The organism is Hahella sp. HN01, assembly GCF_018986435.1.
Taxonomy (GTDB): Bacteria; Pseudomonadota; Gammaproteobacteria; order Pseudomonadales; family Oleiphilaceae; genus Hahella.
On record NZ_JAHMIN010000001.1, the window covers coordinates 1 to 57,671 of the forward strand.

Annotated in this window: 49 protein-coding genes; 25 read left to right on the forward strand and 24 right to left on the reverse strand. The window is 55.3% G+C overall.

Features of this window, described 5'->3' with window-relative positions; genetic code table 11:
• Together KP814_RS00005 and KP814_RS00010 are read left to right on the forward strand one after the other, a co-directional pair.
• Positions 1–2,552: CHASE2 domain-containing protein (locus KP814_RS00005; protein ID WP_216734824.1), on the forward strand; the 2,552-nt coding region annotated here is incomplete at its 5' end.
• 195 nt (positions 2,553–2,747) lie between these two features.
• Positions 2,748–2,963, forward strand: a complete 216-nt coding sequence (locus tag KP814_RS00010; RefSeq protein ID WP_216734825.1) for a hypothetical protein — start codon at positions 2,748–2,750, stop codon at positions 2,961–2,963.
• A 41-nt stretch (positions 2,964–3,004) separates the two neighbouring features.
• Here KP814_RS00010 and KP814_RS00015 read toward each other — a convergent pair whose 3' ends face one another.
• Entirely contained in the window at positions 3,005–3,823 is an 819-nt protein-coding gene (locus KP814_RS00015) for a tetratricopeptide repeat protein (RefSeq protein WP_216734826.1), read from the reverse strand.
• A 223-nt stretch (positions 3,824–4,046) separates the two neighbouring features.
• On the opposite strand from KP814_RS00015, the gene KP814_RS00020 reads away from it, so the two are divergent.
• The 3 genes from KP814_RS00020 to KP814_RS00030 all read left to right on the forward strand — a co-directional run bounded on the left by KP814_RS00020 (position 4,047) and on the right by KP814_RS00030 (position 6,837).
• Positions 4,047–5,069 carry a M14 family zinc carboxypeptidase gene (locus KP814_RS00020; protein WP_216734827.1) on the forward strand — a complete coding sequence of 341 codons (1,023 nt, stop codon included), beginning with the start codon at positions 4,047–4,049 and terminating at the stop codon, positions 5,067–5,069.
• Positions 5,070–5,071: 2 nt separating this feature from the next.
• Positions 5,072–5,890, forward strand: a complete 819-nt coding sequence (locus KP814_RS00025; protein ID WP_216734828.1) for an alpha/beta fold hydrolase — start codon at positions 5,072–5,074, stop codon at positions 5,888–5,890.
• 122 nt (positions 5,891–6,012) lie between these two features.
• The gene (locus tag KP814_RS00030) at positions 6,013–6,837 is read left to right on the forward strand and encodes an OmpA family protein (RefSeq protein ID WP_216734829.1); all 825 of its coding nucleotides are present in this window, start codon (positions 6,013–6,015) and stop codon (positions 6,835–6,837) included.
• 53 nt (positions 6,838–6,890) lie between these two features.
• On the opposite strand, the gene KP814_RS00035 is transcribed toward KP814_RS00030, so the two are convergent.
• Entirely contained in the window at positions 6,891–9,437 is a 2,547-nt protein-coding gene (locus KP814_RS00035; RefSeq protein ID WP_216734830.1) for an EAL domain-containing protein, read from the reverse strand.
• 288 nt (positions 9,438–9,725) lie between these two features.
• Here KP814_RS00035 and KP814_RS00040 point away from each other — a divergent pair, with 288 nt between their 5' ends.
• The 3 genes from KP814_RS00040 (at position 9,726) to KP814_RS00050 (ending at position 13,325) form a co-directional block, all read left to right on the forward strand.
• Positions 9,726–10,940 carry a PilT/PilU family type 4a pilus ATPase gene (locus tag KP814_RS00040; protein ID WP_216734831.1) on the forward strand — a complete coding sequence of 405 codons (1,215 nt, stop codon included), beginning with the start codon at positions 9,726–9,728 and terminating at the stop codon, positions 10,938–10,940.
• A 233-nt stretch (positions 10,941–11,173) separates the two neighbouring features.
• A complete protein-coding gene (locus KP814_RS00045) occupies positions 11,174–12,550 on the forward strand; it encodes a wax ester/triacylglycerol synthase family O-acyltransferase (RefSeq protein WP_216734832.1) in 1,377 nt (458 codons plus the stop codon).
• Positions 12,551–12,671: 121 nt separating this feature from the next.
• On the forward strand, positions 12,672–13,325 hold the full coding sequence (locus tag KP814_RS00050) for a DUF4291 domain-containing protein (protein ID WP_216734833.1): 654 nt from the start codon (positions 12,672–12,674) through the stop codon (positions 13,323–13,325).
• 108 nt (positions 13,326–13,433) lie between these two features.
• Here the strand turns inward: KP814_RS00050 and KP814_RS00055 are convergent, their stop codons facing one another.
• Positions 13,434–14,030, reverse strand: a complete 597-nt coding sequence (locus KP814_RS00055) for a DUF938 domain-containing protein (protein WP_216734834.1) — start codon at positions 14,028–14,030, stop codon at positions 13,434–13,436.
• A 347-nt stretch (positions 14,031–14,377) separates the two neighbouring features.
• Between KP814_RS00055 and KP814_RS00060 the strand changes: the two genes are divergently transcribed.
• Together KP814_RS00060 and KP814_RS00065 are read left to right on the forward strand one after the other, a co-directional pair.
• The gene (locus tag KP814_RS00060; protein WP_216734835.1) at positions 14,378–14,947 is read left to right on the forward strand and encodes an NAD(P)H-dependent oxidoreductase; all 570 of its coding nucleotides are present in this window, start codon (positions 14,378–14,380) and stop codon (positions 14,945–14,947) included.
• A gap of 83 nt (positions 14,948–15,030) precedes the next feature.
• On the forward strand, positions 15,031–15,693 hold the full coding sequence (locus KP814_RS00065) for an SDR family oxidoreductase (protein WP_216734836.1): 663 nt from the start codon (positions 15,031–15,033) through the stop codon (positions 15,691–15,693).
• A gap of 95 nt (positions 15,694–15,788) precedes the next feature.
• Here KP814_RS00065 and KP814_RS00070 read toward each other — a convergent pair whose 3' ends face one another.
• Genes KP814_RS00070 through KP814_RS00080 form a run of 3 tightly spaced genes read right to left on the reverse strand, consistent with a single transcriptional unit; the run spans position 15,789 to position 19,090 of the window.
• Entirely contained in the window at positions 15,789–16,379 is a 591-nt protein-coding gene (locus KP814_RS00070; RefSeq protein ID WP_127969222.1) for an NTP transferase domain-containing protein, read from the reverse strand.
• Positions 16,380–16,404: 25 nt separating this feature from the next.
• Positions 16,405–18,603, reverse strand: coding sequence for a xanthine dehydrogenase family protein molybdopterin-binding subunit (locus tag KP814_RS00075; RefSeq protein WP_216734837.1), 2,199 nt, complete (start codon positions 18,601–18,603; stop codon positions 16,405–16,407).
• A 13-nt stretch (positions 18,604–18,616) separates the two neighbouring features.
• Positions 18,617–19,090 (reverse strand): (2Fe-2S)-binding protein, encoded by a 474-nt coding sequence (locus KP814_RS00080; RefSeq protein ID WP_216734838.1) that lies wholly within the window; start codon positions 19,088–19,090, stop codon positions 18,617–18,619.
• A 226-nt stretch (positions 19,091–19,316) separates the two neighbouring features.
• On the opposite strand from KP814_RS00080, the gene KP814_RS00085 reads away from it, so the two are divergent.
• Positions 19,317–20,447: a hypothetical protein gene (locus KP814_RS00085; protein ID WP_216734839.1), complete on the forward strand. Its 1,131-nt coding sequence runs from the start codon at positions 19,317–19,319 to the stop codon at positions 20,445–20,447.
• Positions 20,448–20,460: 13 nt separating this feature from the next.
• Here the strand turns inward: KP814_RS00085 and KP814_RS00090 are convergent, their stop codons facing one another.
• Entirely contained in the window at positions 20,461–21,798 is a 1,338-nt protein-coding gene (locus KP814_RS00090) for a sphingomyelin phosphodiesterase (RefSeq protein WP_216734840.1), read from the reverse strand.
• 192 nt (positions 21,799–21,990) lie between these two features.
• Here KP814_RS00090 and KP814_RS00095 point away from each other — a divergent pair, with 192 nt between their 5' ends.
• Positions 21,991–23,016 (forward strand): DUF2804 domain-containing protein, encoded by a 1,026-nt coding sequence (locus KP814_RS00095; RefSeq protein ID WP_216734841.1) that lies wholly within the window; start codon positions 21,991–21,993, stop codon positions 23,014–23,016.
• Between the two features lie 73 nt (positions 23,017–23,089).
• On the opposite strand, the gene smrA is transcribed toward KP814_RS00095, so the two are convergent.
• Positions 23,090–23,671, reverse strand: coding sequence for a DNA endonuclease SmrA (gene smrA / locus KP814_RS00100; protein WP_216734842.1), 582 nt, complete (start codon positions 23,669–23,671; stop codon positions 23,090–23,092).
• A gap of 167 nt (positions 23,672–23,838) precedes the next feature.
• The gene (locus tag KP814_RS00105; protein ID WP_216734843.1) at positions 23,839–24,228 is read right to left on the reverse strand and encodes a TM2 domain-containing protein; all 390 of its coding nucleotides are present in this window, start codon (positions 24,226–24,228) and stop codon (positions 23,839–23,841) included.
• Between the two features lie 192 nt (positions 24,229–24,420).
• On the opposite strand from KP814_RS00105, the gene KP814_RS00110 reads away from it, so the two are divergent.
• Entirely contained in the window at positions 24,421–25,158 is a 738-nt protein-coding gene (locus tag KP814_RS00110; protein WP_216734844.1) for a M48 family metallopeptidase, read from the forward strand.
• 43 nt (positions 25,159–25,201) lie between these two features.
• Here the strand turns inward: KP814_RS00110 and KP814_RS00115 are convergent, their stop codons facing one another.
• Positions 25,202–26,677 carry a methyl-accepting chemotaxis protein gene (locus KP814_RS00115; RefSeq protein WP_216734845.1) on the reverse strand — a complete coding sequence of 492 codons (1,476 nt, stop codon included), beginning with the start codon at positions 26,675–26,677 and terminating at the stop codon, positions 25,202–25,204.
• A gap of 723 nt (positions 26,678–27,400) precedes the next feature.
• Between KP814_RS00115 and KP814_RS00120 the strand changes: the two genes are divergently transcribed.
• The 4 genes from KP814_RS00120 to KP814_RS00135 all read left to right on the forward strand — a co-directional run bounded on the left by KP814_RS00120 (position 27,401) and on the right by KP814_RS00135 (position 31,462).
• Entirely contained in the window at positions 27,401–28,843 is a 1,443-nt protein-coding gene (locus KP814_RS00120; RefSeq protein ID WP_253938076.1) for an AMP-binding protein, read from the forward strand.
• On the forward strand, positions 28,840–30,219 hold the full coding sequence (locus KP814_RS00125; protein WP_216734847.1) for a hypothetical protein: 1,380 nt from the start codon (positions 28,840–28,842) through the stop codon (positions 30,217–30,219). The genes KP814_RS00120 and KP814_RS00125 overlap by 4 nt, the downstream gene beginning before the upstream one ends.
• Positions 30,220–30,230: 11 nt before the next feature.
• Complete coding sequence (locus KP814_RS00130; protein WP_216734848.1) at positions 30,231–31,016, forward strand: enoyl-CoA hydratase/isomerase family protein; 786 nt, start codon at positions 30,231–30,233, stop codon at positions 31,014–31,016.
• A gap of 173 nt (positions 31,017–31,189) precedes the next feature.
• Positions 31,190–31,462 (forward strand): PilZ domain-containing protein, encoded by a 273-nt coding sequence (locus tag KP814_RS00135; RefSeq protein ID WP_216734849.1) that lies wholly within the window; start codon positions 31,190–31,192, stop codon positions 31,460–31,462.
• A gap of 16 nt (positions 31,463–31,478) precedes the next feature.
• Here KP814_RS00135 and KP814_RS00140 read toward each other — a convergent pair whose 3' ends face one another.
• A complete protein-coding gene (locus tag KP814_RS00140; protein WP_216734850.1) occupies positions 31,479–31,868 on the reverse strand; it encodes a hypothetical protein in 390 nt (129 codons plus the stop codon).
• Positions 31,869–32,413: 545 nt separating this feature from the next.
• Between KP814_RS00140 and KP814_RS00145 the strand changes: the two genes are divergently transcribed.
• The 3 genes from KP814_RS00145 to rapA all read left to right on the forward strand — a co-directional run bounded on the left by KP814_RS00145 (position 32,414) and on the right by rapA (position 38,146).
• Entirely contained in the window at positions 32,414–34,384 is a 1,971-nt protein-coding gene (locus tag KP814_RS00145) for a putative nucleotidyltransferase substrate binding domain-containing protein (protein WP_216734851.1), read from the forward strand.
• Positions 34,381–35,073 (forward strand): 3'-5' exonuclease, encoded by a 693-nt coding sequence (locus KP814_RS00150; protein WP_216734852.1) that lies wholly within the window; start codon positions 34,381–34,383, stop codon positions 35,071–35,073. The genes KP814_RS00145 and KP814_RS00150 overlap by 4 nt, the downstream gene beginning before the upstream one ends.
• A gap of 169 nt (positions 35,074–35,242) precedes the next feature.
• Positions 35,243–38,146, forward strand: a complete 2,904-nt coding sequence (gene rapA / locus KP814_RS00155) for an RNA polymerase-associated protein RapA (protein ID WP_216734853.1) — start codon at positions 35,243–35,245, stop codon at positions 38,144–38,146.
• Between the two features lie 59 nt (positions 38,147–38,205).
• Here the strand turns inward: rapA and KP814_RS00160 are convergent, their stop codons facing one another.
• The 3 genes from KP814_RS00160 to KP814_RS00170 form a co-directional block, all read right to left on the reverse strand.
• Complete coding sequence (locus KP814_RS00160) at positions 38,206–39,405, reverse strand: iron-containing alcohol dehydrogenase (protein ID WP_216734854.1); 1,200 nt, start codon at positions 39,403–39,405, stop codon at positions 38,206–38,208.
• Positions 39,402–39,950 (reverse strand): SCP2 sterol-binding domain-containing protein, encoded by a 549-nt coding sequence (locus tag KP814_RS00165; protein WP_216734855.1) that lies wholly within the window; start codon positions 39,948–39,950, stop codon positions 39,402–39,404. The genes KP814_RS00160 and KP814_RS00165 overlap by 4 nt, the downstream gene beginning before the upstream one ends.
• Before the next feature lie 172 nt (positions 39,951–40,122).
• Positions 40,123–40,920: a helix-turn-helix domain-containing protein gene (locus KP814_RS00170; RefSeq protein ID WP_216734856.1), complete on the reverse strand. Its 798-nt coding sequence runs from the start codon at positions 40,918–40,920 to the stop codon at positions 40,123–40,125.
• 168 nt (positions 40,921–41,088) lie between these two features.
• On the opposite strand from KP814_RS00170, the gene KP814_RS00175 reads away from it, so the two are divergent.
• Complete coding sequence (locus KP814_RS00175; RefSeq protein WP_216734857.1) at positions 41,089–41,502, forward strand: hypothetical protein; 414 nt, start codon at positions 41,089–41,091, stop codon at positions 41,500–41,502.
• Between the two features lie 732 nt (positions 41,503–42,234).
• Here KP814_RS00175 and KP814_RS00180 read toward each other — a convergent pair.
• The 5 genes from KP814_RS00180 to KP814_RS00200 all read right to left on the reverse strand — a co-directional run bounded on the left by KP814_RS00180 (position 42,235) and on the right by KP814_RS00200 (position 45,997).
• Positions 42,235–43,203 (reverse strand): WG repeat-containing protein, encoded by a 969-nt coding sequence (locus KP814_RS00180; protein WP_216734858.1) that lies wholly within the window; start codon positions 43,201–43,203, stop codon positions 42,235–42,237.
• Positions 43,204–43,205: 2 nt separating this feature from the next.
• Positions 43,206–43,913, reverse strand: a complete 708-nt coding sequence (locus KP814_RS00185) for an alanyl-tRNA editing protein (protein ID WP_216734859.1) — start codon at positions 43,911–43,913, stop codon at positions 43,206–43,208.
• A gap of 74 nt (positions 43,914–43,987) precedes the next feature.
• Positions 43,988–44,317 (reverse strand): DUF2288 domain-containing protein, encoded by a 330-nt coding sequence (locus KP814_RS00190; RefSeq protein ID WP_216734860.1) that lies wholly within the window; start codon positions 44,315–44,317, stop codon positions 43,988–43,990.
• A 267-nt stretch (positions 44,318–44,584) separates the two neighbouring features.
• A complete protein-coding gene (locus tag KP814_RS00195; protein ID WP_216734861.1) occupies positions 44,585–44,743 on the reverse strand; it encodes a hypothetical protein in 159 nt (52 codons plus the stop codon).
• A gap of 45 nt (positions 44,744–44,788) precedes the next feature.
• The gene (locus KP814_RS00200) at positions 44,789–45,997 is read right to left on the reverse strand and encodes an RtcB family protein (RefSeq protein WP_216734862.1); all 1,209 of its coding nucleotides are present in this window, start codon (positions 45,995–45,997) and stop codon (positions 44,789–44,791) included.
• Between the two features lie 975 nt (positions 45,998–46,972).
• Between KP814_RS00200 and KP814_RS00205 the strand changes: the two genes are divergently transcribed.
• Positions 46,973–47,176, forward strand: a complete 204-nt coding sequence (locus KP814_RS00205; RefSeq protein WP_127969197.1) for a hypothetical protein — start codon at positions 46,973–46,975, stop codon at positions 47,174–47,176.
• 26 nt (positions 47,177–47,202) lie between these two features.
• Here the strand turns inward: KP814_RS00205 and KP814_RS00210 are convergent, their stop codons facing one another.
• Positions 47,203–47,691 carry a hypothetical protein gene (locus tag KP814_RS00210; protein WP_253938077.1) on the reverse strand — a complete coding sequence of 163 codons (489 nt, stop codon included), beginning with the start codon at positions 47,689–47,691 and terminating at the stop codon, positions 47,203–47,205.
• 171 nt (positions 47,692–47,862) lie between these two features.
• On the opposite strand from KP814_RS00210, the gene KP814_RS00215 reads away from it, so the two are divergent.
• Entirely contained in the window at positions 47,863–48,144 is a 282-nt protein-coding gene (locus KP814_RS00215) for a pyrimidine/purine nucleoside phosphorylase (protein ID WP_127969196.1), read from the forward strand.
• A 174-nt stretch (positions 48,145–48,318) separates the two neighbouring features.
• Positions 48,319–48,702, forward strand: a complete 384-nt coding sequence (locus KP814_RS00220) for a hypothetical protein (RefSeq protein ID WP_216734863.1) — start codon at positions 48,319–48,321, stop codon at positions 48,700–48,702.
• An 80-nt stretch (positions 48,703–48,782) separates the two neighbouring features.
• On the opposite strand, the gene KP814_RS00225 is transcribed toward KP814_RS00220, so the two are convergent.
• Together KP814_RS00225 and KP814_RS00230 are read right to left on the reverse strand one after the other, a co-directional pair.
• Positions 48,783–50,558, reverse strand: a complete 1,776-nt coding sequence (locus KP814_RS00225) for a sodium:solute symporter family protein (RefSeq protein ID WP_216734864.1) — start codon at positions 50,556–50,558, stop codon at positions 48,783–48,785.
• 18 nt (positions 50,559–50,576) lie between these two features.
• Entirely contained in the window at positions 50,577–50,843 is a 267-nt protein-coding gene (locus KP814_RS00230) for a DUF4212 domain-containing protein (RefSeq protein ID WP_127969193.1), read from the reverse strand.
• A gap of 342 nt (positions 50,844–51,185) precedes the next feature.
• Between KP814_RS00230 and KP814_RS00235 the strand changes: the two genes are divergently transcribed.
• Positions 51,186–54,695: a NahK/ErcS family hybrid sensor histidine kinase/response regulator gene (locus tag KP814_RS00235; RefSeq protein WP_216734865.1), complete on the forward strand. Its 3,510-nt coding sequence runs from the start codon at positions 51,186–51,188 to the stop codon at positions 54,693–54,695.
• A gap of 31 nt (positions 54,696–54,726) precedes the next feature.
• Here the strand turns inward: KP814_RS00235 and KP814_RS00240 are convergent, their stop codons facing one another.
• Both KP814_RS00240 and acs read right to left on the reverse strand, forming a co-directional pair.
• Positions 54,727–55,398 carry a response regulator transcription factor gene (locus KP814_RS00240; RefSeq protein WP_216734866.1) on the reverse strand — a complete coding sequence of 224 codons (672 nt, stop codon included), beginning with the start codon at positions 55,396–55,398 and terminating at the stop codon, positions 54,727–54,729.
• A gap of 105 nt (positions 55,399–55,503) precedes the next feature.
• On the reverse strand, positions 55,504–57,453 hold the full coding sequence (acs, locus tag KP814_RS00245; RefSeq protein WP_216734867.1) for an acetate--CoA ligase: 1,950 nt from the start codon (positions 57,451–57,453) through the stop codon (positions 55,504–55,506).
• Positions 57,454–57,671 lie beyond the last annotated feature (218 nt).

The window sequence follows — 57,671 nt, forward strand, 5'->3', positions numbered from 1 at the left end:
CTTCCCAAGTCCGCCATAGCCGCGGCTTCCCCGTCACCGAGCGCTATCTATTCGCCGCCATTCTGGTGGGACTCTGCTTCCTGTTGATATCCAGCGGCTGGATGCAGCGACTGGATTACCTGTTTTATGATTTCTGCCTCAAGGTGCGCCCAGTCAGCACCAGCACGACCAGCGTCATCGTCGCCATCGATGAAAAAAGCCTGTTGGAATACGGCCGCTGGCCTTGGTCGCGGGATCGCCACGCCGCTCTGATCAAACGCCTGCGCAACTCCGGCGCCCGCGCCGTGGCGTTCGACCTGCTGCTGTCAGAACGCAGTTCTCCCGAGGCTGACCAGGACTTCGCTCAAGCCATGGCGGAATCCGGCAAGGTGTTTCTGCCTCTGCATATCGATCATGTCGGTAATACCGGCCATCTCACTGAGATTCTGCCCATCGCGCAGTTCATCGACACCGCAGAAGGCCTGGGACACGCCCAGATGGAGCTGGACTCTGACGGCATCGCGCGGGGGTTATATCTGTATCAGGGCCTGGGAGACAGTCATTGGCCGAGTCTGGCGCTCTCGGTATATCAGAACCTGTATCCCGACGAACGCCAGAAGAAAGAGGAACTGGATAACGGCGGCGCCTTCAATGTCCGCGAGCAGTATCGCCTGATCCCCTTCATCGGGCCGCCGGGCAGCTTCCCCACGCTGTCTTACAGCGAGGTTATGCATGGCGAGCTTCCTCCTGACTATTTCCAGAACCGGGTCGTATTTGTCGGCGCCACCGCCGCAGGCCTGGGAGATTTCCTGCCAACGCCGGTATCCGGCGCCTCCACCAGCATGGCGGGGGTGGAAGTGCACGCCAACGTATTCGAGGGACTCGTGCGCAAAAATATGCATCGTCTGATTTCTCCCACCTGGCAATACCTGCTGTCACTCAGTCTGGTGCTGATCGCCGCTCTGGTGTATCCGCGGGTGTCGCCAGAGAAAAATCTACCATTGACCCTCGCCCTGGCGCTGTCAGTGCTGGTGTTCAGTTATTTGCTGCTGAGGGTGGACCACCAATGGTATCCGCCGGCGGCGGTCGTGCTCTCACTGATATTCGCCTACCCTTTCTGGAGCTGGCGACGCCTGAGTCGCCTCAACCAGTTTCTGAATCAGGAGTTGAAGCGACTGGAGGAGGAGCCGCGCCTGCAACAGGGCGGCATCTATGACTCACCCCAACAGTGGGCGCAACAAGTCACCCGCCTGCTTAAACCTGCACTGTGGGAGTTTCGTGAAATCGCCCCAGGAGGACAGAAGCGTATCGATTTGAACGCCGATGCGGGCATGATGGAGATCCTTCTGCCTGTATCCGACGCGGTCGGCAAAATGGCGTTATACATGCGCTTCGAAGATCATCCTGACCAGCTCCAGCAGACCGCCGACTACCTGCAGCGCCTGTATCCCCGGCTGATGCAGAAAACCACTCTCCGTCAGCCTTCCAGCGAACTTATTGACCGCCGTATCTCCCAGGTGCGCTTCGCTATCGCCGCTATCCGCGACATGCGCAAGTTTGTATCCGAAACCATCGCCAACATGCCCGACGGCGTGCTGGTGGGCGATGAGGTCGGCCGTATTCTGTATCTGAACGAACACGCCAGCCGCTGGCTAAGCGCCAACGCGACCGCCAACGCCTATATCGCCGAATGCATGCCTATCGCCAATAAGTTCACGCCAGCGCTCTGGGATTCCGTAGTGCGCAAAGTGCTGGTGGCGGGCGAAGCGCAGTCCATGGAATTACACACCCGCAACACCGCGGTCCTGATCTCCCTGGCGCCCATGCGCTTCACCCATTTGAACGCCAACGGCATTATCGTCAACTTCTCCGATATCACACCGATACATGAAGCCCAGCAAAAACGTCTGGAGACCATTCACTTCATTTCTCATGACCTGCGCGCGCCGCTAGCCTCGCAGCTGGCGTTGCTGGACACCCTCAGCGCGGCGCTGCCTGACGCCAAACTGGCGTCCAAGATCGACGCCGCCCGCGAACTGACGCAAAAGAGCCTGGGCATGGCGGAAGCCTTCCTGCAACTGGCGCGGGTGGAAGCGGCGGACCACATTCACTTTTACGACTGCGAGCTGTTGGACATCGTGGATAACGCGGTGGACTCCATCTCCCCCAGCGCCCTCACCCGGGGCATTGCGGTGCAGGTGTACTGTGAAGAAGACTCATTGCCCATCAAAGCCAATGCGGACCTGTTGGAGCGAGCCCTGGTCAACCTCTTACAGAACGCAGTCAAATTCACGCCGCAGAACCACAGCATTGAACTGAAGCTGGAAAAAGCCGACGCCAGCACCTTGATTCACTTACGCGATCAGGGACCGGGCATCGCCGCCTCAGAAATCCCCTACCTGTTCGAACGTTTTCGCCGCACCCATGCCTCAGAGCAGCAGGGCGTACAAGGCAGCGGCCTGGGCTTGCGATTCGTCAAACTGGTTATCGACCGCCATGGCGGCGCAATCCAAGTAAACAGCGCACTGGGTGAAGGGACGGAATTCGTGATCGAGTTGCCTGACGCGGAGTGACGTCAGCGTACATTTGACAGTGTTTCACAGAAGCCCGCTTTCGTATTGGGCGTTTTAGGAGATACTTGAGGTAACTCTCCTGTAAACAGCGCTAGATACATAAAGTGTCAGCGCCAGAAAGCCCTTTTTATGATTCGATTTTCATTTTGCAAAGCGGCCCTGATCGGTCTGTGCTTCATACTGACGAGCGCTATCGTGTCCAAATTGCAAGGAACGCCGCCGACCAAGGAAAAAAGATACGATTTCAGCCTGCCTCAGGCGAACCTGGAAAAAGCGACGCCGGTCAGCGCCGTCTCTTCGGTATGCGCGTATTCTGAAACCTGTAGTGAAGAAGTGAAGTGGTCGCGCGCGCCGATGGTCGCCCAATCAACGCCAGTTCAGCCCATCAAAGCCAACAACCCAATCCGTTAGAAATGCGGCGCGGCGTCTGTTAACCCCGCGCCGCGTCATTATCAGCTTTGCAGTAGTTTTATCAATTCCGTCATAGCGCGACTCAACTCATCCACCGCACTTTTGTTTTCCGTGATCATCAGCCATTTTTCATCCTGATTTTCAGGATTCCACAGCCAACAGGCGCGCTGATTCAAATCGCAGCCGGTGCGCACATAGGGATCGACGCCAAACACCTTAAAGCGGGAGACATTGTGGCTGACGTTCGCGCTCAGGTAATTGGTTTCCTGCAGTACGATTTCGTTCCGTGAGTTAACACTGACGCGGTAAACAATGCCTTCTTCTTCATTCAGCTTACGTATGCGGGAGGGGATGTAGACATTGGCGGCCAACAGGCTGTTGATGTGTTGCACCAGCGCGCTCTGATCAGATCCCGCCAGGTATAGTCCTCGCAGCTTCTGCAGGTATTCGCCGCTGCCGTTTTCCACCACTTTGCTCCAATCGATGGAGGTGGACTCCGCCGTTTGCTTGGGCGGCTTGAGCTGGTCATCCAGACGCGTAATGGAGCGCAGGCTCTCCTCGTAGTACTCGCCTTCACTGCCAGCGAGATTGACGTAACGAACAAAGGCTTCACGGGCTTTCTCGTACTCGCCCGATTTCATCGCCACCCGTCCCCGGTAGAAATAGTATTGGACCGTTGGCGTAATGTTGAGTTCGGCAACTTTATCCAGCGCCTCCTGCGCCTGGGCGAACCTTTCCGCTTCGATGCTCTCTTCGGCGACAAATAACAATCTGCGCATTTCATGCTCCGGCGCCAGGGAGTCCGCGTTAGCCTGACAGGCGAAGCTGAGCGCTAAAATCAATAACGTCCGACGAAACATTCTATACACCTCATACACACTTACTACCGAATTATAAGCATAGTTACAGATCGGCGGCTAAGGTTTAACGCAATTTTCATTCTATCGGACGATTACGTCACAGTACTTTCATGATTACAGCATAGGCTCTACCCTTTATTGAAAGGATGCGACGCCGCTTTCCTCCTGACGACGGCGTTGCGACGCTCGGTGGACGTCTGACTGAACGGGACCCCTCAGCTTTATGTATCCGAAAATTCATTTTCCGGTTAATGAACTGAATAAAATCCAGCAGTTAATTGAACTCGGCGGTGGCAATGTCCAGCACGAAATTCTGGATACCGTTGAATTCCGCGGCTACCGACTGCCGCTGTACCTGATCAAAGTCGGCGCCGCCGGCCCCGACAAGCCCGCACTGGCTCTCACCGGCGGCGTGCACGGTCTGGAGAAAATAGGCACGCAGGTTATCCTCGCCTTCATGGAGTCCCTGCTGAAGCAGCTGACCTGGGATGAAGGGCTGAAGGAAGAGCTGAATCACCTGCAGCTTTATTTTCTTCCCGCCCTTAACCCTGCCGGCATGATGCGCAAGACCCGCGCCAACGGCAATGGCATCGACCTGATGCGTAACGCCCCAGTGGACGCCGAAGCCCGCGTCCCGCCCCTGCTGGGCGGCCACCGTCTGACCACGCGCATTCCCTGGTATCGCGGTCAGAAGGGACAGCCAATGCAAAAAGAGGCGGTGGCTCTCTGTGACTTTATTCGGGAGCGCCTGTTTCCGGCGCCGTTCAGCATGGCGCTGGACTGTCACTCAGGCTTCGGTTTCAACGATCAGATCTGGTTTCCTTACGCCTACAGTAAAGAGCCGATTTATCACCTGCCGGAGATCTTCGCGCTGCGTAACCTGCTGTTCGAAACCTATCCCAACCATGTCTACACCTTCGAACCGCAGTCCCGGGTCTACACCTCCCATGGCGATTTATGGGACTACTTGTACATGGAGGCGAAAGCCGCCAACCGCCTGTTCCTGCCTATCACCATGGAAATGGGCTCCTGGCTCTGGATCAAAAAGAATCCGCGCCAGCTTATCCAGTTACTGGGCTTCTTCCATCCCGTGCTTCCCCATCGATTGCGCCGCGTACTGCGTCGCCACCTTATCTTCATCGACTTTCTGAAAAACGCCGTGCGTTCTTACGGCAACTGGCTGCCGGACAAACGCCAGCGCAAGCACTATGAACTGGCGGCGTTATCCCTGTGGTATGAGTCCTGATTATGAACCAGGTCCATGAGTTTCCAGCGCGGGATCAATATGATTTGATCCTGCTGCGGGGATGGATGCGGGACGGACGCCACTGGGAAGGCTTCAACGCCCAATTGCAGGAGGCCCTGGACGCAAGGGGGCTGGACGTTCGCGTACACACCCTGGATATCCCCGGCAACGGCGTTCGGAACCAGGAAACCACCCCCGCTACTATCGCCAGTATGATCTCCGGACTGCGAGAACACTGGCAAACGCAGCGCCCACTGGTGCTGGTAGGGTTATCCATGGGCGGCATGTTAGCCACCCAATGGACCTTTGATCATCCTGAAGAAGTCGCGGGACTGGCGCTGATCAACGCCAGCATGCGTCCCTATGGCGCGCCCTGGAGTCGCCTGCGGCTGCGTGTATGGCCCAAGGTGCTGAAAGGCGTCGGCGTCACCACCGCCCGTCGGGAAAAGCTGATTATGCAGCTCACGCTGTCTCCTTTATTGCGCACCCGTGAGCGCCTGCGCCTTTGGACCGGTTGGAGCCGTGAGCGCCCGGTGCGCACGGTTAATGCTCTGCGTCAGCTGGCGGCGGCGGCGCGCTTTAGTTGCCCGTTTGATTTCGCGCCGAACCGGCCCTGCCTGATTTTGTGCAGTCTTGGCGACAAACTGGTGGACCCGGAATGCTCTATCGCCATGGCGCAGGCCTGGCAAACCCGTTGCGTCACGCATCCTACAGCCGGGCACGATCTGCCGGTGGAAGACCCGCACTGGTTGCGGCTGCAATTGCTCAATTGGCTCATACCGCTGTGCGCACAGGCGGAGGCTAAGCGCCTTCTCACCTGATCAGGGCCTCCGCCACATTTGGCCATGATTCGTCAGCGCATTGCCCCGGGAGCCCCCATCGTCGCGCCTGATTTCGTTGTTGTAATGACAATCACAAGGCAACAACAGAACAGGACAGAGACATGAAACACCCCGTACTGAACCCAAATAAATTCACTCGCATCAGCGCCACTCTGTTTTCCGTGGCCATGATCGCAGCGTGCAGCTCGCAAAATCTAACGCCGGAGTCTTCACCTTCCGAAGACTTTGCTGTAAAGTCAGCGGCCCATAACGTGGAAGTCGCCGACAATAATAGGGATGTGTCAACTTCGGAAGCCGATGAGCTGTATAGCTACGGTTTATCCCAGGCCGATGACAACCCAGAAATAACGACATCGAACGCCGCTGAAACAATAAACGCTGCAGGAACAACTTCTGACAGCACAACAACCGAAGTAACAAGCGCCTCGACCACGGAGGGAAATGATATGACTGTTCTAGTACTTGACGACGCAACAGCCGCAGCCCTGGAAAAAGAGTATGGCGGCGCGAACCAGTTCGCAGGCGTCGAACCACCTCAACCCCGCGTTATCTTCTACCCATTGGAGAAATCCAATCTGAACCAGGAAGATATGTCGGCGCTGAAACAGCATGCGGATTTTCTTAGCGTGCACCCTAACTACCAAATCCAAATACACGGACATACTGACGCATCCGGCCAGGCCTCTTACAACGAGCGACTGTCTGCAGAGCGTGCGCAGCGTGTAGCGGATTATCTGTTGAACAACGGCGCTCGCCCCGAGCAGGTGGAAGTTTTCGGCTGGGGAAGCCGCGAGCCGTTGCTGACCTCCTCTCACCATGAGAAGAACCGTCGCGTCGAGTTGATTTACCTGAACGATCAGGTGGCGGTGTACGGCGCGCCCCAGATCATGGAGCATAACTCTGCGGAAGTCAGCGAAACATTCTAAGTGCTGATTGACGGAAACTGGCGGTCATCATTGGCCGCCAAGATCCACGCCCTTCACTTCTCCTCGCTTTTTATGACCGGCCCCATGGGTTGAGGTCGGTCATAGAAAAAGCCCTGCAAGACCGGAATCCCCAACTTCACCATGCGGCAGGCGATATCCCGGCTTTCCACACACTCTGCAATACAATGCATGCTGCGTAAGCGGGCGATTTTAACCAGAGATTCAATCACGATTTCCGCAGACGGATCTTCCAGCACCCGACGTACGAAACCACCGTCCAGCTTGACGTAATTCACCGGCAATTCGCTCAGATAACCATAGCTGGCGGAACCACTGCCAAAATCATCCAAGGCGAAACGATATCCCTTCTGCGCCATGCTGCGGATAATCTCCCGCGTCTGGGCGATATCAGCGAGCGCCACACTTTCCGTTACTTCAAAGCAGACACGGGAGCGATCAATGCGATACTTCTCCGCCCAACCTTCCACCTCTTTGAAGAAGCCATGATCGTTAAATGTAGCGCCACTTAAATTAACGTTATAGATAAACTCCAATCCCACGCTGCTGGACATGCGCCGGAACAGGGTTTCCGTCACCCAGCGGTCGATGATGGGCATAAATCCAAAACGCTCCGCCACAGGAATGAAGCTGCCAGGACTGACCATCTCATCCTGTCTCCGCAGGCGAATCAACACTTCACATCCCGGCATGTCCACCGCATCGCCGTTTTCATCCACACAGAAAATGCCCTGCTGGTACAGCTCGAACTGTCCCATCTGGATAGCGTTTTTCAACTGCGACAACCACTCCAGTTCGCCGTGATAACGCATCATGACGGTATCGCCTGCATGGTAGACCCTGACTCGGTCGCGTCCGCTTTCCTTGGCCTGATAACAGGCGATATCAGCGCGGGACAGCACCGCTTGACGGCTATTGTCCTGGTCCGTGATAAAGGTGACGCCAATGCTGGCGCCCACGGAAAACACCAGATCCTCGTAGGCCAATTGACAGTGTGAAATGGTCTGTCGCACCTGCTCCGCCACCGCCAGCGTTTGCGCTTCGGTGACGCCCTCAATCACCAGCGCGAATTCATCGCCACTGATGCGCGCCAGCATGCCGCGCTCCGGCGTATTCTTGCGCAACAGGGACGACAGCTTTTTCAGCAACAGATCGCCCACCTCATGACCGCAGGTGTCATTAATCAGTTTGAATTGGTCCAGATCAATGTACAGCAGACCCGACACCAGATGGTTGGTGTTCTCACTTAACAGCCGGTGCAGATAATTGTCCAAAGCGCGGCGGTTGGGCAGATCGGTCAGCGGATCATGCAGCGCCTGATGCTCCAATTGCCGACGCAATCGCACTTCATCGCTGATATCCCGCAACACAATCACGGCGCCATTACTGAGTCGGTCGCCCCGTCCTCCACCGCCGACGACCCGGCGAATGCGGGTTTCCAGGGTTCGGGAACCATCTTCAGCGGACTCAAAGGCATAACTCTCTATCTGCGCATCGCGTTGCGTCTGCGCCAGAAAAAACTCCACCGGATTTGCGGGATGCCCAGGCTCTTTCAACGTTTTGAGAGGACAGATCACCACGAAGGGCTTCTCCATGGCCGCGCGCTCGCTCCATCCAGTCAGCTGCTCCGCCATGGGATTCATAAACACTACATGGGCGCGTTCATCGACTTTGATCACGCCGTCACTGATCGACATCAGCGTGGTCCGCAGCCGGTTGCGTTCGGTGGCCAGCATGCTACGGATGGTGCGATTGGTTTCAAAGTTGGCGGTCACCACATAAGCCAGCAAGGTGCAGGTTCCAACGAACGCCATTTTCACACTGATCATAAAGTCGCTGGAGACGCCTTGCGCACCCTCGCCCAACACCAGCGCCGCCAGCGCGACCAGACTCAGGCTCGCGCCCTGCTTACCCAAGGTGATGGAGGTATAGACGACATAAGGCAGCAACAGAAAAAACAAGGTCCACGCCTTGTCGGGAATAATCACAAAGGCGGCGGTGAAGAACATGGCCACCCAGGAAGTCTGAGTCAGCCAGCGCAACACCAGACGATAGCCAGAAGGCGGCTCTATCCACCAGAATCGAATCAGCGGAGTGACAATCATGATGCCGATAGAGTCGCCCAGCCACCAGGTCATCCAGGTCGCTCCGGCCTGTCCCGGAGTGATCAGTCCACTGGAGAGTTGTCCCGCCACGCCTAATCCCGCGCCGAACAGCGGCGCCAGCAAGGCGGCCAGGCCGATGAAGCGCAGGCTGTCGCCGACGCTGCTGAGATAAGGGGTAATGCCAAAGTAACGGATCATCAGCATCGCGCAGGCGACTTCGCTGAGCTGGCCAATGCCGCCGATAACGCCGTTGAGAATCGACTGATGCAAGGTCATCGCCGACAGCAATTCGCCCACGATGATGACCGGCGCCCAGCGCCAGCCGCTGAACCAGATCATCGCCAGCGCCAGCCCTGAGGGCGGCCACAATGGCGTTACGCCGCCGTAATACACATCCAGCAGCAATCCCAGGCGACCACCCAGGTAATACAGCGCAAGCAACAGAACGAAGTTGATAGAGTAGCGAATTAGCTGCATGAGCCGTTGATTTCTTTCCCCGGGAAAATCATGCGTTATAAAAACTATATGTCATACAGCCAACTTTTCTAACTTTACGCTCCCTGTTTCTTCAGTCTGCGAAAAATCATTGCAAGCTCAGCCGCAACAGGCCGTAGATTTACATAGCGGCAAGCGCTGCTCAATAGGCCATTTTGTGGTGGCGGGAAGGATAATTTTCGTCTATCTGTTAAAGACGCGCCCTTTGAAAAAAATCAAAAAGTCGACAATGCTCCAAACCAACCGGACATCACTTCGGGAGACTTCTGCATGGAATTCAACCAGTATCTGACCGTTCTGGCCAAGAATGACGGGTCCGACCTCTACCTGAGCACCGGCGCGCCGCCCTGCGCCAAATTTCACGGTAAATTGAAACCCATCGATAAAACCCCTATTCCGCCGGGCAGAATCATGGAAATCGCCAACTCCATCATGGATGAAGAGCAGCGTGAGCAGTTTGCCCATGAGCTGGAAATGAATCTGGCGTACAGCATTCCCCAGGTTGGCCGTTTCCGGGTCAACATCTTTAAACAGCGCAATGAAGTCTCCATCGTCGCCCGTAATATCGTGACTGATATTCCCAACGCTGACAGCCTGGGGCTGCCCCCTATCCTGAAAGAAGTATTGATGTCGAAGCGGGGTCTGATTCTGTTCGTTGGCGCTACCGGCTCCGGCAAGTCCACCTCTCTGGCGGCGCTGATCGATCACCGCAACAGCAATAGCGGCGGCCATATCATTACTATCGAAGACCCGGTGGAGTTCATTCACAAGCACAAGAAAAGCATCATCAACCAACGGGAAGTGGGCGTCGATACGCGCAGTTACCATAACGCGCTGAAAAACACCCTGCGGCAGGCGCCGGACGTGATTCTGATCGGCGAGATCCGCGACCGGGAAACCATGGAGCACGCGCTGGCTTTCGCGGAAACCGGGCATCTGTGTATTTCCACTTTGCACGCCAACAACTCTAACCAGGCGCTGGACCGCATCATCAACTTCTTTCCGGAAGAGCGGCGTAATCAGTTGCTGATGGACTTGTCGCTGAACCTAAGAGCCTTCGTCTCTCAACGTCTGGTGCCAACGATTGACGGCAAGCGCACCGCCGCTATCGAGATTCTGCTGGGTACGCCCACAGTCAGTGAACTAATTCTGCGCGGCGATATCGACGGCATCAAAGAGATCATGCAGAAGTCGGAAAACATAGGCATGCAAACCTTTGACGCGGCGCTGTTCAAGCTGGTGCAACAGGAAAAAATCAGCGTGGAGGAAGCCCTGAAAAACGCCGACTCCGCCAACAACCTGCGTCTGCGCATCAAACTGCACGCCGGGGTGGAAGTTCCCACCAGCCTGGGCGATGAAAAAGTTGAGGACGCCGGCCCCGAAGAACTGGCGGCCAAGAAGCCCAGCAGCGGCTTTTCTCTCAGCCTGCAGGAAATTGAAGAGGACGACGAGGAGGATAACGACCCCTTCAAACCTAAAAATTGACCCCCAGCCAGTCTCCCGTTTTCCCGCAAGCGAGATACAGCCGCTTGCGGGCTGCGATAGCAGTTGTCAGCCGTTCCGGCTTCCGCCAAACTGAACCGTCTCAAAGACTTAGCTTTAACTCCAGGGTTGGCTACAGGCTTTGTAGCGGCAGTTAATTTGCCGTGACGATTAAATTCAATAACAACGAATTTGCATAACAACTAAAAAGCACATCACACCAGGAAGTAGACGTTATGACCCCACTCAGTCCAGTCGACCAGATATTCCTCTGGCTGGAAAAGCGCCAACAGCCTATGCATGTCGGCGGTCTCCATATTTTCAGTTTCCCTGACGACGCCGACGCCAAATACATGACGGAGCTGGCGCAGCAACTGCGCGCCTACGCAACGCCGCAGCCGCCGTTCAACCGCCGCCTGCGCCAGCGTTGGGGGCGTTACTATTGGGATACTGACGCCCAGTTTGATCTTGAGCACCACTTCCGCCATGAAGCGCTGCCCAAGCCCGGCCGCATCCGGGAGCTGCTGGCGCATGTTTCCGCAGAACACAGCAACCTGATGGACCGTGAGCGCCCCATGTGGGAATGCCATTTGATCGAAGGCATTCGCGGACGCCGTTTCGCGGTGTACTACAAAGCGCACCATTGTATGCTCGACGGCGTCGCCGCCATGCGTATGTGCGTGAAATCGTATTCTTTCGATCCTACCGCGACGGAGATGCCGCCGATCTGGGCGATATCAAAAGACGCCAGACCAACGCGCGAGGCGCACGCCCCCACCGCCGGCGATTTGGTTCACAGCCTGTCGCAACTGGTGGAAGGCGCCAGCAAACAAATCGCCACGGTCCCCACGCTGGTCAGAGAGCTGGGCAAGAACCTGCTGAAAGCCCGCGATGACAGCGACGCTGGCCTGATCTTCCGCGCGCCGCAAAGCATTCTCAATCAGCGCATTACCGGCTCACGCCGATTCGCCGCCCAGTCCTACGCGCTGGAGCGCTTTAAGGCGATCGGCAAGGCGTTCCAGGCCACGGTCAACGATGTGGTGCTGGCGGTGTGCGGCAGCGCTTTGCGTAACTATTTGCTCAGTCGCCAGGCGTTGCCCGATCAGCCCTTGATCGCTATGGCGCCCATGTCCATCCGTCAGGATGACAGCGACAGCGGCAATCAAATCGCCATGATTCTGGCCAACCTCGGCACCCACATCGCCGACCCGGTGCGTCGATTGGCGGTGACCCAGGCTTCTGCGCGGGAGTCCAAAGAACGCTTTCGTCAGATGACGCCGGAAGAAGCAGTCAATTACACGGCCCTCACCCTGGCGCCTTCGGGCTTGAATCTGCTGACAGGCCTCGCGCCCAAATGGCAGGCGTTCAATGTGGTGATATCCAACGTGCCCGGCCCGGACAAGCCGCTGTACTGGAATGGCGCGCGTCTGGAAGGCATGTATCCGGTATCAATCCCGGTGGATTACGCCGCATTGAACATCACGCTGGTAAGCTATCGCGACCAACTGGAGTTCGGCTTCACCGCCTGCCGCAGAACCCTGCCGTCCATGCAGCGGTTACTGGACTATATCGAACAAGGCATCGCCGAGCTGGAGAAAGCAGCGGGAGTCTGAGCCGCGATCAAGTGAAGGCGCCGTAGTTGGCGCGCGCCTTCACTTCGGTTAACCTATGCGCTCTCACCGCCGGTTAAATTCGGCAATAGGAGAAATAACTACATCACTAAGGAAGTGAAAAATGAAAATCAAAGATATTAAAACCACACCCTACCTCGAACAGACCACTCTCTGGCCCGCCAGCGGCAGACATATTCTGGCGCATCAGGATCAAGACACACTCATCGTTTATCAGGCTTATCGACCGGAAATCGGCGAGTACGCCATCAAACACGGTCGCTTCGGCGGCGCGTACAGTTACTCCCGCATGAGTTGGATTAAACCCAACTTTCTGTGGATGATGTATCGCTGCGGCTGGGGCATGAAGGAAGGCCAAGAGGTAGTGCTGGGCCTGAGAGTACGCAGACAGTTCTTCGCAGACATCCTGAGCCAAGCGGTTCCCTCTTCCTACAATCCAGAAGAGTTCCCAACTCAGGAAGCCTGGAAGGAAGCCGTGCAAAACTCCAACGTGCGTCTGCAATGGGACCCGGATCATACGCCGAACGGCGCCAAATGCGAGCGCCGCGCCATTCAGTTGGGACTACGTGGAGACATGCTCGCCCGCTATGGCAAAGAGGAAATTCTGGAAGTGATCGACTTCAGAGAGTTCATCGCAGAGCAACGCGCTCACGCCACCCCGGAACGCTATGCGGAGCTGATGACGCCACAGGAGCAGGTGTTTATCCCCTCTGACGCCAAAGTCAGCGCCCGTTTGCGTCTGGACTCGCCAGACTGATCAACGCTTGCGGGCATTTCCGCCGCAAGCGTACTCTCTTTCTCCTCCTCCCTTCCTCTTTCTCTTCCTCCCTTCACCCTTCACCCTTCACCCTTCACCCTTCACCCTTCACCCTTCAAAGCAAAATACCAGCAACAGATTGTTCGCTGGCAGCCGCTTGAGATTTTCCAGCTTGAAACCATAGCGCAACGCCAGCGCTTCAATGTCCGCCAGATCTTTCAGTCCTGCGTCAGGATCGCGGGTTTTCACCCACTCATCCAAACCCTGATTGCCTGGACTGGTGAATGCTCCGTTTTCATTAAACGGACCATAAACGCAAAAGGGAGACTCCACGCGTAAGCGCTTGGCGACGCCCGCAAACAACGCTTCCACAGGCGTCCATCCGATAAAATGCAACGTGTTCGAGGTATAAGCCGCATCAAAGATTTCAGTCAGCCCCCAATCCCCAGCCGTCACATCCAGCGCTTTGGGCGGTAAAAGATTATCCAGACCCGCCTCCTCCACCCAGGCGCAAATACCCGGCAAGGCCTCCGCCAGATCCGTCGGCAACCATTGCAGATGAGGCATGCGCTCAGCGATATACACCGCGTGCTGCCCGGTGCCGGCGCCGATTTCCAATACTGTTTTCACATTGGCGAACGGCTCTCGCACCGCCTTGGCGATCGGGGCCTGATTCCGCAAGCAGGCTTCAGCGACAGGTTTCACAACTGGGTCTCCTTAATGTTTTATCCGGGTTGAATCATTTCCAAATCCTCCGGATATTGCAACCTATGCCGTTGGATAGAAAAGCGGCAAGCAGTCAGTCTAAAAAATACACTGATCATAAATTACCAAAATCTCCGCAATCCCTACGAAATAAAGGGCTCCCATCGTTTTCCAAAGAGATATCCACAGGATGTGTGGATATCTGAATCGCATTCTCAGATTACAAATCAATCAAATTTATCGTAATGCGATCAGACTCCTGATCGCCGGGCGGCGAAATTTAGAGGTGGAGAGAAGCCGTCAGCGTCGGTATTCTTCGAGAAATCTACTCAACTAAGGAGGTCGATGTGAGTAAACCCAAAATTCTCGTCTTTGCCGGCAGTCTGCGTAAAGACTCTCTGAACAAGAAACTGGCGCGCGCGGCGGGTCGCTATGCGGAAGCCGCAGGCGCCGAGGTGACCTTTCTGGATCTGGCGGATTATCCCCTGCCCATTTACGACGGAGACATAGAAAGCGCATCCGGCCTGCCGGAGAACGCGCTCAAGCTTAAGCAGATTCTCGCAGCTCACGACGGATTCATTCTGTCTTCCCCCGAATACAATGGCGGCATCAGCGGCGTTCTAAAGAACATGATCGACTGGGTGTCGCGTCCACTGGAAGGCGAGCCCTCCATGGCGGCGTTTAAAGATAAATGGGTGGCGTTACTGGCGGCGTCTCCCGGCGCCCTGGGCGGCATTCGCGCTCTGCCGATGGTCAGAACCATATTGTCCGGCATTGGTTGCGTGATGATGCCTGAGCAAGTGGCGCTTGGGCAGGCCAACAAAGTCATCGACGCGGAAGGCGCCATCACGGACAAAGCCGCCGCCTCACGGGTGCAACGTCTCAGCGAACGCCTGGTCCGCTTCGCCGCCAAATAACCGCATCGCGCCTTGTATCCTTTGCGGGGCGTCCCCATCTCCCTGGGGAACCCTCCATTCATCAAGGATACAAGGAGCACATCATGGCTCACGTCGTCATTACCGGCGCCAATCGCGGCATCGGTTTGGAACTGGCGCGCCTTTTCAGCCAACGGGGCGATAAAGTCACCGCCATCTGCCGACGCGCTTCCGACGAGTTACAACAACTGAACGTGACCGTTTTGACCGATATCGACATCAGCCAGGACGCATGCGTGGAACAGATTCGCCAGGCCCTGGCGGGACAAGCCGTCGATATTCTCATCAATAACGCCGGCCTGCTGCACCATGAAACCCTGCCCAGCCCCAACTGGGACACCATGCGCGCGCAATTCGAAATCAACACGCTGGGCCCTCTGCGCGTAACCAGCGCACTGATGGAGAACCTGCATAAAGGCGCCAAGGTAGGACTGATCACCAGTCGCATGGGGTCAGTGGCAGACAATAGCTCCGGCGCGTACTACGGTTACCGCATGTCCAAGGCTGGCCTCAACGCAATTGGTAAATCTCTGGCGCTGGACCTGAAAAGTCGCGGCGTGGCGGTGGCGTTGCTGCACCCGGGCTATGTTATTACGGACATGACCGGGCATTCCGGCGATATCACTCCCGACGTATCAGCGAAGGGACTGGCCGCACGCATAGACGAACTGACGTTGGAGAACTCAGGGAAGTTCTGGCATGCGAATGGGGAATTGTTGCCCTGGTAAGTCGGACAAAAATGTAAGGCCGGGCGACCATCGCCCGATGAGCTTGCCCTGTCCCGCGGAATGCGCGAGACAGGGCTCAGACAGCGAAAGCGGGTTCAGGGCAAAGAGTACGCCACCCCTTCCTGCCGCGCTTCATGGATATCATCCGGGGTATCCACATCGCACAGCACCCCGCGATCCTCCACGTCCAAACGCAATAACGCATCGCTGTAACGCTGCAACACCGACTTCGCTCCGGCGTCGCCGCCCAGGGCCATCAATTGCGGGTAAAAGCGGCGTCCGAAAATTACCGGATGTCCCTGCCGCTCGTGGTAGAAAGGCGCGACGATGCGCTCTTCCTCTCCACGCTCATGCAGCGCAGCCAGCGTGCTCGCGCGAATGTAAGGCATATCCGCCAACGCCACGCCGCAAAACATCCAGTCCCGTACTTGCGACACCCCCCAGGCCAATGAGGCGCCCATACCCGCCTCCGCGTGGGGACAAACCGTATAGGGAACGTCAAGGCGATCCAACAATGCAGTGACGGCATTGTGTCCGGGTCTGACCACCACCAGCACCGGTTGCTCCGTCGCCGTCAACGCCGCCAGAGTGTGCGCCAGCAGCGCACGTCCGTCTCTCATTTTAGCCGTCAGTTTGTCCGCGCCGAAGCGGCGGCTCTGTCCTGCGGCCAGCACCAACCATCCCATAATTATTATAATCTCCCGGCTATATTCATGTTTTCAGCCGCAACGGCAGGTCGCGCAAGCGTCGTCCGGTCAGCCTGAATACGGCGTTGGCCACCGCCGGCGCTATGGGCGGCGTTCCCGGCTCTCCTACTCCGGTGGGAGCGGCGTCACCACCAACCAGAACCACATCGATTTCCGGGGTTTCATTCATGCGCAATACCGGATAATCGTGAAAGTTTGACTGTCTCACCGCACCCTGAGTATGGGTTATCTCCCCATACAGAGCCGCTGTCAAGCCGAAAATGACGCCGCCTTGCATTTGTGCGATCACCGTATCAGGATTCACCGCCAATCCGCAGTCGACGGCGCATACGACCCGATGCACCCGGATAGCGTCGTTTTCCACAGACACTTCCGCCACCTGCGCGACATAGGTTCCAAAGCTTTTATGGCAGGCCACGCCGCGCGCTCTGCCTGGCGCCAGCGCTCCATGCCAGTCCGCCTTCTGCGCCGCCGCGCGCAGCACTCTTAAATGGCGTGGATGATCACGCAGCAGTTGCTCCCGATAGGCCAACGGGTCTTGGCGGGCATGATGCGCCAGCTCATCGATAAAACTCTCCACCACGAAGGCGTTGAAAGAGTGGCCGACCGAGCGCCAATAGCTGATAGGAACTCCAGAGTCGGCCTTCATATGGCGCACGCGGATGTGAGGAATCGCGTAAGGGACATCCTCCGCCCCCTCATAAGCGCTCTGATCCGGCGTGACCATTTTCGCCACGCCTGCGGCCATGCGCACCATGGCTTGCGGCGCCCATGTCGGAGCGACAGCTCCCGCGGCTTCTTTCGCGTAATGATCAATCACCCGCGGCGCGGCGATGTCATGAGTCCAGGCGAGCGCTTCGCCCCCTGGCGACAACGCCGCAGTCAGTCGGTGCAGCGACGCGGGCCTGAATAAGTCATGCTGAATATCTTCCTCTCGCGACCAGATTAATTTCACCGGGCGATCGAAATGTTGCGCGATGGAAACGGCTTCGCCGACGAAATCCTGGCTCAAGCGACGCCCGAACCCACCACCGATAAACGTGGTGTGAATATGAATATCGGCGGCGGATAAGCCACATTCTCTTCTGGCCACCGCGCGCGCCACGTCGGGCCCCTGAGTGGGCGCCCATACATCGCAACGCCCGTCCCGAAACCAGACCGTACAATTTTGCGGCTCCATAGTGGCGTGGGCGAGAAACGGAGCGCGATACTCCGCCGTCATTCTCTCTGAAGTTGACGCCAATGCGCTCTCGACATCGCCTTCGCTGCGAACGGTATCTCCGCTTTCCGTGTCCAGGGTTTGCCGGTAGAGATCAAAGATCGACGCGGTATCCAGCGCTCCCAATTCTCCGGCGTCCCATTCAATCTTCAGCTTGTCTCGGGCCTGACGGGCGCGCCAGTATTTATCCGCCACTACGGCGACGCCACGGGGAACCTGTATGACCGCCACCACGCCCGGCATATTCCGCGCCGCCTGATCGTCCAGCGCGCGCAAAGCGCGCCCCGCCGCTGGAGGCCGCGCCATCATCGCATACAACATATCCGGCAATTGCACGTCGATGCCAAAGTCCGCGCGGCCGAAGCTTTTCAAGGAAGCGTCCAGACGTTGATTGAACTTGCCGATGTAGCGGTAATCCGCCGTCGACTTCAGGGTAATGTCAGTCGGCGTGGGCTGCCGCGACGCCAGTTCCGCCAGCTCGCCATAACTCAGCGATGGACCGCCTTCGCGCAAGCGACAGACGCTATGCTCTGTGATGATTGATGAAGCCGGCGCATTCCAGACCTGCGCCGCGGCGGCGACCAGCATGGCTCTCCCCATGGCCCCCGCCTCCCGCAATCGCACCCAGTTACTGCTCAAACTGGTGCTGCCGCCAGTGATTTGCAGGCCGAAATCAGGCTGTTCATAGGCGGAATCCACCGGCGCAAACACGACTTCGATGGAGGCAGGATCGACATCCAGCTCTTCCGCCAGCAACGTACACATGCCCGTGTAGGTTCCCTGCCCCATCTCCACCCGGTCCAGAGTCAGAATAACGCGATTGTCCGGCGTGACCTCCAGCCAGGCGTTGGGTCGCAGCGAATTCGTCTCCATCCCTTGCGGCAAGGACGCGCAACCAGGCAACTGCAAAGCGACCATCAGTCCGCCGCCAGTGCTGAGGGAAGCCCGAAGCAAGTCTCTACGGGATAATGCAATGGTCTCCATAGCCCCTTCCCCTCTATTTCTGGTTTGAGTTCTGATTGATTTGCGCCGCCGCTTGATGGATGGCGGCGCGAATGCGGGGATAGGTTCCGCAGCGGCAAATGTTGCCGGACATGGCGTTGTCGATATCCGCATCGGAAGGCTGAGGATTTTTCGTCAGCAAGGCGCAGGCGGACATGAGCTGCCCGGATTGGCAGTACCCGCACTGGGGTGTATTCAACTCCACCCAGGCCTGCTGCAACGGATGGGGCTGGTCTGGATCGCCAATGCCTTCGATAGTGGTGATCTTGCGTTCCTGGGCCACACTCGCCGGAGTAATGCAGGAGCGAATGGGCTCTCCATCCAGATGCACAGTGCAGGCGCCGCACAACCCCATGCCACAGCCGAATTTGGTTCCCGTCAGTCGCAACTCATCGCGGATCACCCAAAGCAATGGAGTATCCGGCGTCACATCCACTTCTCTTGGTTCGCCGTTCACGGTTAATTTCATAAAGACGCCCTGTTCGCATTTTGTTGTTATGATGCTCGAAAGACTAAATGACCAATGGTCATTTGTCTATGTAGTAACCGAAAGCGCTGGAGTTCACATGTAGGCGCTTACTTTCGCTCTGCGCGCTTATAACCGTGGCGCCACACAAAACTTTTCCTTATAGTTCGCGTAGTTAAAACATAATGTTTTGTCAGGTAGACCTTTGCGCTAAGGGAGTTCGCTGAGCATGAAGCCGACGTTGGCAATCAAGCGGTTTGTCTTTGTCTGTATCACATTATCCCCAGGCCTCGCCTTCGCCGAGCGCCTGTCCATGACGCCGGATTTTCTGGACTATTTTTCCGTCAATCCTCCACGCACCACGCAGCCTTCCGCACCGGAAAGAGAGCTGCTGGAGCGCTATAAGCCTCGTTTTTTCGCGGCGGAAGGACAGACGTTATTCATCGATTTTTATCGCGACTACATTGCCAACGGCCGTCTGTATGACAAACACGGCGCGCTGATCAGCGAGGACGTCAGTCCGGAAACCCTCAACAAATTCACCTACAATCCAGACGTCTGCTTTTTTTATGACGGCGATGGCGACACGAGTCGACAGGTCGCCTACGGCCGGGTCGACTACGACAATGTCGGGCTGGAAGACGCCAAAACCTGGACATTTCTCACCTACAACCTGACATTCGCTTATTCCGGGCTGCCGGTGGGCATGCCGGGCTGGAAGTCCATCATGTTGAACCTGCTGGGAGATACCCGTCACTGGCGCAGCCCGGATCAGTACGTCTCCGCCACCATTGCGCTGAATGACCAGCAACGCCCTATCGCCATCACCTTGCAGCAACATGACTATCTGACCACGTACATTCTGAACCGGGATCTTGAGCTGCCGGAGGATGGCCGCATCAGGCTGGATATCGCCAAGTCATCCAACGAACTGTATCCCCATTCGCCCTCCGAACAGAGACGCCGCGCCGCCACTGCGTTGACTCCTGATGACGCGGAATACCTGATCTATGGCGCAGATCGCCCCTTTCTTGGCGGCATGGATGTGACCCACGGCCAAATAGAGATCGAATACACGCTGACGGCGCTGCCGCCGGACGATGCCTTCTATCAATTCAAAGGCGAGCTGGGCGAATCCCACATGTTATGGAACCGCGACGCGCCTTCCGGCGCCGACTACAGCACCGCGCCCGCCCTGAAGCCCAAATCCATCGCCATGGCCGCGGGATACCGCCGCGAAGATGATCAGGACTACCTCCAGCTACTGCAGGACTGGCGGGACAGCGGTTACGGCAAGCTGCCCGACCATGTCAAAACGGCCTTCATGCGCCGCTTCACCGAAGATCTGCCGGCGCCCTGACTGGCTTCCGTCCCTATTCCACCGGATAGGCTGGCAACGGAAAGACGAACTCGCCTTCCACAGGGAAGTGATCCGATAAATCCCAGGTCGTCCAGTGCTCCCATTCGATGAAACGGGGAATGCGCACTCGATTGTGGGAGTACACCGGGGCGACATGCGCGTTCGAGGTCAGCACGTAATCCAGATATTCGGTGTACTTGGAGTCCGCGAAGGTATTCACCCCGCCATCGTAAGTGTGCGGATACTGGCTCTGTGACGGCGGATCAGCGACGTCCAGAATCGCCAGCATATCCTGATGCTCCGTCGGAAAGTTGAGCTTATCCACATTGAGATCGCCTGCGATGATGACCGGCTCATCCGCCGCCGCCCCTTTGCTGTCGACAAAGGCTTTGTACTGCTGCAAATGCCAGCGCCGCAGAGCGACATCCTCTTCCCCGGTATAGGCGTGAGTATGCGTGCCGAACAGGTGATAAATCTGTCCGCCCTTATCGATTTTCGCGTAATTGGCCCCTTTTGAGGCGAAGCATCCGTCATTACGACAGCCTTCGTAGACCATCGTGTCCTGCTCCAGGATCGGCCAGCGGCTGGCGATAAAACTGCCTCCCGTCAGAATGCGCCCCAGTTTGAAGGGAATCTCCGTCAGGTACGGATATTCCGCCTGCAGATCGCTGCGAAAACGCGCGGTAAGTATTGGGTCGAACACCTCCTGAAACACCACGGCGTCGTAGCCCTTCACAGCTTCCGCCATGGTGGCGATTCGGTTGGAGGTATTCTTTGACATCAGGCCCGGCAACAACGCCCAGGCATTGTAGGTAAGCACTTTGAGGTGATTGCTTTGCGGAACGCGTTCGCTGAGGGTCCAGTCATTGTTAATGACGTAGTAAACGTCGTCTCCGCCAGGTCTGGCGTATTGCGAGCGATACGCCAAGTGGCTGTCCACCCCGTCAAACTCTCTGGGGATGGCGTGAATGTCGCGGTCATAACGCCAGGGGTCGTCGTCCGCCGCAATCCACATTTTGCTGAAATTCCAGGTTCCTTCGAGTTTCTGCCGCAGCAGCGCCGTACTATTGCGCCCCATTACGGTGGTGTCGAAGAAGTAGGTTTTACCCCACTTGATGCCCTGGTCACGGTTGAAGCGCAGAATTTTTACCGTGGCCAGGGGCGGAATCTCCGTCTCCAGCCGGTCCCATTCCACACCCTCCCGGATGTTGTCGTAACCGCTTTGCGCGGTGCTCAGAGTGACTGTCTCCATCGTGCTGTTGGTCAGGTAGATATAAGTCTCCGCCCAGGACCATCGCGTCAGCAGTAAAAACATCGCCGCTCCCGCCAGCCATTTATATAATCGCCGCATCTCCGTCCTCCCAAGATTGTTATTTTTATCGTCTCTAAGAAGTCAGTGAGCGGAATGTAACAGAACGTCATTAACATAATCGGACCTGAATCACAGATTTAACCCCGTTAAATTAACATTAAAATGAAAACGGAATAGCCTCTGTCATGGCGTACAACACCTGAAAACATAAAAAAAACCATGTGAGACAATATGACCAGCTTCCACACCCCCATTCTTATTGGCGAGGACGGCCAACCTGCATGGGGCCGCTTTTCCCAACCCGTCGGGCAGATCAATTATTGGGATTATGATCTGCGCACCCCCATGGACCAGGCCGTCAGCCCCTTCTTCAAGGAAAAGAAGTTCAACCAGTTTCAGTTCTTCGGCCTGCTCAGTCAGGATTTGATTATCGGCGTCGCCATCGTTGACCTGAAATGGGTCTCCAACGCCTTTCTCTACTGCTTTAACGGCGCGACTGGCGAATATGAGGAATTCAGCTTCCTGCAGCCGCTTGCTCGTAAAACTCAGTTTAGCGTCACCCCGGACAACGGCGACGTCAGTTTCAGCAACGGCAAAAGCGAGTTCGATTTCAATAACTTCCCTTCCGGACACAAACTCGACGTCGTACTGCAAAGCGGGCTGCAACTCTCCGCCTATCTGGATTTCGGCGTGCGCCAGGACCCCCTGCGCCTGTGCTGCCCCGCTGGATACAACGGCTGGGTCTACACCCAGAAAAGCGCCGGCCTGCCGGTCAGCGGCCACCTGATCTGGAAAGGCCACAAGTACCTGCTGGAGCATATGGGCATGATGGGCTCTTCTGACTGGTCCTGCGGCTTTATGCGCAGAGAAACTGTATGGAAGTGGGCCTGCGTCAGCGGCGTGGACTCCACCGGCCGCCGCCTGGGTCTGAATCTGGCCAACGGCGTCAACGAAACCGGCATGACGGAGAACGCCATGTGGTTGAACGGCATGATGCATCCACTGGAGCCGGTGCGTTTCCGCTTCAACCGCCGCGAGCCTTTCCAGCCCTGGCGGGTTTACTCTGAGAGCAAAAAAATCGACCTCACGTTCACCCCGCGAGGATGCCGCCGCGACAAAATCAATCTGTGGCTGCTGGCCTCTAATTTCCGGCAGATGTTCGGCAGCTACAACGGCCGCATTATCACCGCCCAGGGTGAAGCTATCGATATTATCGATCAGCCTGGATTCGCTGAAGATCACTACGCGAAGTGGTGAGAATAAGCCTGATCGGTAAGAGGTAGACGGAAAACACGACGCCGGCTTCTGGCCGGCTGCGTTTTCTCAAAGATTAGCGGGAGCCAAAACGTTCCCGATTGTTCTGCTTTTCACGGTCGCTTTTGCGCAGCAGAACATAGACTGCGCCGGAACCGCCATGCTGTTTTTGTGCGCTGTGAAACGCCAGGACTTCGTCGAATTCCCGCAACCAGCGATTGACGTAACTCTTGATGATCGCTTCCTGATTCTGATTACGGTCGCCCTTGCCATGCAGGATGATCACCGTGCGCAAGTCGTAACGCAGACAATCGCGCACAAACTGGAACACCTCTACCCGCGCTTCCTCCACCGTCTTGCGATGCAGATCAAGACGCGCTTCGATCTGGTACTGGCCGAGCCGGAGCTTTTTATACACTCCATGCTGCACGCCATCTTTTTTGTATTCCAGCAGGTCATTGCTTTTCAGTATCTCGACATGATCGTCAGAGCTGAGAAAGTTGAGATCCAATAGCTTATGCCTGACGGCGGCCTTACGGCGAACCTCCTGTCCCGGGGTTTCTTCCTTGGTTTTCTTGACGTCCGCCTGATTATGGCGGGGCAACGGCTTGACCCCTGACATCTCTTCGGCAAAAAGATCATCTTTATCTTCTTGCATGGTACTACCCTCTTCTACTGTTAAGCCTGCGCCCGCATCCCTTCAGAGCCATCTTGTTTCGTTCTAACATCTTCGCCCGCGCCAGCGCAAGCCGTCCACAATGCGTAGCCATCAGCAGGCGGACCCAAGCCGCCCACTGATTCAAGAAACGGCTGATCGTCGTCTGCTTAGGAAGCGTTCACTTCGGAAATCTGGTCGTTCAGCGTCCAGAAGTCATAGAGAATACCCAGGCCAAACACACCGCCCGTCACCAAATACAACAGGCCAGTCAGCCATTTGCCCATGTAAAAACGATGTACGCCGAAAAAGCCCAAAAAGGTCAAAAGAATCCAGCTCGCCGTGTAGCTGGTGGAGCCGTCTTTAAAGCGACGATCCGCTTCGCGGTCCATAGAGGGGATCAGGAAAAGGTCAATAATCCAGCCAATGCCCAACAGGCCGAGAGTGAAAAACCAGATAGTGCCGGTAACGGGTTTGCCATAGTAAAAACGATGAGAACCGGTAAACCCGAAAATCCACAGGATATATCCCATGGCTTTGGAATGCGTGTCATTTTGCATATGCGTCATATTTCCGCTGTAAAGTGGATTTCCATGTTAATGAGACTGGTTAATGGGGTCGGAAGCCCATATATCAACCGGAGCACCGTATTTTTACATACCCGGCGGCGAGACCGCCAAGCGCATTGTAATCCCGTCCCATGGCGTTAGCGGTTACAATGCCGGCAGCAGCTTTGAGAGACCCCATTCCCGATGACAGAAAACGCATCCACCACCAACCTGTGCATGCACCCGGCGCTGGACCTGCAGTATCAACTGCTGCGCTCCTCCCGCCGCAAATCTGTAGTGATTGAAGTGCATCGGGACCAGAGCGTCAAAGTCCGCGCGCCATTGCGCGTCAGCCAACGGGACATTCACCGCCTGCTCGGGGAAAAAATTCACTGGATACGCATGCAGCAGCACAAACAGGCGCTGCTGCCGCAGCCTCAGCAAGCCCCGGGTTACGCCACAGACAGTCTCCATTATTTCATGGGCGCAGAGTTCAGGCTGGCGTACCAGCCCAATTTACGCTCCCTGGCGTTGACAGAGGACGGACGTATTTGTCTGCCCGGTCGCTATCAAGAGAACCCGGCCCAGGCGGAAAAGTACCTGAATACCTGGTATCGCAATCAGGCGCAGGCGCTGTTAGAAGAGCGCCTGGCTTTATGGAATGAGCGCATCGCCGCCTGGAATGTGGTTCAACCCACCCTGCGCCTGCGCTTCATGCGGCGTTATTGGGGCAGCTGTAATCGCAAAGGCATGATCACGCTGAATGTGAATCTTGTGAAGATTCCACTGTCATTGGTGGATTATGTGGTGACCCATGAGCTGTGCCATCTGCGGGAAATGAACCACAGCCCTCGTTTCTATGCGCTACAGGAGCAGTTATTGCCGGATTGGCGCAGCCTGCGCAAGGAAATCCGCCTTTGGGAGCAGCGGGTTTTGCCCTGACGCCTATCCTCTTCGCGACCATAGCCTTACGCCGTCCCAGTCTCTATTTCACCTTCATCGCCTTCACCAGACGATCCAGCGTATTGGCCTGAGTGTGGATGGATTTGCTGCTGGCCGCGACTTCTCCGGCGATCTGCGAAGTGTCCCGGGTGAGGTTGCGCATTTCCTGCAGGTTGTCATTCATGGCGCCGACTGTCGCGCCCTGCTGTTCGACCGCGGTGGCGATCAAAGTGTTCTTTTCCAGAATATCCCGCACCAGCTCTTTCACGCCGGTCAGCAATCCAACTGTATTTTGTGCGCCGGCGAGGCAGCGCTCCGCATCTTCCCGCCCCTCCAGAATGCCCTTCTCCACTTTCTTCTCCAGATCCTGAATGGCGTTGACGATGGAGTCGATGCCTTCACTGGCGGTGTAGGCGCGGGTGGCGAGGGTTCTCACTTCGTCCGCCACCACGGCGAAGCCTCTTCCCTGTTCGCCTGCTCTGGCCGCTTCAATAGCGGCGTTCAGCGCCAACAGGTTGGTCTGCTCGGAGATACTGGTGATTTCCCCGGTGGAAGACTGAATTTTCTGCGTGTCCTCGTTGAGCTGGTTGGTCAGATCGACCAGCGAGTCCACTGATTTGGCCAGCTTAGCGATGGCGACTTTAGAGTCCTGCGCCTCTTTTAGTCCGGATTCAGTTTTCGCATCGGCGTTGCCTGACATTTCCCGCGTCTCATCCGCGTACTGCGCCACCTGCTGCGCCGCATCCAGCATCTGCTGCATGGAATCCGCCACGCTTTCGGTTTGGTTGGCCTGACGGGACATCTGATCGCGGGTCTTTGTGGAATACTGCGCCAGCAATCCCACTTCCTGCTGCAGCGTAGCGACAGCGTTATGAATCTGCAGCACCGCCTCTTGATAGGTCTGCTGCATCTGATTGAAGGCTGAAGCCATTTGCCCCACTTCATCCTCACATTCGATCGGCACCCGCAGCGTCAGGTCGCTCTGGCTCTGCGCCTGCAACATGATGGATTTGAGTCGATTGACGTGACGCTCCACAAAGGCGATCAGTAATTGCGACGCCACCAGCAGCAGACACATCAGAACAAAAACAATCCCGGCGAACGCCGGCGCCTGATCCTTAAATACTTTCCATAAACTAGGCGCGGCGCCCAGCGCCACTTTTACCTTGCCGCCATCACGCAGATAAGCCACTACCTTGTCTGGTTCGTCCGACATTAAACTCTCCGAAGACTGCACCAGCATTCGCGGTTGCGCCGCAGCGTCGCTTGAAATCGTGCGCAAGACGTCCCGCTGCAGCGTATTAGCCGGCACTTTATCCAGTTCATACACACGCAACGGACCGGCCGTCTGCCCAGCGGGAGCGCGCACCGCCACCTTCAACTCGGACGCCAGCAGCTCAATACCGCCGTTATGAGACAAGCGCATGGAAGCCAACACCAACGCCAGCATGATGCCGAACGAAACCGCATTGACCAGCCAAAATTTATATCTAAGACCGACATTTGTGAGCCAGGACATTCGTACCACACTTGGTTATCAGGTTTACAATCGGCCGCCCACGCCTCCGCCTGAGGCAAAAACAACGACCTCGTAGCAAGTGTAGTACAAAGGTAAAAAATTTTTTTGATTCAAGCCGTTAATCAGTTTCCCTAGCGCAACGCCATAGAAAGAACAAACACTTTCGCTCCTTCTTACCAGCGTCATTCCAACCCCAGACTAATCCCGTCGCCCTTGCAGATAAGTTTACTTGTATTTACGAGATATATTATCAGCCCTTGGATATAACCTTATTTAAAATTCATTTATTTATACTTTTTCATCAATTAATTCTGAACTTTTTCCWACAACAAAAGTCGTAATCAAAGTATTAACTCCCCATTTCGAAGGGAACTAATCTCAAAGATAAAAGTTAAACAAAAAGTTAAATATATAAAGAAACGGAGAACATTCGCCGCTTCACCTAATCCATTTGTTTTACAACGATCATAGTCCATTGACATCAGGCGAACCGAGGCTTGAAGGGTTGCTTTCGCCTTGTCAAAAGATAAATAGAAGGAGAGACTTATGAACTTCACCGCTTCCGTCATTCAAAAATCAGAACTTTCCCAATCTATACAGAAGTTTCGTTTAGAACCTCTGCAAGGTTTATCTCCCAAAGATCAAATAAAATTTATCCAATATGGCCAGGGCGAATATAAGACGCCGCCCTTTAGCAATATATATTTAGCCATAGAACAAAGTATGAGGACCTTTGCAGATCAAACCGCCGTCGAGCATCTGGGCGAAAAGATCAGTTATGGCGAACTGCAAAAGCAAGTGGATTTTCTCGCAGGCGTTTTGATTTCGGCGGGTGTAAAAAAAGGAGACCATGTCGCTCTGTTTGTGCGTCGCTCCATCCCCATGGTGGTTGGCGTTCTGGCGACGCTCAAGGTCGGGGCCGCCTATGTGCCGCAGGACGTGAAGATCTGCCCGCAGGAACAGTTAAAGCTCGTCGCGCAATCCTCCGCCGCCAGGGTGATGCTTACCCTTTCTGAATACTATGACAGCGTGCCGGTTCCTCCAGACTGCGAACGCCTGTGTATCGATGAAATCCTGAGCCGCCGGACATGCGCCGATAGCGCCCCTATTCCTCCGACTTTTCCGTCAGTAGAGGAAGATGACGCCTGCTTCGTGCTGTTCACCTCCGGTACAACCGGAGCGCCCAACGGCGTCAAAGTCACGCATGGCAATGTCTGCAACCTGCTGCTGACCGCGCCGGGCGATCTGGGCATTCAACCCGGAGAAAAAGTCGCGCAGATCTTGAATATCGCCTTCGATATGGCCGCCTGGGAGATCCTGACCACCCTCGCCCACGGTGGAGAATTGATTATCCGCGGCTGCGATTTTCAGGAAACGGTCAGCCGCGCCAATGTGGTGATCGCCACCCCCAGTATTTTGAGCAAACTCGATCCCGCCGCCTGCCCCAACCTCCGTGCAGTCGCAGTCGCGGGGGAAGCCTGCCCCGAGCCGCTGGCGAGAAAATGGGCCGCCTATTGTGAGTTCTATAACTGCTGCGGTCCCACTGAAGTGACCATTGTGAACACCATGGGACGCTACCTACCGGATCAGGGCCCGCTGAGCATCGGAGCCCCCACGCCGAACAATACGGTCTACATCTTAAACGATTCACTAAAACCCTGCGCCATCGGCGAAGTGGGCGAAATGTGGGCTGGCGGCGCCTGCGTCACAGCGGGTTATATCAACAACGATGTACTCAATGAAGACCGCTATCGCCACGATCCCTTTCTGGATAACGGCGGCAAAATGTTCCGCACCCGCGACCTGGGGCGCTGGCTGGGAAATGGCGAACTGGAGCATTTGGGCCGCACTGACGATCAGGTCAAGGTCCGGGGGTTCCGGGTCGAGCTGAACTCGGTTTCCTGCGCCATAGAAGCCCTGCCCGGATGTCAGCAGGCGGTGGTGATCAAACACACCAGCCGCGACCTCGCCGCCTTCGTCAAACCCGCCAGCGTCAATCCTGCTCTGGTAAAGCAGGCCGTCGCGGCAAAGCTCCCTTATTACTGCATCCCCGATAAAGTCCTGGCTCTGGACGAGTTCCCCATGACCCCGCGGGGCAAGGTCGATAAGAAGCGCCTGGAGGAAATGCTGGCGAATATCCCCGCCTCGCAGGAGGTTCCGGCATGACGGCCTCCTTATCCAAGACGGCGTTGCAATATGCGCCCAAGGCGCCGCCGCAGAAAAAGCACATTGACCTGTCCCGCATCAAGATGCCGCAGCAACACCCTTGGCACAAATGGGCCCGGCATCCGAAGGTGATGCCTTATAACCGTCTCGCCGTACTGATGACCGCCTTTAATATCGGCGCGCTGTACTGGCTGACAAATGGCGGCTGGCGCGTAGACCAACTGCCGATGGAAACCGTGCTGAACGGCGCCCTTGTCAATTTCACCATCGCCATTCTGATTCGACAGCAGTATGTCGTTAATGCGCTGTTCGCCATCGCCACCAGCATGCCCACCCACTGGCCGCTGAAATGGCGCTGGGCCATGGGCAAGGTGTATCACTTTGGCGGAATCCATGTCGGAGGGTTCTTTTGCGGTACCTTGTGGTACGCCGCGTTCACGGTTTTCAGCCTGCTCGGAAGCTATGCCGCCCTGCCCTCGTCGATACCGATATTGGCGTCTGTTCATCTGAGCATACTGACTCTGATGATCATTCTCGCGCTGCCCGACCTGCGCGCCAAATATCACGATCAGTTCGAGTTCTCCGCACGCTTCGGAAGTTGGGCGTCCGTCCTCCTGTTTTGGGCGCAGACGCTTATTCTGAGCGCGGCGGCGCACCCTGTCAGCGAGCTGCCGTCTGCGCTGGCGACCTCGCCTCAGGTGTGGGCGCTGGCGGCGGTGACCCTCAGCATCCTGGCGCCCTGGCTGCGCCTGCGCAAAGTGGAAGTGACCATCCACAAACCTTCGAACCATGCCGTCATCGCCGACTTTAATTATGGTGTGACGCCCTTCGCCGGCTCATCGACGGATCTCAGTTTGAACCCGCTGTTTGAGTGGCATGCGTTCGCCAATATTCCGTTGCCGGGTCGGGAAGGTTTTCAGTTGGCCATATCCCGGGCTGGCGACTGGACGGGGGCGTTCATCGATAACCAGCCCCGCAAAGTGTGGGTCAAGGGTATTCCCACCGCGGGGGTCGGCAATATCGAAACCCTGTTCAAAAAGGTGGTATGGATCGCCACAGGCAGCGGCATCGGTCCCTGCCTGCCGCATCTGGTTGCGCAAGGCGTGCCGGCAAAGCTGGTGTGGGCGACGCGCAATCCCCGCAAAACCTACGGCGATGAGTTGGTAAACGACATTAAAGCCGCTCACCCGGACGCCTTGATCTGGGACACCGACACTCATGGCAAACCCGACCTCTCCAGACTGGCCTATCTGGCTTATCGCGATACCGGCGCTGAAGCGGTTATCTGCATCTCAAACAAAAAGGTCACCTGGAACGTTGTTTATGAACTGGAAAGCCGCGGCATTCCCGCCTTTGGCGCCATTTGGGATTCTTGAGGAGATTGATCATGACTACACTAATACAACAAACCAGCGTCAACGGCGTCACGACCTTGACGATCAACCGCCCGGATAAACTGAACGCCTTATCGCCCGAGCTTTTTGTCGAGTTAAAAGCCATTCTGTTGCGCCTGCAGGAGCCGGGTTTCCCTGTCCGCGGCGTGATTCTGACCGGCTCCGGCGAAAAAGCGTTCATCGCTGGCGCGGATATCGCCGCCATGCAGCAAATGTCTCCTGAAGAAGGCGAACGATTCGCCGCCCAGGGACAGGAGATCACCGCCTTACTGGAGGCGCTGCCCATTCCGGTCATCGCCTGCGTGAACGGCTACGCCCTTGGCGGCGGCTGTGAGCTGGCGATGGCCTGCGACTTCATCTATTGCACCGAGCGCGCCCAGTTTGGCCAGCCGGAAGTCTCATTAGGCCTGACGCCCTGCTTTGGCGGCTGCGTGCGTCTGAGCCGTTTCGTCGGCGCCGGACGCGCCCGCGAACTGATCTATACCGGCCGTCGTATCGACGCAGGCGAGGCGCTGCGAATCGGCCTGGTCAACCGCGTGTTCTCCGACGCCGACGCCATGCTGGCCGCCGCCCGGGATATCCTGCTGCAATGTAAAAGTCAGTCTCCCGTGGCTATTTCCCTGTGTAAACACACCATCAACGCCAGTTACGGGCGCACTACTGATGAAGCGCTGGAAGTGGAGAAAAACGCTTTTCGGCGCACTTTCGAAAGCGCTGACAAGCAGGAAGGCGTGCAGGCGTTTGTTGAAAAGCGTCCCGCCGTTTTTCCTGGCAGGTGAAAGAAAAGAGAGGAGTAACGGCGGATTAACCTGCTAGTGAAAACCAGCTGATCTAACGAGGCGTGCGCAGTCCCAGCGCGCCTCTTCTCTCTCCCTCTCGCTCATTTTGTGGTCTACACTGATAAGAAGTCCGCGTCCGCCTGACATTAATTCGAAGCGAGCCCAATGTTGTTATGAGTAGAGAAAAGCGTAACTCCCCCCGCATCAAAGCTAATTTCCGGGTTGAGCTATCCAGCCCGCAATTGGGCGTTATCGAAACCCGGACCCGGGATGTTTCCGATGGCGGGGCCTTCGTTATCATCGCCGAAGAAACCACGCCGGAATTGCACATGAAAGTGCAGATTCGCGTACTGGATCTGCCCGGAGAGCCCGGTCAATCGGTGGAAAGCGAAGTAGTGAGAATTGAGAATGAAGGGGTAGGATTGCGATTCATTCCGAAAGACTGATTTTGCAGCCTCTCGGTTACGAGGCAGGCTCTTCAGGCGGTTCGTCCAGTTTGTTCTTTTTGCTCTTCTTGTCTTTATTCTTGCCCGGCTTGTAATCCGTCTCCGGCCATGCGGACTTTATTTCCGCCGCTTGCTGCGAAGCGGAGAACTCTTCCCACAAAATGCCATTGCAGTCTTTATCGCAGGTGAAGAATTTGGCTTCAGAGTCTTCCCAGCCCAGATGACGTAGACGTCCGCCTTCGCCAGGCGCAGTCTTACGAATAGAAAAGTTCAGCTCCTTGGTGCGCCATAGCGCATATTCACCCGGCACCACAACATCAGCGGGACGCCCCAGCCTTTCGTTGTACTCCTCCACCGACTGCTCAATATCGATGACGGCAATGGCCAGATGAAATTTTTTGCTCATACAATGAGGCTCCTTCACTTACAAAAATTCGAGGCTTTGAGTGTGATAATACAACACCAAGGCGCACATGGGGTTGAACCCGTGCTGATTCCAGAATGACAGGGGGATGATAGAACAACGGAAGGGAAGCATACCGAAAAAAAATACCGGGCGGCCAGCGGAGATTCCACCTGCCTATCCCGGTTTAACATGGACAATAACGTCCATCACTCAGCGTTCACACACCATTGAAGGTCGTTCCCGGTAGTGTCTATACGACCGGGGCACAAAAAGAACCTCTGAAAACTCAGGGGCCCTCCCTATGCTCGCGGGAATAGCCCAGCTAGTCCCGTCGTTATAGTAGCAAAGGCCCCATACCGTAAAACCCCGACCTTAGTCTAAACCTTGGCCGGCCCGGCGTTTCGATCCAGTGGCGATGCGCCCTCGCCGTTTTTCTCATGCAAATTGATCTACGCCAAGCCTGGCGGCGGGACGCAGTACAACTAAAGACGTATAGTTTAGGAACACGCGCCTATTTATAAATAAGTTTAAAAAAGGTCGCCCCTATGTCCGATTCATCCCCTGACAACACGCCAAACGGAGTTTCCCGGACGCTGCTGGCGGAAGCCTCTGGCGCAGACAGCGCCATCCCTCAGAATATCCGCTCCCTGATGAATTTTCTGCGCACCTTCGTTCCTTTCAAGCAAATGGACGACGGCCCACTGGCGACGCTGCTGGAAAAATCCAGTATCGAGTTTTTCCCCGCCGACGCACCGATCATCGGACCGGAAGATGGCGCACCGGAGAAGTTCTATATCGTGAAGCAGGGGTATATCGTCGGCGAACGCGACAGCTACCGCCACGCCAACGAACTCCCCACATTCGACATCGGCCCCGGCGCCTGTTTCCCGGTAGCGGCGCTACTTGGCGAACGCCCTACCCGCACGTTGCACAAAGCTCAGGAAGACACGTTCTGCATTACCTGCAGCAAAGAGCACTTTTCCCGCATGCTGGCGGTCTGCCCGGTATTCCGCGATTTCTGTCTGCGCGGGGTCAGCAGCCTGCTGGACCAGGTCAACCGGCAGATACAGGCGCAAGCGCAGTCCACCCTGGGCGAAGACTATTCTCTCAATACGCCGCTGAGCCAGTTTATTGAACGTCAGGCCGTACATTGCGAGCCGACGCTGAGCATTCGCAAAGCGGTCAGGATCATGGATGAACGAGGCGTCGGCTCCATGGTGGTGACGGACGCCAATCGCAAACCCATCGGCATATTTACGTTAAGGGACTTGCGTCGCTTTATCGCCGATCCCGGCGCGGATCTGGATGCGCCCATATCCAGTCGCATGAACGCGGACCCGATTTCCCTGTCGCCGGACGCTACCGCCTTTGAAGCAGCGTTGATCATGGCGAAACATCATTTCGCCCATGTTCTTATCGCGGAGAATGACAAACTGCTGGGCGTTGTTTCCGAGCGCGACCTGTTTTCCCTGCAGCGGGTCAATCTGGTGCATATCGCCCGCACGCTGGCGAACGCGCCCTCAGTAGACGCTTTGGCGGCATTGCAGAGCGATGTGGCGCGCTTGGCGGAAACCATGATCGCCCACGGAGCCAGCGCCGAGCAGCTCAACCATATTGTGACCCTGCTGAACGATTACAGCACCCATCAGGTCATCCAGCTGATCATCAAAGAACAAGGCGACCCAGGCGTGCCGTTTAGCTGGATTACGTTCGGCAGCGCCGGCAGGCGCGAGCAAACCCTGCTGACGGACCAGGATAACGGCATCATTTTCGAGCTGGAGGATTCGCGCCTGTGGGAGTCGGCCCGTCAGCGCTTGCTGCCCCTGGCCTCGCGCATCAACGCGGCTCTGGACCAGTGTGGATTTACGCTCTGTAAGGGCAACATCATGGCGGGCAATCCCAAACTGTGTCTGAGCGCGCAGGAGTGGGAGCAGCGCTTCAATGGCTTTATTGACGCCGCAACGCCGCAGAACGTACTCAACTCCTGCATCTTCTTCGACCTGAGAACGCAGTGGGGCGATGCGACGCTGGCGAGCCGTATGTTCGCCCCTATCCGTCGTCGCATCCAGCAGCACACACTGTTTCAACGCATGCTGGCGACGGCGGCGCTGGAACATCGGCCTCCTCTGGGATTATTCAAAGGATTCGTCACCCGTAAAGAGCATGGCTTGGAAGGCGTGGACCTGAAAAAGCAGGGGCTGACGCCCTTTGTCGACGCCGCCCGGGTCCTGTCACTCGCTCACGGAGTGGAAGCCTCCAACACCATTTATCGGCTGCGCCAGCTCAGCGAAGCCAATGTTCTGGAAACCCGGGATGCGCGCGCCTGGGAAGAAGCATTCGACTTCATTCAACTGCTGCGCCTGCGACATCACCTGCACTGCAAGCGGGAAGGCAAGAAACTGACCAACCTGGTGGCGCCCAATGCGCTCAACGATCTCGACCAGCGCATTCTGAAGGAAGCGTGTCGCCAGGCCCAACGACTACAAAGGAAGCTCGCCTGGAGTTATCAATTATGACCTTGGATCAATTAACGGACTTTTTTTCCATGGACGCAGACGTCAAAGCCCTCACGCGCTGGTCGCCGCCTCCGCCGGGGCAGGCGCTTGAAGACATACGCTGGGTAACGGCGGATGTGGAGACAACCGGCCTTAACACAAAAAAGGATGTGGTGATCGCTATCGGCGCAGTGGAAATCGACGGCCTGAGCATCTGCCTGGAACAGACATTCGAACTGGTGATCAATGCTGACGCGCGCCTGGAAAACGACAATATTCTGATCCACGGCCTGTCCCAACAAACCCTCAGCCAGGGCGTACAGCCCAAAGAAGCAATTCATTCCTTTCTTAACTATGCGCACGGCGCCGTCCTGCTAGCCTTTCATGCGCCCTTCGACAAGGCCATGCTGGAAAAAGAAGTCCGCGCGCATCTGGGCGTCAGTTGCCGGCTGCCATTCTACGACGTGGCGGAATGGCTGAAAGCGCTTTGTCCGGAAGCGCCCTCCCATCTGCGCAGCCTGGATGACTGGTCCCACTATTTCGGCCTCTATAACGATCAACGCCATCATGCCGCCTGCGACGCCATGGCCGCCGCTGAACTGGCGTTAATCTGCCTGCAAAAAGCCTGCAGCCAAGGCGTGACGACCTGGAAAGGACTGCAGGATAAAGTCGCCGCGCGGATCAAACTGGAAAAAATGCGCGCTCATTGACAAAAAGCGAACAGGAAACAGATCCCCAGCAGTGATACCATAACGCCCTTGCGCCGGACTGCGCCTGTTCGTCACCGCGCACCGCCCGCAATCAGTGTCCGTTGCGTCATGGGAGAGCCTACGCGCCCTCTCCCGCCACGACGGAAGCACACCGTTAAATACAGCGAGAATGAGTAAATTGAGTACCCCGAATTTTGTGATCGGCCAGCGCTGGATCAGTAACACTGAGCCTGAACTAGGCCTCGGCATCATCACCGAAAACGATAATCGCAGAATCACCATCAGCTTTCCCGCCGCCACCGAGCAGCGCACCTATTCCGCCGCCAACGCGCCTTTAAGCCGCGTGCAGTATCAGGTAGGCGATAACGTCAGCGATAATGACGAGAAGAAATACACTGTCGCCGGGGTGATGGAGCAACAAGGCTATCTGATCTATGAGGCGCTTGACGAAAAAGGCCGCAAAGTCGAACTGCCGGAGCTGGAGTTAAGCAGCTTCGTCCACTTCGTCAGCCCGAAAGATCGTCTATTCTCCGGTCAGGTCGACAAACTGAGCAGTTATCTGCTGCGCCAGGAAACCCTCGGCTACCAAACCCGCCAGCAGGCGACCCAGGGCTACGGCCTGATGGGAGCGCGGGTGCAACTTCTCCCCCACCAGATGTACATCGCCAACGAAGTGGCGCACCGTCACGCCCCCAGGGTATTGCTGGCGGACGAAGTCGGACTGGGTAAAACCATTGAAGCGGGCCTGATCCTGCATCACCAGCTGTTGAGCGGACGCGCCCAGCGCGTGCTGATCGTGGTGCCGGAAAGCTTGCTGCACCAGTGGCTGGTGGAAATGCTGCGCCGCTTCAATCTGCAGTTCTCTATCCTCGACAATGAGCGTTGCGAAGCGCTGACCGAGTCCGGAGAGGAAAATCCGTTTGAATGTTCTCAGTTAGTGCTCTGCAGCCTGAACTTCATCACTGACAACGAACAGTGGCGCGAACACGCCCTGAACGCCCAGTGGGATATGCTGGTCGTGGATGAGGCGCACCATCTGAAGTGGTCGCCAGAACAACAGAGTCCCGCCTACAGCCACATCGAAGCACTGGCGCAGAAGGCGCCCGGCCTGTTGCTGCTGACCGCGACGCCAGAACAGCTGGGCCTGGAAAGCCACTTTGCGCGTCTGCGCTTGCTGGACCCCGCCCGCTATCATGATCTGGAGCGGTTCCGGGAAGAGGAAAGCCAGTATCAGCCAGTCAACGACCTAGTCAAAGAGTTGCTGGGTGAAAGCGGTCCAAAGCGTCTGCTGGACTCCAAGGATGTGCAGGCGAAGCTGGCCGGCTACCTGGGACAGGATGCGGTGGACACGCTGCTGACGGAACTACAGCAATTCGAGGTCGACGCCGACGAGGACAGCCGGGAAGAAGCCCTACACCGGGTCGAACGCGCCGTGCGCAAGCTGTTGGATCAACACGGCGTAGGCCGGGTGTTGTTCCGCAACACCCGTTCCGCCATCAAAGGGTTCCCACAGCGCGTCCTGCATTTACATCCTCTACCCCAACCGGAAGAACTCGCCACTCTGACCGCCTCCGCCAACCTGGAGCAACGGCTACACCCCGAGCGTCTGCTGGGCGCGGAATGGGTTAAAACCGACGCACGCGTAGAGTGGTTAGCGCAGTGGCTGAAACAAAATCGTCTGGAAAAAGTATTGGTGATCTGCGCTCACGCGGAAACCGCTCTGGATCTGGAAGACTTCCTGCGTTTACGCGGCGGCTACCGCACAGCAGTATTCCATGAAGGCTTGTCTTTGCTGGAGCGCGATCGCGCCGGCGCTTATTTCGCGGACGACGAATACGGCGCTCAGGCGCTGATCTGTTCAGAGATTGGCAGCGAAGGCCGTAACTTCCAGTTCGCCAGACACCTGGTGCTGTTCGACTTGCCGCAAAATCCGGACTTACTGGAACAGCGCATTGGCCGACTGGACCGTATCGGACAACGCCACGATGTGAATATTCACGTTCCGTTCTTCGAAAACTCCGCCCAGGAACGCCTGCTACGCTGGCATAACGAAGGCATCAACGCCTTTAGTCGCCCTTGCCCCGCCGGCGCGGCGATTTACCAGCGCTTCGCCGAGCGACTGGAAAGCGAGCTGGAGCAAACGGATGATCGGGATGAATTCAATCAATTGATCGCTGACACCCACCAGTTCACAGAAGAAACACTGCAGGCGCTGCAACAAGGCCGCGATCCACTGCTGGAACTCAATTCCTGTGACCCGCTGAAAGCGAACGATCTGGTTGAGCAGATCGCAGAAGACGAGCGCCGCAAAGAGCTGGAAGACTACATTGAGCGCGTCTTCAGCCAATATGGCGTGGACCAGGAGCAGCACAGCGAACGCGCGTATATCTTCCGCCCAGGAGATCATATGCAGTGCAGCCACTTCCCAGGATTGCCGGAAGATGGCGTCACCGCGACCTTCCATCGCGATCTGGCGTTAAGCCGCGACGACATGCAGTTCCTCACCTGGGAGCACCCAATCATAACCGGCGCTATGGATATGATCCTGTGCGGCGAGTTCGGCAACACCGGGCTCTGCACCATTAAACTGCCACCGTTGCAACCAGGAGCCCTGATGGTGGAGACCATTTTCCGCCTCAACTGCCCTGCGCCGAAGGCATTGCAGCTTTACCGCTTCCTGCCGAAAGAACCGGTGCGCCTGCTAATCGACGGCAGCGGCAAAGAGCTGGGCAAAATCCTGACTGCCGCTCACTTGCAGCAGCTGGGGGAAAATGTGCCCAAGCGCACCGCTCAGGATCTGGTGCGTCATGCCCGCCCGCAAATAGAACCACTGATCACCAAAGCGGAAAAAACCGCGGCGGCGCAGAAAAGCGAGCTGGTAGAGCGTTCTATCGCCCTGATGCTGCAATCCCAGCAAACAGAAATTGAGCGTTTGAAAGCGCTGGCGGAGGTGAATCCGAATATCCGTCAGGATGAGATTGATTTCCTCATCCAGCAAACGGAAACCTTGGAGAAATACCTGAAAGGCGCGCAGCTGACGCTGGACGCCGTGCGCGTAGTGATCGCCACCTAAGGCGGCGATTCGCAAAAATACCCGGCTGTCGGATCATTCCGCAGCCGGGCTCTTGCTGTTTACATATCGTCCCAAGCGCTCTTCAGCACTTCCAGCACTTCCTCAAAGTCCGCTTCCGCCGGATTGAAAATAATAGACCCATCGTCCATCGCCACATCTGCGATTTTCGGCAGCAGATCCAGACTCACTTTGCCTGTTTCCTTCAAAGTTCGCGGCAGCTTACAACGCTCGAACAGCTCATCGCGCAGTTCTCTGATCGCAGCGACCGCCCGTCTCGCACGCTGTTCCGGCGGCGTATTCGCGTATACCCGCGCTCCCGCCAATGGCAACAACAACTCCGCCAACGGCTCGCGAATTTTGCCTTTACGCAGGTTGTATTCCAGCACATAAGGCAGGAACAAACTCATGCACATCCCATGTGGCAGATGACAAATAACTCCCAGCGCATGCCCCAGCGCATGCACTAATCCGACCATGGAATTGGAGAACGCGATGCCCGCCATAGTTGAAGCTTGCGCCAGCTCCAGACGACCTTGCGGATCTTTCGGATTCTCCATCACTTCCAACAAGTGTTCGCTGATTTTCTTGACGGCGGAAAAAGCATAGGCGTCGCTGAGCGGATTCTTGGCCATACAGGTGTATGCTTCAACTGCATGGGTAAGCGCGTCCATCGCCGTGGCCGCAGTGATGTGTGCGGGCAATGTCAGCGTCATGCGCGGATCGATAATCGCCGCATTTGGCAACAGGAAAGGTGAGCCGAAAGGCAGCTTAACGCCTTTTTTCCGATCGGCAATCACCGCGACCGAGGTGACTTCCGACCCGGTGCCCGCCGTCGTGGGGATGACGAAGAAGGGCTTGAGCGGACGCTTCAACACACCGGCGCCAGAGTACTTGGCCAGATTGTCGCCCCCTTCGGAAACCAGAATATTAACGGCTTTCGCGGTATCGATTACCGATCCGCCGCCCACGGCGATGATGGAATCCGCTCCCTGCTCTCGGTACACAGCAGCGATATTGCGTACCACTTCAGTCGACGAGTCCGGCGGCACATCATCAAAAATAGACGCCATCTCCACACCGCCTTCGCTGCAGGCGGTAATCACATAATCCGACAGTCCCGCGCCACGCACGCCTTTGTCAGTAATCATTAATGGATTCGATACGCCCAATGCGCTGAGTTCAAAAGGAATATGCTCCAGCGCAGCCTCGCCTGCGATCACTTTGACCGGGCAAAAAAATTCGTAATACCCTTTGCTCATGCTGCTTTCCTCTGCTCAGACAAAAAGTTGGTCGCCACACGCAGATATATCCGCGCGCCCTGAATGAGTTTTTCCGGGAGTGTTATAGAGGGATACTCTTTAATCGCCATCTCCGCCACCAGTTTCGGCAGGATAAAGGCCTCCAGACGGTTCAAGGCTCGCACCATCCGCACCGCGCTGGAAATATCGCCATCCACCACCATACGGTCATTGGCGAACGCGGTCGCTGTGCTTTCCTGGAATGAAAGCATGCGGAAGGCGTGTTCGATGTGCTTGATATAGATGGTTAAATCCGCCTCGCCATCGGAGTCGGACAAGAAAATAAATGAGCCATCCGCGGCTTTGCGCAACATCAGCCCCGGACCCGCGGGCAATACCTTCATGGCGAAGGTGAAGTTTTCCGGAAAAGCCGACAATTCCCGCTGAATTTCATTATCTTCCTGGGAAATCGCCTGCAACGCACGGCCAACCACCTGCATCATGGTCGCCACATACAGCCGTTTGGCGCGGCTGATCGCCTGACTCTTGAGTTGCTGAATTCTCACGCTCCACCCACCCTGAGTTGTTGTTATACCGCTGCTTGATTACGTGTATCGCTACAACCGAAAAACGTCACTTTCCGGGCAAGCCATAACGTAACAAACGAGTTAGAGCTTTTACTCTAGACAGAAAGCCCGTTTCCGTCAATAGAAGGCGGTGAAGCGCAGTGAAACCGACCTAAAGCCCTCCACAATGGCTGCGCCAATAGGCTTCAGTGGCGTCATCCAGCGGAAAGAAATGTTCAATGCGAATGTCCCTGACCGTGATATCCAAGGGCGCGCCAAAGCTGGAGATTGAGCTGAACATTCTCAGCTTCACACCGTCCAGATTGATATTGAAGTTGATGACAGGAGTATCCAGACTCTCCAGGTTGCGTTTTTTCCAGTCAGAAGGAATGCCTTCGATGCTCAATAATTCTTCAATAAACGCTTCATCCTCCGCTGCACCCGCCTCCAACGTATGCTCTCGCCAAATACGTTGCAGCATGTGACAGGCCAGCAATTCCCAATCATCGACAAAAGACCTCAGCCCATCCTGAGCCAGAAAGACCTTCATGAAATTCGGCGTCTCGCTGATCGCCATGCCGGAAACCATAAGTCGTTGCATCATAAATTGCTGTGCCGTGTTCGCCTGAATCAGGTTGTAATGTCGGTCCAACACCACAGCGGGATACGGCATGTGCGACTGCATCAGCTGCGCCAAAGCCTTGCGCACTGGGGCCATGGAGGCCGCATCCAGACGCCGCTCACCAAACACCTGACTGTATCCAGCCAGCGTCAACAAACTATTGGTCGTCGTCATGTCCACTCCCAATATCCGCGCCATATGCAGCACCATCTCTCGACTGGGCTTGGAGCGACCCGTCTCCATAAAACTGATATGTCGCGAAGACACCTCTGCTTCCAAAGAAAGCTCAAGCTGACTGAGCCGTCGCGCTTCTCTCAGCTCCCGTAACCTCACGCCAAATGCGCTCATAACTATGACTCCCGACTCTAATTTCTTTATGGCTGCGCTTTCACTCGCCTCAATTTGGCCAATATGCCCGCCAGAAGCAACTACCCGCCATTACCTCAGAGGTAATTGTTTAGCGTTAGTCCCTGCTTCAAAAATAGATCCGCAGACACCTCAATCAGGAGAAGACTTATGACCCAAGTAAAAAATCGCCAATTGCTGGCTAAAACACTTTATGTCAATGCAGCCCTTTCACTGCTTCTGGCGATTGATCTGATACTGTTCCCATCCTGGTTCGCGGCCAAGGTGGGCGGACTGGCGACAGAGGTTTACATAGGATTAGGTATAGGGCTGGCGATATGGGCGGTGGATGTTTTTCTCGTTGCGCGCTCTCCCGCCTGGCAGGACAAGTTTTCAAAGTGGATTGTTTATCTCGACTGGGCCTGGGTGCTGGCCAGCGTGCTGGTGGTTGCGGTATTCAGCAGCAGCTTTTCGGGGCTTGGCTTGTTTCTGATCATCGCGATCGCGCTAGCGGTGACAATACTTGCGCTGCTGGAACAGTCCGCAATAGGTAGGAACGAGACGGTAGGAAGTGCTAGAGTCTAAAGACGATAGCAACAATTGAAACGCAGAAAGACAAAAGGCGCAGCTTCCCAGCCGCGCCTTTCGTATATCCCTATAATCCCTGACCGCTTCCTACGGTTAAGACATCATCCTTGTTGCATCCCTGCTTCCCAATCCCTGGGTGTTCGCTTTCGTCTCCTTACGATTCACATATTACGGATTCATGGGGCGCCACAAAATAAGCTTTCTCTGCTTGGCTTGTGAGACATTCGCCCAAGATCGAAGGAAAAATATCTCCGCCCCAAAAACAAAAGGCGCAGCTTCCCAGCCGCGCCTTTCGAATTTCCCTATTTTCCCTGACCGCTTCCTGCGGTGAAGACATCATCCTTGTTGCATCCTTGCTTCCCAATCCCTGGGTGTTCGCTTTCGTCTCCTTACGATTCACATAATACGGATTCTCGATGGGCCACAAAATAAGCTTTCTCTGCCTGGTTTGTGAGACATTCGCCCGTGTCTCGTAAGACGATGTCGTTTTCCCCGTATTGCGCCCTTAAAACGCAAGAAGGCGCAGCATTCCTTGCTGCGCCTTGAGATTTGAACGCTTCCCTTGCCGATTCCTATGGCTGTTCATCGTCCTTGTCGCTTCCTTTCCTCGCATCCTTACGTCCGTCAGTGCATCTTGCGGGTTAAATATTAGTAATCTTGAGAAGCGAAAAAAATACTATATGTCTGCTCTACGTGTAGGAGATATCTCACAAGCTTGTGAAGCCCCCTTCAACGGGTTTCAATTACTTTGGTACAGGCGGCTTTCGGCTCAGGATTGTTCAGCTCCAGACACATGCGTTTACATCTGACGCTGGTCGCCACAGCCGGCTCGCTCTCGCAGTCAAAGGTCACCGCCACAGCAGCGCCGACAACCTCTCCCACACGATGCTGGTCGCCTTCAAAAAAGAGGGCGCCAGCGCCGGATACATCGATAATCGCCCACTGCTGTGGCTTGTCTATGGCCAAGACTGTCGCGTAACCAGAGGAAAACTCCCCAGCATAATAAAACTGCGGTGATATGGCCCATTCGCCTTTGTTGTTGATATATCCCCACAATGTATCCGAACGAGCGGGAGCCAACCCATCAGAAAAGCGGCCCGCCACCTGAATCTTGCGGGGTACGGAAGCCACGCGCAAGCCCTGCTCATTAATGATCCAGCCCGGCTCAGTGATGTCCTCACTCTCCGTCTCCACATAGGCCAGGCCTTCGCTAAAACTGGTAATGCGTGAGAACTGAGGCGCCAGCAGCAGACGGTCTTCATCCAGGTTAAAAAACCCCCATTTGCCGTTGTAATTGACGGCGACAATAGCGCTATGAGGAGTAATTTCTATGTGGTCATACACCAGCGGAATAACAATCTCACCGCTATGGTTGATCGCCCCACAACCCAAGCGCCCCATTTGTCCTACAAGACATACCTGCGCATAGGCGCCAATAAAACCGTCAACGCAGCGATCAAACCAACGGTCGCCAACTGGCAGTCCCTCCAGGGAACGATACCGGCAGCGACCTTCGCGTAGCTCTTGCTCATACCCCATATCGAACTGAATTTTATCGTCACAACGAGGCGCGTTGTCTGTGACTTCACATTGCAACGTGGAAACATCCACCACAGAGGGCGCAGCCCATACCTGGGAGCATATGCTGATCGCCAACGAGGCGGCTAAGCCGATGCAGGACAAGACCCTCTTCAACATGATCACACGCTCGCCAATGCCAGGTTTATCCGACGATTACCCTTGCCTTTATTTTCGATTTTCCCTATCACAACAGGGCCAATTTCAGCGGTGTTTTTTACATGAGTACCGCCGCAGGGCTGTAAATCAACGCCGTCCACGCTCACCAGCCTGACTTGGCCTGCGCCTCTTGGCGGCTGCACGGACAATGTTCGGACCAGCTCTGGCTGGGCGTCTAGCTCTTCATCGGTAATCCAACGATAACTGACAGGATGACCCGCTGTGACCAACGCGTTAATTCGGTTTTCCAACTCCTCTTTGTCGGGAGAATAATCCAGATAGAAGTCCAGGCGACCTTTGTCCGCGGATATATTGCCTCCGGTTACAGGCGCTTCTATCAGGGAACACAATAAATGCAGACAGGTATGCATCCGCATGTGCGCATAGCGACGCTCCCAGTCGATACGAAGCGTCAGTTCCATGCCTTCCTTCAAGCCTTCTGAACTGTCCAGAATGTGCAAGATTCCTTCGCCGTCCGGGTCTTTGCGGGTGTCTATCACCTTCCAGATCCGAGCATCCCAGCTTTCCAGCTCACCCGTATCACCGGGCTGTCCACCGCCCAGAGGATAAAATATCGTCTTATCCAGCAATACTGCGTTTTCCTTGATCGCAACTACCCTGGCGACACACTCTTTTGCGTATGCGTCTTCTCTGAACAGCTCCTGCATCATCATTATCACCCTGCGCTACGTATATGCTTTTCTTGCTTTTCCGTTACCAATGCCCGCGCCTTTTTCTATAACTCTCAGGCGGGCTTATCTTGCACCAGCACCCAAGGCGCTACAACAACCGCCCATAGTTCATAGCTTTCGTCATGCCAGCGCTGCGCCGTCTCCGCCGTCACGCCACCCAGCTCGCCGGATTTGATCCAGGCTTCTACCTTTTGTTTGTCGTCCTGGGCCACCGCTGCGGCCATTTCTATCAAATCAAGCTCTGCGGACACCAATACGACTTGCCCCTTCGCATAAAAACGCTCCAGCTCGCGCCAATTAATTCTCGCTGTATCAGACACCAGCTTCGCGCGCAGCTCATCAGCAGGAGACAAGGGTTCACCAGCGTTATTAATCTCTGTCATCAATCATTCTCTAATCAGTTAACTTTCAGAATGTCAGGCTGGCGGACATTATCAGAAATGCATGGAGCAATATCCACTCTTACGGTTCGGGCATGTCATTGGGAATAGCTAGCAGTGACGGTTTACAGGCCAAACGCGCGAAAATAGAAGCCGGATATAAGACTTAGGACTCGAAAATATCGTAATAAGAAAGAGAGAAGAGGAAGAGAAGAAATAGTCGAGATGGGGTGAGGCGTATCGAGTGTGTTGAGCAAATAGCGGAATAAGTTAACGCCACTCCCCGGCAAGCTGCCGGGTGTGACGTTTTTGCGCAGCGCGTTTAGCGCCAGCGCTCTTTTCGTGGATTCCCCCTTTTCGCATCAAAGGGTTAATTGCGTGGGGATTTCTTGCTTTCACAATAGCCTTGCGGCCCGCTTTTTTACTCATAATTGCATTCTCCAAATTCGCCCTAATGGGCTTTACGGTTTTCGCTTATCCTTTGATACAGATAAGCTGTTTAAGTTCATGAACCACTTCAACCAAGTCCGATTGATTCTTCATGACTTCATCAATGTCCTTATATGCAGAGGGTATTTCATCCAAAACGCCCTTATCCTTTCTACACTCGACGCCCGCCGTCTGTCTCTCAAGGTCATCGCGAGTAAAGCGCTGACGCGCCTGCATACGACTCATTTTACGGCCGGCGCCATGAGAGCATGAGCAGAAAGACTCCGGATTGCCCTTGCCTCTCACAATGAAGGATCTGGCGCCCATACTTCCTGGAATGATGCCAAGCTGCCCTTCCTTCGCACTGATCGCGCCCTTACGGGTGACATACACATCCGCGCCATAATGTCGCTCTTTTTGCACGTAATTGTGGTGACAGTTAATCGCCTCACACGTAGTCGAAAACGGCGGCAAAAACGGTTGCATGGCTCTCAACGTCAAACCAAGCATTTCCTCCCGATTCACTCTTGCGTATTCCTGGGCCCATTCAACTGCATCCAGATAAGCCGCAAAATGAGGACTGCCTTCTTCAAAGTAGGCCAAGTCCCGATCGGGCAGGTTGGCGATATGTCGAGACATATCTTTACGGGCGCGCTCGATAAAATAGCGCCCGATCACGTTACCGATTCCGCGACTACCGGAATGCAGCATCACCCAGACATCCTGGCTTTGGTCAACACACACTTCTATAAAGTGATTGCCGCCCCCCAGGGTTCCAAGCTGTCGCACCCAGGTCTGTTGCGCTCGCGGCAGCATTTTGCTCAGTTTCGGATGTTGCTCCAGCAGCCTGTCCGCCCCTGACGCCAGGGATTTGCATGCAGCAAACCTGGACGAGACAGAGGAGTGCGCACGATGCCCGACAGGTACTGCACGTTCAATCGCTGAACGAATCCGGCTTAAATCGTCCGGCAACTGCGACGCTTTCAGCGACAGCCTGACGGCATTCATGCCGCATCCAATATCCACTCCCACTGCGGACGGAATAATCGCGTTACGAGTAGGAATCACCGAGCCGACTGTCGCGCCAATGCCAACATGCACGTCCGGCATCGCCGCAATGTGGGAATGAATGATTGGCAGACGCGCCAGGTTCTTCAATTGGGACATAGCTTGATATTCCACTTCCGCGGTGAAAATTTTCACCGGTGCGGAACCTGCGTCCCCAGATTTATTTAACTCAATAAAAACAGGCATAAATTTCCTGCGCCGACACTAACAAACTAAGGGTCGACGTCCTTACATGGCCTTACTTGCCCGCGCCAACGCGCCGATAAGAAGGCCTTCTTCATGGAAATGAGCCACAACGAGAGGGGATTAAAACGCAAAAACCCCGATCAACGTCAGTCAACCGGGGTTTTCGTGTGGAGGGTCCCGGCTCGAAAGGCTCTATTTATTCGCCTTTCAAGCCAACGCACTTGAAAGGCTTCTAGTCTGATTTTTTGCTCTGACTGATCAACACTTTCAAATGCCTCCTTAAATTCTGGTTTCTAGTTGGCTTCCTACTATTTGAACCACAACAGACTGTGGATTTTGTTTCCAGCGAAAGCCGCTTAACTGAAAACTAAGCGCGGCATGATACGGTATGGAGTCACCCCACGCAACAGCAAAGTTCCCCTGGGGGAACTCTATGATGAATACCTTATCTATCTGTGTAAAACTCAGACTGATACTCCATGGATAAAGAGTTCAACAAGAAAAAGGGGATGGCCGCATGTTCGATTTCACTGACATAGCACACTGGGCTCAACTGCTATTGGTGCTGGGAATTGCTTTTTCAGCTTACTTTTTACTGTTGCTCATATTAGAACAATGGACCATTAAGAGAGGAAGACTCAAGCCTCTGAAAAACACCAATTGGGATGACGTTCGCCAGTTGCGGGATCGGGGCCAACTATACTGGGCTATACGCCGCTTGCGCCAACTGAAGCGAAGGAAAGGGGTCAGATTAAACTACGAGGATGCCTGGAAAGCTCTGAATGACCTATAGTCAATTCGTAATCCTCTATTTCTTCGCCGATTCTCGTACTTCTGTCACAAACTGACGTTAAATGTCACTTTGCACCTAACGCCCCTAATAACAAACCACATAACATTCTGTTTTTATTGAAAAAACAAAATTGGCACGCAAATAGCTTATTAGATGGCAAGGATTTTTCTGGAGCGCGTTAGATGGCTAAATCGACAAAAGTTATCCACATCAGCAATACCCGACCCTCGTCGGCGCTGAATGCGCTCAACCGTATTACAGGCCTGGATTGGGGCAGAATGCCCAAATCACTGGTAAATGATATTGCGGAAGCAGCGCAACAGGAATGTGAAGAGGAGCCCAATCGGGCGCAACCCAGCCTCATGAATACCATGAAAGCCGGGTAGCAAATCAGGAATGTCTTAGAGAAATATCAGGCGGAGCGTTGGTTGGTCGCCGCCTGTTCGCTGGCGTGGCGTTGTACGTAGAGCTCTTCCACCGCAAAAGTTTCACCGTCCCGGGTTCCACCGCAGCAGGCTTTCATATAAGTGATCTCACCCTGCACTTCCAGCGTCACACAGCCTGAAAGCATAGTTGATGTGCTTGTGCTCAATTTCGCCTCATCAACCATTACCGCAAACTCGCCACGATCATCACGATACATGATCCACAGAGAAACAGGCTGTTCTGGTGGCGTCAAAAAACGCAACCATACGGCAGCGTTAAACGTTTTCTTTACTTTGGGGGCCCGTTTTGGCGTTGGCGCTTCCGCCTTGGCGCTTTTGCGCAACATGCGCACGAAATCAAGCCGCGAGCCTTTGTCCAGCGATCTGCTTTGTTTTGACGGATCTACGTACTCGGTACGAGGCACGTCCGCCAAAACCTTCAACTTCAATAACTTGCTTGGCATCGCCGAAGACATTCCCACCTCCTGTTCATCATTGCTCTACTTTAATCATTCGGCCATCGACAAAGAGTGAGCATTCTCCCCCGCAACCTGCCCATTAGCGCACACTTTTACCAAACAAAACATGCCGCAACAGAACGTTACAACCCTGTGTTATACTGCCTCTCCATTTTTGGAGAGATAACCATGCTGAAGGTAAATGAGTATTTTAACGGCAGAGTAAAATCCATCGCTTTCCAAACAGCGACTCTGCCGGCGACGGTCGGCGTCATGATTCCTGGAGACTATGAATTTTCCACCAGTCAACACGAGACGATGACCGTTGTAAGCGGAGCCTTGAGCGTCAAGCTGCCCGGAAGCGAAAGCTGGACGCGATTCAATGCGGGGGACCGGTTTGAAATACCGGCAAACGCCACATTTAATCTGAAGGTTGCAGTTGACACCGCTTATCTGTGCACTTACGGGTAAAAGCGTATATACAGTAGCCGCCCAATACGCCCTAGGACACCCTTTTTTTCATTTTGAAACAAGTCGTTAGCCAAGCCGGCAACATAGCAAAAATGCATTAGGGTTGAAATCGTCCATATGGCCGCCATCTAATAAAGTTAATATTCAAAACCAACCAATTCGGGACAAGACAAAATGAATGAATCTCAATCCCCCGAGATGACTATGGACGTCAATAATCTGTATCTGGAAGAAGTGATCACAGATCAGAAAATCGGCGCTATCAGACGCCTGACGCCAGTTGACGCCAACGGCGCCAAAGATGAGTCGCGCAAAGTACTGTACTACGGACAAACCCAAATGATGACTCCAGCCGGCGCCCTGCCTCTGAACTTCGAGCTGGAAGCGGACTCCCTGGAACACGCCGTAAAAATGTTCTCCGAAGCAGCAAACAAAGCGATGCACCAGACCATCGAGGAACTTAAAGAGATGCGCAGACAAGCCGCCTCTTCCATCGTTGTTCCTGGCCAGGAAGGCATGGGCGGCATGCCCGGCGGCGGTAAGATTCAGCTACGCTAAGCCGTACTTTTAAGTCAGCAGACTTTGCCCAATAAAAAAGCGCCCGAAGGCGCTTTTTTATTGCTTAATTAACTTGCCAATCAGTGACCAGCCACTGGCGCCACAGCGCCTCTGGGCACGCGAATATCCTCCACCAGATCCTGAATATGGGCGGGCGGTTCCGCAGTCATCTTCGCAACCACCGTAGATACGACGAAGTTGAAGACCATACCCAGCGTGCCGATGCCTTCTGGTGAAATACCGAACCACCAGTGCTCCGGCGTATTCGCCGCAGGATTCACGAACTTGAAGTAGACGATGTAGCTGAAGGTGAATATCAGACCTGTCAGCATACCCGCAATCGCGCCCTCTTTGTTCATGCGCTTGTAGAAGATTCCCATAATGATCGCCGGGAAGAAGGACGCCGCCGCCAGACCGAAGGCGAACGCCACTACCTGAGCGACAAATCCCGGCGGGTTAATACCGAAATAGCCCGCTACAGCAATGGCCGCCGCCGCCGCGATACGCGCCGCCAACAGTTCCTGCTTCTCCGAAATATTCGGCATCAGGTTACTCTTCAACAAGTCGTGGGAGATTGAGGTGGATATAACCAGCAACAATCCCGCCGCAGTGGACAACGCCGCCGCCAAGCCGCCTGCTGCAATCAGCGCTACTACCCAACCAGGCAATTGCGCAATTTCAGGGTTGGCCAGCACCATGATGTCACGGTCGACATAAAGCTCATTCGCGCCTTCTGTCGGAGCATTAGTCAGCATACGCTCGCCACTGGCGCCGCGCTGATCGCTGGCGAAGTCAGGCTTACCTGCGAACGCCGCTCCGGCGGAATACTGAATCTTGCCGTCGCCGTTTTTATCCTGCCACGCCAGCAATCCGGCATTTTCCCAGTTCTGGAACCACCCAGGCAGCTGCTGATATTCCGCATTGTTAACGGTTTGCACCAGATTCAATCGGGCGAAAGAAGCGACTGCAGGCGCAGTGGTGTACAGAATGGCGATGAACAACAACGCCCAACCTGCAGACAAGCGCGCATCGCTGACTTTAGGCACAGTGAAGAAACGCACGATAACGTGCGGAAGCCCCGCTGTTCCCACCATCAAAGCCAGGGTGATTGCGAACGTATCGATAGTGGACTTGGACCCGCTGGTATATTCCGCAAACCCGAGATCAATCGAAATCTGGTTCAGCTTATCCAGCAGATAAGTGTCCGTTCCCTGCACAGTATCTCCGAACCCAATCTGAGGAATGGGGTTGCCAGTCACCAGTATGGAAATGAAGATGGCCGGGATCATATACGCAAGAATCATGACGCAGTATTGCGCCACCTGGGTGTAGGTGATGCCTTTCATGCCTCCGAGCACTGCATAGATAAACACAATGCCCATGCCGATCATGACGCCAAGGTTGATATCCACTTCGAGATAACGGGAGAACACAATACCTACGCCGCGCATCTGCCCTGCGACATAAGTAAAGGAGATAAAGATAACGCAGACGACCGCCACCATCCTCGCCGCTTGAGAGTAGTAACGCTCTCCCACGAACTCAGGCACGGTGAACTTGCCGAACTTGCGCAAATAGGGCGCGAGACACATCGCCAGCAGCACGTAACCGCCGGTCCATCCCATCAGATAGACCGAGCCGTCGCGACCAACAAACGAAATAATCCCCGCCATGGAGATAAACGACGCCGCCGACATCCAGTCGGCGCCAGTGGCCATGCCGTTCGCAATCGGGTGCACGCCTTTGCTTGCGACATAATACTCACTGGTAGAACCGGCTCTTGACCAGATTGCTATCCCGATATAGAGAGCAAAGGTCGCGCCGACGATTATATATACTAGAACCTGGGTATCCATATAGGCCTCCTACTACGTTTATTCTTCGTGTACGTCATGTTTGCGGTCCAGCTTGTTCATACGCCAGACATACACAAATATCAGTACAACAAAGGTGTAGATGGAGCCCTGCTGGGCGAACCAGAAACCTAAGGGGAAACCACCAATTTTGATAGTGTCCAGAGCATCCACGAAGAGGATGCCGCAGCCATAGGAGACGACGAACCAAATCGTCAATAGTGTAAACAGTAGTTTCAGGTTGGCGCGCCAATAAGCGGCCTTGGCCGAAGCTTTTTCACTCGACATACCGACTCCTCCGCGTTGTTATTTTTATCGGTGTAATCAAGATAACACTGCCGCCCCGAGAGAAAATCTAGACCTTGGTATAAGTATTTTTGCCTATAAATTTCAGGATGTTACGTATAAAGGTCAAAGACATTTCCGACCAAAGTCTACGCAATTAGACATAGGTATAAACCGAAATAAACACCCTTGCGCATGGTCAAAATAACTACACGAATAACGAAGCGGCGCAATATATTTCAATATGTAAATAGAAGAACAAAGGAAAACTTAGAAATATCCCCCTTGCCCGCTTATCATTGAGACTCGCGCCATTAAATTCCCGCAACCAAGATAAGTCCGCTGATGATTAACGGTTTTTTGCTTTTTACGGTTTCCATTGCTTATATCGGCTTGCTGTTCGCCATCGCCTACGTGGGGGATCAGAGCCCGCGCATGTATGTGAACGAGCGCACCCGGGTGGCGGTGTATAGTCTTTCCTTGGCGGTTTATTGCACTTCCTGGACATTTTTTGGCGCAGTGGGCTCAGCAGCGGCGACGGGGCTTGGCTATCTTCCCATCTACGTCGGCCCCATGCTGGTTTTAATTTTTGGGGCGCCGCTGTTATCTCGCATTATTCGCATCAGCAAACGCCACAACACCACTTCCATCGCCGACTTCATCGCCACGCGCTATGGCAAGTCGCAGACTCTGGCCGTCATGGTCAGCATCATCGCCATTGTTGGCATCCTTCCTTACATCGCACTGCAACTTAAAGCCGTATCCACGGGATACAACGTGCTCACTGAAGGCGCTTTGCAGCCCAACCGCGAAGCGCTGCCGCTGTTTCAGGACACTGCTTTATATATAGCCGGAGTGATGGGGTTGTTCACGATTCTGTTCGGCACCCGACATATCGATGCGACCGAGCATCACCGGGGAATGATTCAAGCGATCGCTTTTGAATCCATTATCAAGTTCATCGCCTTTATCGCCGTGGGCATTCTGGTGTGTTTTGTAATGTTCGACGGCCTGGACGACCTTGTTCAGCGACTTGAGCAGTCAAAACAGGACGGCGCGTTCAGCTTCGGAGCCATCTCACCGAGTAACTTTCTAGTGCAGACGTTACTGGCGGCGTTCGCGATTATCTGTTTGCCGCGCCAGTTTCACGTTACAGTTGTAGAGAACTATGAGCCTCGCGATATCTATACTGCGCGCTGGGCGCTGCCGCTGTATCTGTTTTTCCTGATACTGTTTGTCATCCCCATCGCGGCGGCGGGCATCCTGACCTACCCCAACGGCACCGTCGACCCGGATATCTTTGTGCTCAGCTTACCCGTGGTCGCGGGTCATGAATGGTTGGCGGTGCTGTCGTTCATCGGCGGTGGCTCCGCCGCCACCAGTATGGTGATTGTGTCCACCGTCACGCTCAGCACCATGTTCTGCAACGAAATTATCGTACCGTTGCTGCTGCGAATACAGGCGCTGGACCTGTCGCGCAAAAAGAATGTGCATTTCTGGTTGCTGAACATTCGCCGCGCCACCATTTTGGTCACCCTGTTAGCGGCTTTCGGCTATTACCGAATGATGGGCAGCCACTTCTCTCTGGCGTCTATTGGGTTGCTGTCTTTCGTTGCGGTAGCGCAGTTCGCTCCTGCATTGATTGGCGGGATTGTCTGGCGACACGGCAACCGCCAGGGCGCTATTGTGGGCCTGATTTTCGGCTTCGCCACCTGGATCTACACCCTGTTGATCCCCTCGCTGATCAGTGTCAACCAGATCGATTCCGCCTTGATCAGCACCGGCCTGTTCAGCATGGAGTGGACCCGCCCCACCGCGCTGTTCGGCCTCGACGGCATGGATACCATTACTCATGGCGCGCTCTGGAGCGTGGGCGTCAACCTATTCCTTTATATCACCGTCTCTCTGGCGACCACGCAACGGGTCATTGAGAAAATTCAGGTGGCTTCGTTTTTCGACAGCGCACAGGACGCCGGCGCCAGCCCCACTACCTGGTTGAGCGAGGCCACCATCGAAGATATTGGCGCCTTGTCTGAACGCTTTCTCGGTGAGGAACGCACGCGCGAAGCGTTACGCGATTTTTCTCGTCGCAACCGGGTCAAACTCTACCCCTCCAAGCCCGCCAGCGTGGAGTTGATCAAACACATCGAAAAACATCTGGCGAGCGCCATCGGCTCTTCTACCGCACGGGTGGTGCTGAACTCCGCCCTCAAGGGGCAGGAGATGCAGATTGAAGACGTTGTAAGCATCGTCGATGAGGCGTCACAGGTCATCAAGTTCAACCGGGAGTTGTTACAAGCCGCCATCGAAAACATGAACCTAGGCGTATCCGTGGCGGACAAGTCTCTCAATCTAGTTGCCTGGAACAGCCGCTATGTAGAGATCTTTAACTACCCCAAAGGCTTCATGCGCGTCGGCCGCCCTGTGGCGGACCTGCTGCGTTATAACCTGTTAATGAACCACGTACCCGCTCGGCGGGCGCAAAAAATAGTCGAACGGCGTCTGCAAATGATGGCGGAAGGCCGCCCTCATGAGTACGAGCGTACGCGTCCAGACGGCACGGTCATTTTGATCCAGGGCAGCCCCATGCCGGATGGCGGCTTCGTCACTACCTTCTCCGACATCACCGGCATGCGCCGCACCGAGCTGGCGTTAAAAGAAACCAACACCTATCTTGAGCAACGCGTCAAAGAGCGCACGGAGGAACTGTCCAAGCTGAACAAACAGTTGGTGAAAGCGAAATCCGTGGCGGAAAACGCCAACCTGAGCAAAACCCGCTTCCTGGCGTCAGCGAGTCACGACCTGCTGCAACCGCTCAACGCCGCGCGCCTGTTCTCTTCCGCGCTCTCCAATAAAGTGAAAAACAACGAGGAATACAGTGAGTTGGTGAGCCATATCGACAGCTCTCTCAACGCTGCAGAAGAGATTCTCAGCACCTTGCTCGACATCAGCAAACTGGACGCAGGCGCTCTGGAGCCGCACTTCACCACGTTCAACATCAACGAACTGCTGCGCCACCTGAATACTGAATTTACCGTTATTGCGGCGGAGAATGGCCTGACTATGCGCACACTGCCCAGCAATTGTTATGTCTATTCCGACCATCAGTTGCTGCGCCGGGTGATTCAGAACTTCCTGACCAACGCGATCCGCTACACCCGTCAGGGACGCATCGTCCTGGGTTGTCGCCGCCTCAAGGATCATGTGCGGATTGAAGTCTGGGATACCGGTCCCGGAATTCCGAAAGACCAGCTGGAGTCTATCTTTGAGGAGTTCAAACGTCTGAATCACGGACAGACGGAAAAGAAAGGCCTGGGCCTGGGCCTGGCGATCGTCGATCGTATCTGCCGCATGCTGAATTATCCGGTGGAAGTCCAGTCCTGGGTGGGACAGGGCAGTAAGTTCGCCGTCACTATCCCACTCGGCGTCAAACCTGTCGACAAACCCGCCGACGCCGCCAAGACGCCACGCGCACTGGGAAGCCTGAAAGGCGTCAACATTCTCTGCATTGATAACGAACAGGTGATCCTGGACGGCATGCGCGCATTACTGGAAGGCTGGGGATGTACAGTGCGCACGGCGCGCGCTCCCGAAGCCGCCAAGACGCTATGCGCCGAACAAGCGCCAGATATTCTTTTGGCGGACTATCAGTTGGACGACGGCGAGAACGGGCTGGATACCATGGATATGCTGCAAGAGACCATGCCGACACGGCGACCTGGCGTATTGATTACGGCGCTGAATACCGATGAGGTGAAACAGGATGCGAAAGACAGGGGTTATCAGATTCTCCACAAGCCGGTGAAGCCGGCCGCGTTGAGAGCGATGATCAACAAGATGCTGGCGCGGGCCTGAGACTCGACTCAAACCCGCACTGGCAATTGCATTAACCGGAGTGAGCGGCCTGTTGCTGCTGCTCCACTTCCATCTGCTGCACCGCGATAACCGCCTGAGTACGGTTACGCACACCCAGTTTGCGGAACAATGCAGTGATATGCGCCTTGACGGTGGCTTCCGATACATCCAAATCATAGGCGATCTGTTTGTTCAGCATACCTTCCGTCAGCATTCCCAACACACGGAACTGCTGCGGCGTCAGGGTAGCCAGACGTTCAGAGAAGTCCGAGTGCTCCGCCTTGACGGAATCGATCTTGGCGGCGACATCCGCCGGCAACCAGACTTCGCCATTCAGCACCGCCTGGATCGCCTGGGAAATCTCGTCCAAAGGCGCCGACTTGGGTATAAAGCCGGAGGCGCCATAATCGATAGCGCGGCGAATCACCTGCAACTCTTCGCTGCCGGAGACGATCACCACGGGCAGTCCCGGATATTGTCCACGCATGAACACTAATCCGGAAAAGCCATGAGCGCCCGGCATATTCAAATCAAGCAGAACCAGATCCGCATCCGGATTGGCCACCACCGCATCCTGCAGGGTTGCGATGGATTCCACCTCCACCACGTCCACAAACCGCACCGCCTGAGTGACCGCTTGCTTGAGCGCGGCGCGAAACAGCGGATGATCATCGGCGATGATTATCTGTTGCGACATTAACATGAGCCCCCTCTTTCATTGCTCAGTTAAGAATTTCTGATCTATGTGCTTTTCATAGTCCTGCAACAGGGATAACGTCAACGCCGATATCATCCGGAAGACACGACGCTATGGCGCTCCGACCCGATTGGCGATCAGTTCGTCAACGACGGACGGATCGGCCAGGGTCGATACGTCGCCCAGGTTGTCATGCTCATCGGCGGCGATCTTACGCAGAATGCGCCGCATGATCTTTCCAGATCGGGTTTTCGGTAATCCCGGCGCCCACTGTATAACGTCAGGCGACGCCACAGGACCGATTTCTTTTCTCACCCACTGTCGCAACTCTTCCTTCAGGGCGTCAGTTGGCGCTTCGCTTACATTAAGCGTTATGTATACATATATGCCCTGTCCCTTGATGGCGTGCGGATATCCGACTACGGCCGCCTCCGCCACTTTGGGGTGAGAAACCAACGCACTCTCCACTTCCGCGGTTCCCATCCGGTGCCCGGACACGTTGATAACGTCATCCACTCTGCCGGTTATCCAATAGTACCCGTCTTCATCCCTGCGCGCACCATCTCCGGTGAAATAGGCGTCGTTAAAAGTAGAGAAATAGGTCTTCACAAAGCGGTCGTGATCGCCATAGACGGTGCGCATTTGCGCCGGCCAGCTGTCTTTGATGATCAGGTTGCCCTCGCCCGCTCCAGAGATCTCATTGCCTTCGTTATCCACCAGCGCCGGCTGCACGCCAAAAAAGGGCCGTGTCGCAGAGCCGGGTTTAAGATCGTTCACCCCGGCGATAGGCGTAATCATGATGCCGCCGGTTTCGGTTTGCCACCAGGTATCCATGATCGGACAACGGGAGTCCCCCACCACCCGATAGAACCACTCCCAGGCTTCTGGATTGATAGGCTCTCCGCAGCTTCCCATCACCCGCAAAGAGCTGCGATCCGCCGCCTGGGCCAACTCATCCCCCGCCGCCATGATGGCGCGTATCGCCGTCGGCGCGGTGTAGAACAGGTTCACTTTATGTTGCTCAACAATTCGCCAGAAGCGGGACAGGTCCGGATAGTTCGGCACGCCCTCGTAAACCAATGTGGTGGCGCCGTTGCTCAACGGGCCATACAGCACATAACTATGGCCGGTGATCCAGCCAAAGTCGGCGGTGCACCAGAAAACATCGCCTTCCCGATAGTTAAAGACATACTGGTGAGACAACGATACATAGGTCAGATAGCCGCCCGTGGTGTGCAACACTCCTTTGGGCGCGCCGGTGGAGCCGGAGGTGTAGAGAATAAACAGAGGATCCTCCGCATTCATCACTTCCGCCGGGCAATCGTCAGACGCTTGCGCCATGACCTCCTGGTAACACAGGTCGCGACCTTCCCGCCACGCCACATCGGCGCCAGTGCGCTTGACCACAATGACCTTTTCCACCATATCCAGACCAGGACGCGCCAGCGCTGCGTCCACATTGGCTTTAAGCGGAATAGTTTTACCCCCGCGTAACCCTTCGTCCGCCGTAATCACCAGTTTAGAGCGGCCATTCAATATACGACTCGCCAACGCTTCTGGAGAAAAGCCGCCAAATACCACAGAATGCACCGCGCCGATACGGGTGCAGGCCAGCATGGCCACCGCGGTTTCCGGGATCATGGGCATGTATAAGGTCACCACGTCGCCTTTAGCGACGCCCTGGGCTTTCAGTACATTAGCGAACCGGCACACCGCCGCATGCAATTCTCGATAGCTGATATGCTTGTGCTCGTTGGGATCGTCTCCCTGCCAGATAATCGCCGTCTGGTCGCCGCGCTGCTCCAGGTGACGGTCAAGGCAGTTATGGGAAACATTCAGATAGCCGTCTTCAAACCAGCGTATATGCACGTCCGGCGCTTGAAAGGAAGTATCTTTGACCTTACTGAAAGGCTTGAACCAGTCCAGACGCTGCGCATGTTCGGCCCAGAACTTTTCCGGCTCCGTAATCGATTGGCGATAAAGGTCCTGGTATTTCTGCTCGTCGAGAAAGGAATGTTGGATGATTTCCGCTTTGGACGAATAGATAGTAGACGCACTCATAGTCTTGCACTCTCTTCTTTTATTATTGTTGAAGCAGTATGTGTTGAGGCCTGAAGCCTTCTTTTTTCTACTCCTGCGAATCATCCCTCTGTATTAGACCTTGGTATATCGGCTTGTGATAAACAGCCAAAAGCAAAGGCATTCAATAGATTGATGCCGTTACGACCTAAGTATTAAGCAATGATTTAAGACAGCAGGCGGGAAAAGATCAGAAGATA

What these genes read in the sequence shown, in the direction of transcription:
- KP814_RS00175 (WP_216734857.1), top strand. Translation starts at nt 41,089, where the DNA reads ATGACCCAAGTAAAAAATCGCCAATTGCTGGCTAAAACACTTTATGTC.
- KP814_RS00015 (WP_216734826.1), bottom strand. Translation starts at nt 3,823, where the DNA reads ATGTTTCGTCGGACGTTATTGATTTTAGCGCTCAGCTTCGCCTGTCAG.
- KP814_RS00235 (WP_216734865.1), top strand. Translation starts at nt 51,186, where the DNA reads ATGATTAACGGTTTTTTGCTTTTTACGGTTTCCATTGCTTATATCGGC.
- KP814_RS00125 (WP_216734847.1), top strand. Translation starts at nt 28,840, where the DNA reads ATGACGGCCTCCTTATCCAAGACGGCGTTGCAATATGCGCCCAAGGCG.
- KP814_RS00070 (WP_127969222.1), bottom strand. Translation starts at nt 16,379, where the DNA reads ATGGGATGGTTGGTGCTGGCCGCAGGACAGAGCCGCCGCTTCGGCGCG.
- KP814_RS00170 (WP_216734856.1), bottom strand. Translation starts at nt 40,920, where the DNA reads ATGAGCGCATTTGGCGTGAGGTTACGGGAGCTGAGAGAAGCGCGACGG.
- KP814_RS00040 (WP_216734831.1), top strand. Translation starts at nt 9,726, where the DNA reads ATGGAATTCAACCAGTATCTGACCGTTCTGGCCAAGAATGACGGGTCC.
- KP814_RS00220 (WP_216734863.1), top strand. Translation starts at nt 48,319, where the DNA reads ATGAATGAATCTCAATCCCCCGAGATGACTATGGACGTCAATAATCTG.
- KP814_RS00150 (WP_216734852.1), top strand. Translation starts at nt 34,381, where the DNA reads ATGACCTTGGATCAATTAACGGACTTTTTTTCCATGGACGCAGACGTC.
- KP814_RS00090 (WP_216734840.1), bottom strand. Translation starts at nt 21,798, where the DNA reads ATGCGGCGATTATATAAATGGCTGGCGGGAGCGGCGATGTTTTTACTG.
- KP814_RS00140 (WP_216734850.1), bottom strand. Translation starts at nt 31,868, where the DNA reads ATGAGCAAAAAATTTCATCTGGCCATTGCCGTCATCGATATTGAGCAG.
- KP814_RS00205 (WP_127969197.1), top strand. Translation starts at nt 46,973, where the DNA reads ATGGCTAAATCGACAAAAGTTATCCACATCAGCAATACCCGACCCTCG.
- KP814_RS00065 (WP_216734836.1), top strand. Translation starts at nt 15,031, where the DNA reads ATGGCTCACGTCGTCATTACCGGCGCCAATCGCGGCATCGGTTTGGAA.
- KP814_RS00240 (WP_216734866.1), bottom strand. Translation starts at nt 55,398, where the DNA reads ATGTTAATGTCGCAACAGATAATCATCGCCGATGATCATCCGCTGTTT.
- KP814_RS00020 (WP_216734827.1), top strand. Translation starts at nt 4,047, where the DNA reads ATGTATCCGAAAATTCATTTTCCGGTTAATGAACTGAATAAAATCCAG.
- KP814_RS00080 (WP_216734838.1), bottom strand. Translation starts at nt 19,090, where the DNA reads ATGAAATTAACCGTGAACGGCGAACCAAGAGAAGTGGATGTGACGCCG.
- rapA (WP_216734853.1), top strand. Translation starts at nt 35,243, where the DNA reads ATGAGTAAATTGAGTACCCCGAATTTTGTGATCGGCCAGCGCTGGATC.
- KP814_RS00050 (WP_216734833.1), top strand. Translation starts at nt 12,672, where the DNA reads ATGAAAATCAAAGATATTAAAACCACACCCTACCTCGAACAGACCACT.
- KP814_RS00035 (WP_216734830.1), bottom strand. Translation starts at nt 9,437, where the DNA reads ATGCAGCTAATTCGCTACTCTATCAACTTCGTTCTGTTGCTTGCGCTG.
- KP814_RS00190 (WP_216734860.1), bottom strand. Translation starts at nt 44,317, where the DNA reads ATGACAGAGATTAATAACGCTGGTGAACCCTTGTCTCCTGCTGATGAG.
- KP814_RS00195 (WP_216734861.1), bottom strand. Translation starts at nt 44,743, where the DNA reads ATGAGTAAAAAAGCGGGCCGCAAGGCTATTGTGAAAGCAAGAAATCCC.
- KP814_RS00185 (WP_216734859.1), bottom strand. Translation starts at nt 43,913, where the DNA reads ATGATGCAGGAGCTGTTCAGAGAAGACGCATACGCAAAAGAGTGTGTC.
- KP814_RS00030 (WP_216734829.1), top strand. Translation starts at nt 6,013, where the DNA reads ATGAAACACCCCGTACTGAACCCAAATAAATTCACTCGCATCAGCGCC.
- KP814_RS00160 (WP_216734854.1), bottom strand. Translation starts at nt 39,405, where the DNA reads ATGAGCAAAGGGTATTACGAATTTTTTTGCCCGGTCAAAGTGATCGCA.
- KP814_RS00145 (WP_216734851.1), top strand. Translation starts at nt 32,414, where the DNA reads ATGTCCGATTCATCCCCTGACAACACGCCAAACGGAGTTTCCCGGACG.
- KP814_RS00130 (WP_216734848.1), top strand. Translation starts at nt 30,231, where the DNA reads ATGACTACACTAATACAACAAACCAGCGTCAACGGCGTCACGACCTTG.
- KP814_RS00085 (WP_216734839.1), top strand. Translation starts at nt 19,317, where the DNA reads ATGAAGCCGACGTTGGCAATCAAGCGGTTTGTCTTTGTCTGTATCACA.
- KP814_RS00110 (WP_216734844.1), top strand. Translation starts at nt 24,421, where the DNA reads ATGACAGAAAACGCATCCACCACCAACCTGTGCATGCACCCGGCGCTG.
- KP814_RS00045 (WP_216734832.1), top strand. Translation starts at nt 11,174, where the DNA reads ATGACCCCACTCAGTCCAGTCGACCAGATATTCCTCTGGCTGGAAAAG.
- KP814_RS00075 (WP_216734837.1), bottom strand. Translation starts at nt 18,603, where the DNA reads ATGGAGACCATTGCATTATCCCGTAGAGACTTGCTTCGGGCTTCCCTC.
- KP814_RS00180 (WP_216734858.1), bottom strand. Translation starts at nt 43,203, where the DNA reads ATGTTGAAGAGGGTCTTGTCCTGCATCGGCTTAGCCGCCTCGTTGGCG.
- smrA (WP_216734842.1), bottom strand. Translation starts at nt 23,671, where the DNA reads ATGCAAGAAGATAAAGATGATCTTTTTGCCGAAGAGATGTCAGGGGTC.
- KP814_RS00215 (WP_127969196.1), top strand. Translation starts at nt 47,863, where the DNA reads ATGCTGAAGGTAAATGAGTATTTTAACGGCAGAGTAAAATCCATCGCT.
- KP814_RS00105 (WP_216734843.1), bottom strand. Translation starts at nt 24,228, where the DNA reads ATGCAAAATGACACGCATTCCAAAGCCATGGGATATATCCTGTGGATT.
- KP814_RS00135 (WP_216734849.1), top strand. Translation starts at nt 31,190, where the DNA reads ATGAGTAGAGAAAAGCGTAACTCCCCCCGCATCAAAGCTAATTTCCGG.
- KP814_RS00200 (WP_216734862.1), bottom strand. Translation starts at nt 45,997, where the DNA reads ATGCCTGTTTTTATTGAGTTAAATAAATCTGGGGACGCAGGTTCCGCA.
- KP814_RS00210 (WP_253938077.1), bottom strand. Translation starts at nt 47,691, where the DNA reads ATGTCTTCGGCGATGCCAAGCAAGTTATTGAAGTTGAAGGTTTTGGCG.
- KP814_RS00120 (WP_253938076.1), top strand. Translation starts at nt 27,401, where the DNA reads ATGAGGACCTTTGCAGATCAAACCGCCGTCGAGCATCTGGGCGAAAAG.
- KP814_RS00025 (WP_216734828.1), top strand. Translation starts at nt 5,072, where the DNA reads ATGAACCAGGTCCATGAGTTTCCAGCGCGGGATCAATATGATTTGATC.
- KP814_RS00095 (WP_216734841.1), top strand. Translation starts at nt 21,991, where the DNA reads ATGACCAGCTTCCACACCCCCATTCTTATTGGCGAGGACGGCCAACCT.
- acs (WP_216734867.1), bottom strand. Translation starts at nt 57,453, where the DNA reads ATGAGTGCGTCTACTATCTATTCGTCCAAAGCGGAAATCATCCAACAT.
- KP814_RS00230 (WP_127969193.1), bottom strand. Translation starts at nt 50,843, where the DNA reads ATGTCGAGTGAAAAAGCTTCGGCCAAGGCCGCTTATTGGCGCGCCAAC.
- KP814_RS00225 (WP_216734864.1), bottom strand. Translation starts at nt 50,558, where the DNA reads ATGGATACCCAGGTTCTAGTATATATAATCGTCGGCGCGACCTTTGCT.
- KP814_RS00115 (WP_216734845.1), bottom strand. Translation starts at nt 26,677, where the DNA reads ATGTCCTGGCTCACAAATGTCGGTCTTAGATATAAATTTTGGCTGGTC.